At 70.8% G+C, this 44,176-nt stretch carries 37 protein-coding genes and 1 pseudogene; 12 read left to right on the top strand and 26 right to left on the bottom strand.

The features are described 5' to 3' along the window. Nucleotides 1-177 precede the first annotated feature (177 nt). Together ADL12_RS41985 and ADL12_RS41980 are read left to right on the top strand one after the other, a co-directional pair. On the top strand, nt 178-942 hold the full coding sequence (locus tag ADL12_RS41985) for a bestrophin-like domain (protein ID WP_062713345.1): 765 nt from the start codon (nt 178-180) through the stop codon (nt 940-942). A gap of 246 nt (nt 943-1,188) precedes the next feature. Then, on the top strand, nt 1,189-1,695 hold the full coding sequence (locus ADL12_RS41980; RefSeq protein WP_062713344.1) for a hypothetical protein: 507 nt from the start codon (nt 1,189-1,191) through the stop codon (nt 1,693-1,695). A 105-nt stretch (nt 1,696-1,800) separates the two neighbouring features. On the opposite strand, the gene ADL12_RS41975 is transcribed toward ADL12_RS41980, so the two are convergent. Beyond that, entirely contained in the window at nt 1,801-2,295 is a 495-nt protein-coding gene (locus ADL12_RS41975) for a hypothetical protein (RefSeq protein WP_062713343.1), read from the bottom strand. Between the two features lie 330 nt (nt 2,296-2,625). Between ADL12_RS41975 and ADL12_RS41970 the strand changes: the two genes are divergently transcribed. Then, nucleotides 2,626-3,297 carry a class F sortase gene (locus tag ADL12_RS41970; protein WP_062713342.1) on the top strand — a complete coding sequence of 224 codons (672 nt, stop codon included), beginning with the start codon at nt 2,626-2,628 and terminating at the stop codon, nt 3,295-3,297. A 29-nt stretch (nt 3,298-3,326) separates the two neighbouring features. Here the strand turns inward: ADL12_RS41970 and ADL12_RS41965 are convergent, their stop codons facing one another. Both ADL12_RS41965 and ADL12_RS51915 read right to left on the bottom strand, forming a co-directional pair. After that, nucleotides 3,327-4,172: a polysaccharide deacetylase family protein gene (locus tag ADL12_RS41965; RefSeq protein WP_062713341.1), complete on the bottom strand. Its 846-nt coding sequence runs from the start codon at nt 4,170-4,172 to the stop codon at nt 3,327-3,329. A gap of 115 nt (nt 4,173-4,287) precedes the next feature. Continuing rightward, a pseudogene (locus ADL12_RS51915) lies at nt 4,288-5,506 on the bottom strand (amino acid--tRNA ligase-related protein); the annotation flags it as partial. Nucleotides 5,507-5,775: 269 nt separating this feature from the next. Here ADL12_RS51915 and ADL12_RS41950 point away from each other — a divergent pair. After that, entirely contained in the window at nt 5,776-6,237 is a 462-nt protein-coding gene (locus ADL12_RS41950; RefSeq protein WP_062713336.1) for a universal stress protein, read from the top strand. A gap of 189 nt (nt 6,238-6,426) precedes the next feature. Here ADL12_RS41950 and ADL12_RS41945 read toward each other — a convergent pair whose 3' ends face one another. Then, nucleotides 6,427-7,242 (bottom strand): alpha/beta fold hydrolase, encoded by an 816-nt coding sequence (locus ADL12_RS41945; RefSeq protein WP_062713334.1) that lies wholly within the window; start codon nt 7,240-7,242, stop codon nt 6,427-6,429. Nucleotides 7,243-7,299: 57 nt separating this feature from the next. On the opposite strand from ADL12_RS41945, the gene ADL12_RS41940 reads away from it, so the two are divergent. Further along, a complete protein-coding gene (locus tag ADL12_RS41940; RefSeq protein WP_062713332.1) occupies nt 7,300-7,773 on the top strand; it encodes a MarR family winged helix-turn-helix transcriptional regulator in 474 nt (157 codons plus the stop codon). Between the two features lies 1 nt (nt 7,774). On the opposite strand, the gene ADL12_RS41935 is transcribed toward ADL12_RS41940, so the two are convergent. Next, complete coding sequence (locus tag ADL12_RS41935; protein ID WP_062713330.1) at nt 7,775-8,923, bottom strand: CapA family protein; 1,149 nt, start codon at nt 8,921-8,923, stop codon at nt 7,775-7,777. 211 nt (nt 8,924-9,134) lie between these two features. Between ADL12_RS41935 and ADL12_RS41930 the strand changes: the two genes are divergently transcribed. The 3 genes from ADL12_RS41930 to ADL12_RS41920 all read left to right on the top strand — a co-directional run bounded on the left by ADL12_RS41930 (nt 9,135) and on the right by ADL12_RS41920 (nt 11,148). Beyond that, entirely contained in the window at nt 9,135-9,683 is a 549-nt protein-coding gene (locus ADL12_RS41930) for a sigma-70 family RNA polymerase sigma factor (protein WP_062713328.1), read from the top strand. A 144-nt stretch (nt 9,684-9,827) separates the two neighbouring features. Further along, complete coding sequence (locus tag ADL12_RS41925) at nt 9,828-10,343, top strand: hypothetical protein (protein WP_062713326.1); 516 nt, start codon at nt 9,828-9,830, stop codon at nt 10,341-10,343. Between the two features lie 151 nt (nt 10,344-10,494). After that, nucleotides 10,495-11,148, top strand: coding sequence for a zf-HC2 domain-containing protein (locus tag ADL12_RS41920; RefSeq protein WP_062713325.1), 654 nt, complete (start codon nt 10,495-10,497; stop codon nt 11,146-11,148). A gap of 27 nt (nt 11,149-11,175) precedes the next feature. Here ADL12_RS41920 and ADL12_RS41915 read toward each other — a convergent pair whose 3' ends face one another. From ADL12_RS41915 to ADL12_RS41905, 3 genes are all read right to left on the bottom strand, one after another. Next, nucleotides 11,176-12,039 carry an Fpg/Nei family DNA glycosylase gene (locus tag ADL12_RS41915; RefSeq protein WP_062713324.1) on the bottom strand — a complete coding sequence of 288 codons (864 nt, stop codon included), beginning with the start codon at nt 12,037-12,039 and terminating at the stop codon, nt 11,176-11,178. A gap of 71 nt (nt 12,040-12,110) precedes the next feature. Then, a complete protein-coding gene (locus ADL12_RS41910) occupies nt 12,111-14,186 on the bottom strand; it encodes a SpoIIE family protein phosphatase (protein ID WP_062713322.1) in 2,076 nt (691 codons plus the stop codon). 89 nt (nt 14,187-14,275) lie between these two features. Next, on the bottom strand, nt 14,276-15,523 hold the full coding sequence (locus ADL12_RS41905; protein WP_244188253.1) for a DUF6777 domain-containing protein: 1,248 nt from the start codon (nt 15,521-15,523) through the stop codon (nt 14,276-14,278). Nucleotides 15,524-15,631: 108 nt separating this feature from the next. Between ADL12_RS41905 and ADL12_RS41900 the strand changes: the two genes are divergently transcribed. Next, nucleotides 15,632-17,053: a lipase maturation factor family protein gene (locus ADL12_RS41900; protein WP_062713320.1), complete on the top strand. Its 1,422-nt coding sequence runs from the start codon at nt 15,632-15,634 to the stop codon at nt 17,051-17,053. Nucleotides 17,054-17,113: 60 nt separating this feature from the next. Here ADL12_RS41900 and ADL12_RS41895 read toward each other — a convergent pair whose 3' ends face one another. From ADL12_RS41895 to ADL12_RS41860, 8 genes are read right to left on the bottom strand one after another with little or no spacing between them, the layout of a single operon-like run. Further along, nucleotides 17,114-17,947: an amidohydrolase family protein gene (locus ADL12_RS41895; RefSeq protein ID WP_062713318.1), complete on the bottom strand. Its 834-nt coding sequence runs from the start codon at nt 17,945-17,947 to the stop codon at nt 17,114-17,116. Continuing rightward, entirely contained in the window at nt 17,944-18,258 is a 315-nt protein-coding gene (locus tag ADL12_RS41890) for an L-rhamnose mutarotase (protein ID WP_062713316.1), read from the bottom strand. The genes ADL12_RS41895 and ADL12_RS41890 overlap by 4 nt, the downstream gene beginning before the upstream one ends. Next, nucleotides 18,255-19,223 (bottom strand): aldo/keto reductase, encoded by a 969-nt coding sequence (locus tag ADL12_RS41885; protein WP_062713314.1) that lies wholly within the window; start codon nt 19,221-19,223, stop codon nt 18,255-18,257. Before ADL12_RS41885 ends, ADL12_RS41890 begins: the two co-directional genes overlap by 4 nt. Next, nucleotides 19,220-19,975, bottom strand: coding sequence for an SDR family NAD(P)-dependent oxidoreductase (locus ADL12_RS41880; protein ID WP_062713313.1), 756 nt, complete (start codon nt 19,973-19,975; stop codon nt 19,220-19,222). The genes ADL12_RS41885 and ADL12_RS41880 overlap by 4 nt, the downstream gene beginning before the upstream one ends. Then, complete coding sequence (locus ADL12_RS41875; RefSeq protein WP_062713311.1) at nt 19,972-21,315, bottom strand: L-fuconate dehydratase; 1,344 nt, start codon at nt 21,313-21,315, stop codon at nt 19,972-19,974. The genes ADL12_RS41880 and ADL12_RS41875 overlap by 4 nt, the downstream gene beginning before the upstream one ends. A 34-nt stretch (nt 21,316-21,349) precedes the next feature. Continuing rightward, on the bottom strand, nt 21,350-22,378 hold the full coding sequence (locus ADL12_RS41870) for an ABC transporter permease (RefSeq protein WP_062713309.1): 1,029 nt from the start codon (nt 22,376-22,378) through the stop codon (nt 21,350-21,352). A gap of 1 nt (nt 22,379) precedes the next feature. Further along, nucleotides 22,380-24,077, bottom strand: coding sequence for a sugar ABC transporter ATP-binding protein (locus tag ADL12_RS41865; protein ID WP_062713307.1), 1,698 nt, complete (start codon nt 24,075-24,077; stop codon nt 22,380-22,382). Continuing rightward, nucleotides 24,074-25,153 carry a sugar ABC transporter substrate-binding protein gene (locus ADL12_RS41860; RefSeq protein WP_062713305.1) on the bottom strand — a complete coding sequence of 360 codons (1,080 nt, stop codon included), beginning with the start codon at nt 25,151-25,153 and terminating at the stop codon, nt 24,074-24,076. Before ADL12_RS41860 ends, ADL12_RS41865 begins: the two co-directional genes overlap by 4 nt. Before the next feature lie 164 nt (nt 25,154-25,317). Here ADL12_RS41860 and ADL12_RS41855 point away from each other — a divergent pair, with 164 nt between their 5' ends. Then, entirely contained in the window at nt 25,318-26,019 is a 702-nt protein-coding gene (locus ADL12_RS41855) for a FadR/GntR family transcriptional regulator (RefSeq protein ID WP_062713303.1), read from the top strand. A 66-nt stretch (nt 26,020-26,085) separates the two neighbouring features. On the opposite strand, the gene ADL12_RS41850 is transcribed toward ADL12_RS41855, so the two are convergent. From ADL12_RS41850 to ADL12_RS41820, 7 genes are all read right to left on the bottom strand, one after another. Further along, nucleotides 26,086-26,901: an N-acetylmuramoyl-L-alanine amidase gene (locus tag ADL12_RS41850; protein ID WP_062713301.1), complete on the bottom strand. Its 816-nt coding sequence runs from the start codon at nt 26,899-26,901 to the stop codon at nt 26,086-26,088. A gap of 89 nt (nt 26,902-26,990) precedes the next feature. Further along, nucleotides 26,991-30,023, bottom strand: coding sequence for an alpha-mannosidase (locus ADL12_RS41845; RefSeq protein WP_062713299.1), 3,033 nt, complete (start codon nt 30,021-30,023; stop codon nt 26,991-26,993). Between the two features lie 47 nt (nt 30,024-30,070). Continuing rightward, nucleotides 30,071-32,071 (bottom strand): endo-beta-N-acetylglucosaminidase, encoded by a 2,001-nt coding sequence (locus ADL12_RS41840; RefSeq protein WP_062713297.1) that lies wholly within the window; start codon nt 32,069-32,071, stop codon nt 30,071-30,073. Continuing rightward, nucleotides 32,068-33,324 carry a glycoside hydrolase 5 family protein gene (locus tag ADL12_RS41835; protein WP_107120163.1) on the bottom strand — a complete coding sequence of 419 codons (1,257 nt, stop codon included), beginning with the start codon at nt 33,322-33,324 and terminating at the stop codon, nt 32,068-32,070. The genes ADL12_RS41840 and ADL12_RS41835 overlap by 4 nt, the downstream gene beginning before the upstream one ends. A gap of 29 nt (nt 33,325-33,353) precedes the next feature. Beyond that, complete coding sequence (locus ADL12_RS41830; RefSeq protein ID WP_062713292.1) at nt 33,354-34,262, bottom strand: carbohydrate ABC transporter permease; 909 nt, start codon at nt 34,260-34,262, stop codon at nt 33,354-33,356. Then, nucleotides 34,259-35,152 carry a carbohydrate ABC transporter permease gene (locus ADL12_RS41825; RefSeq protein WP_062713290.1) on the bottom strand — a complete coding sequence of 298 codons (894 nt, stop codon included), beginning with the start codon at nt 35,150-35,152 and terminating at the stop codon, nt 34,259-34,261. Before ADL12_RS41825 ends, ADL12_RS41830 begins: the two co-directional genes overlap by 4 nt. 6 nt (nt 35,153-35,158) lie before the next feature. Beyond that, complete coding sequence (locus tag ADL12_RS41820) at nt 35,159-36,445, bottom strand: ABC transporter substrate-binding protein (protein WP_062713288.1); 1,287 nt, start codon at nt 36,443-36,445, stop codon at nt 35,159-35,161. 219 nt (nt 36,446-36,664) lie between these two features. Between ADL12_RS41820 and ADL12_RS41815 the strand changes: the two genes are divergently transcribed. Continuing rightward, nucleotides 36,665-37,675, top strand: a complete 1,011-nt coding sequence (locus ADL12_RS41815; RefSeq protein ID WP_062713286.1) for a LacI family DNA-binding transcriptional regulator — start codon at nt 36,665-36,667, stop codon at nt 37,673-37,675. Nucleotides 37,676-37,883: 208 nt separating this feature from the next. Here ADL12_RS41815 and ADL12_RS41810 read toward each other — a convergent pair whose 3' ends face one another. Genes ADL12_RS41810 through ADL12_RS41800 form a run of 3 tightly spaced genes read right to left on the bottom strand, consistent with a single transcriptional unit; the run spans nt 37,884 to nt 42,487 of the window. Next, nucleotides 37,884-39,005: a serine hydrolase domain-containing protein gene (locus tag ADL12_RS41810; protein ID WP_062713283.1), complete on the bottom strand. Its 1,122-nt coding sequence runs from the start codon at nt 39,003-39,005 to the stop codon at nt 37,884-37,886. 44 nt (nt 39,006-39,049) lie between these two features. Further along, a complete protein-coding gene (locus ADL12_RS41805; protein ID WP_062713281.1) occupies nt 39,050-40,621 on the bottom strand; it encodes an alpha-L-fucosidase in 1,572 nt (523 codons plus the stop codon). Between the two features lie 21 nt (nt 40,622-40,642). Next, nucleotides 40,643-42,487: a family 20 glycosylhydrolase gene (locus tag ADL12_RS41800; RefSeq protein WP_062713279.1), complete on the bottom strand. Its 1,845-nt coding sequence runs from the start codon at nt 42,485-42,487 to the stop codon at nt 40,643-40,645. Between the two features lie 249 nt (nt 42,488-42,736). Here ADL12_RS41800 and ADL12_RS41795 point away from each other — a divergent pair, with 249 nt between their 5' ends. Next, nucleotides 42,737-44,080, top strand: a complete 1,344-nt coding sequence (locus tag ADL12_RS41795) for an amidase (RefSeq protein WP_062713277.1) — start codon at nt 42,737-42,739, stop codon at nt 44,078-44,080. The last annotated feature ends 96 nt before the right edge of the window (nt 44,081-44,176 follow it).

Raw genomic sequence — 44,176 nt, 5'->3', positions numbered from 1 at the left:
GCCGAACCCACCCCGAGTCCGTCCATGGCCCCGGTGCACTACCCGCCCCACCGCGCCACGCCGCACCGGCGGCCGGCGCACGACGCCCCGTCGCCCCTCACCTTCGTCCTGCTCATCGCGGCGCCCGCGATCGTCGCCGTCGCCGCGCTGCGTGCGCGCTGACCCTGGAGGCTTCTGTTGCCGGAATGGCTTGTTCTCACCCTCGCGATGCTGGCCGCCTGCTCCGTGGTGGTCCTCATCACGCTCGTACGGCACCGCACGGCCCCCGAGGACGAGGATCCCTCCGAGACCCCGGACGTCATCGAGTACATGACGATGTGGATCGGTGTGGTGTACGCCATCGTCCTGGGCCTGGCCATCGCCGGCGTGTGGGAGGGCCGCAGCGCCGCCGAGGACCACGTCCAGGCCGAGGCCGTGGCGCTGCACGAGATCTCGGAACGCGTCCGGGTCTATCCGGCCGACGTCCGCGACCGTATTCGGGACGATGTCAACGCCTATGTCGGACACGTCGTCACCACCGAGTGGAAGAGGATGAGCGAGGACGGTCAGGTCACCGCACGCGGCACCGAGCTTCTGCAGCGCCTCCGCGAGGACGTCACCGACTACGAGCCGAGGACGGACTTCGAGGCGCAGGCCTACCAGCCGCTCGTCGATCAGGTGACCGCCGCCGACGAGGCGCGCAACGCCCGCGCGAGCTCGACCGGGGAGACCATGCCGGGCGTGGTGTGGTTCGGGCTGATCGCCGGCGGCATCGTCACCATCGGGATGGTGTTCGCCCTGCAGATCCGGCGCACGCCCCGCGAGCTGGTCGTCGCCGGGCTGTTCTCGGCGCTGATCGCCTTCCTGCTCTTCCTCATCTGGGACTTCGACGCTCCGTACAGTCGTGGTGTCACGGCGTCGGCGGAGCCGTTCCTCGACCTCTTCCCGCACATCAAGGGCTGACAGACCGACGGCCCGCCGGGGGACGCGGCGAGAGGCGGCACCGGCACTCGTTGTGCGGCAGCCATGCCGCTGCCGTCCCCCGGTCGCGGGAACGCCGTCCCCTGAGCGGCCCACACCCTTGACCCATTCGTACGACACCGATCGCGCGGGTGTGCGCGTCTTCCTAGCGTTCCGATCATCGAGGTGCATTTCCGGCGCAAGCGGAACAAGTCCGCGGCTGCTCCTCGGGGACCCGGAGGAAACACCATGCGCGCGATACGCATCGCTTCGGCCGCGCTGCTGGGCGTGAGCGCCCTCGCCATGACCGGCCCCGCCGCCCATGCGCAGGGCGACGCCTCAGGTTTCTGGGTCAACGTACTGCCCAGCACCGTCGAGCCCGGTGGCCAGGTCAAGCTGCGCGCAACCGGCTGCGACCAGAGCGTGGCCGTCGCGTCGGGGGTCTTCGACACGGTCACCATCCCCAAAGGACGGACGACGACCAGGGCCACGGTGGACTGGGACGCCAGACCGGGTGGCGTGTACGAGGTGTCGTTCTACTGCGGCACCTTCTGGCAGAGCGTCGATCTCACCATCGCCGGCGGCCGGCCCGCGCCGGTGCGCCCTCACCCGCAGCGAGGCGTGCACGCCGGTGAGGGCGGCAGCTTGGCCGGGCTGGACCTGAAGGAGATCGGCCTGGGCGCCGCGCTCATCGCGGCCTCGCTCGGGACGGCCTACCACCTCTCCCGCGGCCGCACCGGTGAGGACGACGCCTGACACCGTCAGTCACCCGCCCGCACAGACCTTCGCCCCGGTCCCCCTTGGAGGGGGCCGGGGCGAAGGTCTGTGATGAACGTGCGGCATGTCTCCACGGGCAGCAGCTCAGACCCGCTTCTCGGACCGTCGGCGCATCCAGAACACCCCGCCACCGACGACGGCCAAGGCGATGAGCCCACCTCCGATGGCCATGTCGGTCGGCGTCGCGCCCGTGGAGCTGCTGCCGCCGAGACCGCCGCGGACGCCGCCGATGACGGTGAAGGCGTTCGGATTGGTCAGGGGGCGGCCGGCGCCTGTGCAGGTGACCGTGATGCTGTGCGCACCCGGCCTCGCGTTTCTGTCGATGGTCGCGGTGCCCTTGGCCGTGCTGCCGCCGACCGGGGTCAACTGCGTGGGCCGGAAGGCATCCGAGGTCGCGGTGCCGCCTTGCGGGCAGCCGTCGACGGTGATGGTCAGCTGCCCGCCGCGTGCGATGACACTGGGCAGAGCGACGATGTTGCTCGGGCCGATCATGCCGTCCCGAGCGGCGGCCGCCGGGGCGGCGAGTCCGAGAGCGGCGACCGCGGTGGCAGCGGCCGCCAGGGCACGAGTAGTACGCATGGTTCCTCCGCGGAAGGCGCCCCGGGAACCGTCCCCGGTCGATCGGCGAGAAAGCACCTCCCAGAAAGACCCTCAGATGCCGTGCCCCGGGCCGCATTTCGGCGATGGTCCGTCCTGGTGAGAGGATGCGCCGCCCCATAGGCCCACAATCGGATATTGCCGCAGGTCACGGACCGTCAGAATTTTCCTGCCGGAGGCAACTCGGATGGCGCACCGAAGGGAGTCGGGCCACCCGTTCGTATCCGCCCCGTCGCCGGTTGCGCGCGCGGGACTTAGCGTTCTCGTATGCGCGAATGACGTGGCGACGGCCGCGTCGAGAGGGGAAGTCGAATGTCTGCGTCCGAACTGGCCGAACTGGCCGAAGAGGAGGAGCGCAGGAAGAAGCGCGCTCCTTGGGGCGTGATAGCGCTTGTTCTGCTCACCGGCCTCGCACTCATTCGCAATGGTTCGGGGGAGTTCGACGTGGGTCCGCCGCAGCCCGCGACGGCGGCCGCGGCGGACCGTCAGGTGCCCGGCGGCATCTTCGCCAGGGCCGTGCAGCCGCTGCCGTATGCCCTGCCGGACCGGGTCAGGATCCCCGGGATCCAGGTGGACGCGCCGGTGATCCCGGTCGGTCTGGATGTGGACGGCTGGGTCGGCGCGCCGCCGCCGGAGGACCCGAATCTGGCGGGTTGGTTCACCGGCTCCGTCTCCCCCGGTGAGAAGGGCACGGCGGTGGTCGTCGGACATGTCGACAACAATCAGGGACCCGCCGTGTTCTACGCTCTCGGGGGCCTGCAGAAAGGAAATCGCGTCGAAGTCGTCCGGCAGGACGGAAAGACGGCCGTTTTCGAGGTCTACGGCATCGAGGTGTTCCAGAAGAACGATTTCCCCGGCGACCGGGTCTACGCTTCCAAGGGGAGTGCCGAATTGCGGGTCATCACCTGTGGCGGCGGTTTCTCCAAGCAGACCGGCTATGACGGGAATGTCGTCGCTTTCGCCAGCCTGGTCGAGGTCCGCTGAGATTTCCCCGGCCGGGCGGTCGGGAGCCGTCAGCGGTATTTCCGTTCCGGGACGGTGACGAAATAGCCGGAGTCCAGCAGCCGCGGCAGATAGGCGCGCAGGGCGCGGACACTCTGGGAGCGGTCGCCCCCGGCGTCGTGCGAGAGCACCACGACGCCGGGGGCGGCGCCGTTCGCCACCCGGTGGATGATCGTGCCGGTGCCGGGGGTGGTCCAGTCGAGGGTGTCGATGGTCCAGGCCAGCGGTTCCATGCCCAGCTCGGCGCCGAGTTGGAAGGTCGCGCGGTTCCAGGCACCGTAGGGCGCGCGGAACCAGGCGGGGCGTTCGCCGTACGTCTCCTCGACGACATCGCAGGTGCGCTCCATCTCGGCGCGGATCCGGCCGCGGCTGAGGCGGGTGAGCAGCGGGTGGGACCAGGTGTGGTTGCCGACGACGTGGCCCTCGTCGGCCATCCGCGCCACGAGCTCCTTGTTGTCGGCGACCATCTCGCCGCACACGAAGAACATCGCGCGGACGTCGTACTCGCGCAGGGTGTCCAGGATGTGCGGCGTGTAGCGGGGGTCGGGTCCGTCGTCGAAGGTCAGCACGATGGTGCGGCCCCGTCCCGAGACGCGCAGGAACGGCCGGCGCCGTACGAGGACCCGGCGGGGCGCCGCGCGGGGCGGGCCGTAACCCGTCAGGGGCTCCAGGCGGTAGGCGGAGGGCTTGAGCGCGCGGTGTGTCTGCGGGCCCGCGGCGGGGGCGGGCCGGATCGGCTTCTCGCCCGTGACCGTCGCGAACAGTCCGGCGGTGCCGGCGGCTCCGACGGCGGCGGCACCGGCGAGCAGCGCGCGGCGTCGCGTGAGCAGACCTGTGAGCGACTGATCCTTCGTCATGAATCATCAGTCGCCCGGTGAGCGACCGACGCACCACGCCGGCACCGGGACGGCGGCAGGAAAACGCCCGACCGGACCACCCCGGTGGCGGCGGCCGCGGTCCTGTGACGGGGTTTCAGCGGCGTCGCACCAGCGGGAAGGGCCGGGTGTCACGGATCGTCAGGCCGGTGAGGAACATGACCAGTCGGTCGACGCCGATACCGAGGCCGCCGGTGGGCGGCATGGCGTACTCGAGGGCGTCGAGGAAGTCCTCATCGAGTTCCCTCGCCTCGGGGTCCCCGTCGGCGGCGAGCAGGGACTGGGCGGTGAGGCGGCCGCGCTGTTCGACGGGGTCGGTGAGCTCGGAGTAGGCGGTGCCGAGTTCGGTGCCGAAGGCGACGAGGTCCCAGCGCTCGGCGAGCCTCGGGTCCCCCCGGTGCCGGCGGGTGAGCGGGGAGACGTCGGTGGGGAAGTCCTTGTAGAAGGTAGGAAGCCGGGTCTGCTCCTCGACGAGCCGCTCGTACATCTCCAGGACGACGTCGCCATGGCCGTCGTCGGCCGTGTACGGCACGCCCGTGCGGTCGCAGTACCGGTGCAGCCTGAGCAGCTCCGTGTCGGCGTCGATCTCCTCCCCCAGCACCTCGGAGATCGCGCCCAGGGCGGGCGTTGGCGCCGCCGTGGATCTGTTGCAGCATCGGCGTCTCGACCTCGAGGAAGCCGCGCTCCAACAGGCCCTGGCGCAGGGCCTGGACGGCGGTGGAGCGGGCGCGGACCACGTCGCGGGCGGCGGGGCTGGAGACCAGGTCGAGGTAGCGCATGCGGACCTTCGCCTCGGGGTCGGCGAGGCCGCGGCGTTTGTCGGGCAGGGGTCGCAGGCACTTGCCCAGCAGCTGCCAGGAGGTGACGAAGACGGTCGGCTCGCCCTTGTCGCTGACGCCGGCCAGTCCGGTGGCGGTGATGAGGTCGCCGATGTCGGTGTCGGCGGTGAAGCGGTCGAGGGCGGCGCCGGTGTCCTTGCGGGTGAGGGCGAGTTGGTGGTCGCCGGACCAGTCGCGCAGCACGGCGAAGACGAGGCCGCCGAAGTCGCGCACGAGCATGATCCGGCCGGCGACGGTGACCTGCTCGCCCGCTCCGACGTCGGCGAGGACGTGGGTGCGGGCCGGGACGCCCACCGGGTAGGGGTCGATGCCGTCGGCGCGCAGCCGGTCGAGGGTGTGGTGCCGGATGCGGACCTGCTCGGGCAGGCCCGCATCCGGCCCGGCCGCCCCGGCCTCGTCCCCTCCGTCGAGGCCGAGTGCCGCCAGCGAGGGCAGTCCTTCGGTGGTCGCGGGACGCGGTCCGTTCCGCGAGTGCCCCTATTCTTGGGCGGAGCGCGGTGCGCAGCGGTGGGACGAGGACCAGCAGGACGCACAGCAGTCCCAGGGCGCCGAAGAAGGTCGCGAAACCCTCCGGCGCCCTGCTGAGGAGGCCGTTCCCGGGCGCCCGTATCGGGCCCGTGGTGTCCTTGTCGGGGACGGCCTCCACGGTGGCACTCATGTTCCGACTGTAGGAAGCCCTCGGCGTCCTCGCCCGTCGAGCGCCCCGCCCGGCGGCCGGACCTGCGGCTTCCGATAGCCTCCGTGCCGTGACGGAACAGCACTCGCACCAGTTCGAGCGGGGCACGGACGGGCCCAAGGTCATCGTGGTCGGGGTGGACGGCTCCGACTCCTCGCTGCGCGCGGCGGCCTACGCCGGTGGCCTCGCCCGACGGCAGCACGCGCTGCTCGCCGTCGTGTACGTGCAGCCGGTGATGTCGGCGGGCGCGGCTCTCGGGGCGCCGGTCGCGGAGGCCACCGACGAGATCGCCGAGGATCTGATCGCCCAGATCCGGGACGCGACCGAGCGGGTCAAGGGGATATTCGACGTCCGCTGGGAGTTCCACACCTTCCGCGGCGACCCCTACAACGGCCTGGTGACGGCGGCCGACGACCTGAAGGCCGACGCCGTGGTGGTGGGCGCCTCGGAGCAGGCCGGGCACCGGATCGTGGGTTCCGTCGCGGTGCGGTTGGTGAAGGCGGGGCGGTGGCCGGTGACGGTGGTGCCGTAGTGGCGTAGACCTCGCGGGGGCGGCGCAAGCTCGTCCGCTGTCCGGGAGCGGACGAAGGCCGGTGGGACGAGCGCTTCGTGCGCTCTCTGCACGGTGATCCGGCGCGGCGTGGGACCGTGTGGCTGCGGCTCGCGCCGGACTCGTTGGTGGCGAACGATCTCAGTTGCTCCGCCCCCGGGTGACGGTGCGTCAGAGAGTGTGCAGGAACTCGGCCAGGATCCGGTTGAAGACCTCCGGCTTCTCCAGGTTCGGGTAGTGGCCGACGCCGCTGACGACCTCGGCTCGGCCGTCGCGGACGGTGGCGGCGAGCCGTTCGGCCGCGGCGAGCATGTCGGCGGGTTCCAGGCCGCCGTTGAGGGTGAGCAGGGGGACGGCGATCTCCGACGCCCGGGCGAAGGTGTCGGTCACAGGCACGAGCCAGTCCTTCTCGCCGGGCGTGTGCTTGGCGAGTGTGCCGCAGGCCAGCTCCCGCACCAGGCGCAGGATGTCCTGGTCGACGTCGTCGATGGTCCGGTACGGGCCGGGTACGACCTGCACGAAGAAGCCGAGCCAGCCTTCTAGGTCCCCTTCGGCCAGCGTGCGCGCCATCCCGGCCTGGATCTCGCGGGTCCAGGGGTCCGTGTACTGGAACTCTCCGGTCGCGGCACCGCAGGTGACCACCGCGCGGACGAGTTCCGGGTACTCCAGCACGGTGTTGGTGGCGATCAGCCCGCCCATCGACAGGCCGACGAGAACCGCGGGCCCCGCGTCGAGGTGGCGCAGCAGGCCGGCCAGGTCGTCGGCCCAGCGGAACGGCCGGGTCGCGTTGGCGGAGGAGCCGTGGCCCCGTACGTCCGGGGCGATCACGCGGTGTTCGGCGGCGAGGGCCGGGATCTGGTTGTGCCACACCCGGTGGTCGACGTACCCGGAGTGCAGGAGGACCACCAGGTCCCCGGATCCGGTGTCGAGGTAGCCGAGGTCGCCGTCGGTGGAGGCGAAGGTGCTCAGTTCCGAAGCAACTGTCATGACAACCAAGGTGTCATCCTTCGGCGATTTTGGCAACCAAGGTGTCATGATGGCCGGGTGAATGACACCGATGCACCGCTGCCACCCGACGATCTCGGCCACCGGATCAGCGAGGTGTTCGACCTGATCGGCGCGCTCTACCGGCGCGGCCTGCGCAAGCTCGAGCAGGGCGAGGAGATCGAGGGGGTGTCCGTCGGCGTGCGCTCCGTGCTGACACTGCTGCACAGGTACGGACCCATGACGGTGCCCCAGATGGGCCGGGTCATGACGCTGACCCGGCAGTTCGTACAGCGGATGGTCAACGACGCGGTGGCCAGGGGCTGGGTCGAGGCCACCCCCAATCCCGCGCACCAGCGGTCCTCGCTGATCCGGATCACGGAGGAGGGCGAGGCCGTCATCACCGCGATCCTCGCGCGCGAGCACGCCCTGAACCGGCAGGTCGGCGGCGATCTGACCGAAGCCGAGCTGCGGGCGTGCATGCGCGTACTGAAGGAGATGCTGAAGACCTTCGACCACGTGGACGTGGACTGACCTACTCCCCCATGGTGAGCCCATCCTTGGCCGCACCCCGGCTCAGCACGATGTCCCGGATCCGGTCCCGTACACCGCGCAGTTCGGCGCCCTGGGCGAGCGCCCGGTTGAGGTTGATCACCCGGCCGGCGTCGATGTCGAACAGCTGCGGGATGAACTCGGCCTTCGACACCTCCCAGCGGCCGCCGGGCTCGTCGGGCTCGGTGAAGGTGAAGCGGCCGAGGGTGGACTGGTTGCCGCGCGGGTCCTGGACGCCCTGATCGTTGTACATCGCGCCGGCCACCTGGTCGCCCATGCCGTAGACCACCCAGGTCCCGTTGACCTTCTCGTACGCCTGCGGGACATGGGCGTGGGTGCCGAGGATCAGGTCGATGGCGGGGCGGTCGTCGGCGCGGGCGGCCGTGAGGTCGCGGGCGAGGGTCAACTGCACGTCGTCGGGGGCGTCCTGCCATTCGGTGCCCCAGTGCAGCGACACGACGACCACGTCGGCGCCCCCTTTCCGGGCGGCGCGGGCGTCGGCCAGGATCTTGTTCTCGTCGATGAGGTTGACCGCCCAGGGCTGCCCGGGCGGCAGTGGGAAGCCGTTGACGCCGTACGTGTACGCGAGGTGCGCGACCTTGGCCGGGCCCGCGCGCAGCACCCTCACGGAGCGCGCCTCGCCCTCGGTGCGCGCCGTCCCCGTGTGCCGTACGCGCGCCTTGTCGAGGGCGTTCAGGGTGCGCAGGATGCCGGCGGCGCCGTCGTCGAGGCTGTGGTCGGAGGCGGTGGAGCAGCCGTCGTAGCCGGTGGCGGCGACACCCTTGGCCACCTCCGGCGGGGACTTGAAGGTCGGGTAGCCGGTGTACTGGCCGTCCTCGCCGTAGACCGTCTCCATATGGCACAGCGCCAGATCGGCGCGGGAGACGACGGGTTCGACACCGGAGAACATCGGGCGGAAGTCGTAGCCGGAGCCACGCGCGTCGAAGCGCGCGCGGTCGATGACCGACGTGTGCGGGAGGATGTCGCCGGACGCGACGAGCGTGAAGCCGCGGGGGCCCTTGGCGGAGGCACCTGGTTGCCCCGACGCCTTGTGTTCGTTGGCCTGGCAGGCGGCGCCCGCGGCGAGAGCGGCCGTCAGAGCGAGGGCCACGAGTCGACTGCGTGCAATCATCAGCTCACCCCGTGTGGTCGTATTACCCACCAATACGTATGAAACGGGGCGCTCCCGCAAACAATCCGGCGGCTTCCATTAGCCCGTCCGGCGCGCCCCGGCTGGGCGGAACGGACCGTTCGTCGTACCGTTCGCCGACGCGATCGACCGTCCGCCGCAGATCCGTGCGTGTGCTCTGTCCCACAACGGCCGCCTGCGATGCCATACGGCCATGACGGCCGGAACCACCCTCACCAAAGGGACGACGACCGCCGAGCACGAGCTCGCCGCACTGCAGCGGGAGCACGGCCGGCCCCTCTTCGCGCTCCTGCTCCGGCTCTGCGACGGCGACCGGCAGCGCGCTGAGGACCTCGTGCAGGAAACGCTGGTGCGCGCCTGGCAGCATCCCGAGGCCCTGCGCGCCGACGACTTCGACTCCGTACGGCCCTGGCTGCTGACCGTCGGGCGGCGGCTCGCGATCGACGCGCGGCGGGCCCGGCAGGCGCGGCCGCCGGAGGTCGGGGACGCGATCCTGGAGAACGCGCGGGTGATCTCCGACCACGCCGAGCGGGCGGCGGAGATGCTCGATGTACGCGAGGCTGTGAAGACACTCACTCCGGAGCACCGTGAAGTTCTGGTGCTCGTGTACTTCCAAGGGGCGAGTGTTGCGGAGGCCGCGGAAACCTTGGGTATTCCGCCCGGTACGGTGAAGTCCCGCGCGTACTATGCGCTGCGCGCCCTGCGCAGGGTGCTTCCGGGATACGCGGCCGACCTGCGGTGAAACCGACGGCTTAGTCAAACCTCCGTAAAGCGCCTTGCTGCGGACCCCGGTTGAGTAATCGGCTGTCCTCATCCGTGTTCCGGATGGGGCCCGGGCGATCGGGCGATCGGGCGACGCGCACGCACCGGAGGAAGGCAGGAAGGGATGCTGCACAGAGGTCAAGAGAGCACGGACGGCACCGGCGGCGGCGAACTGACCGTCCCCATGGCGTGGTTGTACGCCGAGTACATCGCCGACGAGCTGCTGCGGACCGGCGATCTCATGCCGCCGACGTCCTTCGAGTTCCGCGCCGGGCGCGATGCGCTGGCGCTGACCATCTTCCTGTCCGACACCGACGGCGAGCTCTCCGGCATCCGGGTCGTCACCCAGCTGGAGACGTGGATGTCACTGACGGCGTACGACCAGCCGTGGCAGGACTGGGTGCGCGAGCGCATGGCGGGCCTCGCGGCCGAGGCGGTCGAGTCCGGCGGGCCCGCACCCGACCTGGAGCTGGCCGAGGCGGCCTGGCGCTGGCTGCAGGAGACCGAGCTGCTCGCGCCCGATCTGAACGCGGTGCCGGGCGGCGGTGCGCTGGTCGGGGAGGACGAGGGGCCGAAGGTGTGGACCCCGGCGTGGCAGTTGGGGCTGCCGCTCGGGCACCTCGCCATCCACCTTTTTTAAGTTCTTTTCTCCCCCGACCAATCCTCGGCCCCGGCCGCTCCGAATCCTTTGGTTGCGATTCTGTGGGCGGCTTGAGTGATTCGACTGCCTGGTGCGTACCAGTGGGCGCAAGGAGTAACACACCCCACACCCAACGGCACGAGGATTCGGCATGAGGTCCCTGGAGAGGCATCGCGACGTCGCCGCGTACGCGCTCGGCGTGCTGAACGAGGCGGAGGCGTTCCGCTTCGAGGACCACCTCATGGAGTGCCCCCGCTGCGCGGCACACGTGACCGAGTTCGGGCCCATCACCCGCCAGTTGATGCTGTACCGGCGGTCCACGCCCCCTTTCGTGCACCCCATGGCCAAGCCGGGCCCGCAGCTGCTGAACCGGCTGCTCGAAGCGGTGGCGGCCCGCCACCGCGCCCGGCGCCGCCGCACGCTGTACGCCGTGGCCGCCTCGGTGGTGATCGCCCTGGCCGGGCCCGGGATCGCGATGATGGCGAGCGGCGACGCCGGGGCCGTACGGGTCGTCGAGGCGACCGACGCGCGGTCGGGGGTGTGGGCGCAGGTCACGACCGAGAACGAGGCCTACGGCACTCAGGTGGAACTGAAGGTGAAGGACGGCGCGGGTCCGCGCGCCTGTCACCTCGTCGCCATCGGCCGGGACGGCTCGGAGGAGACGGTGACCAGCTGGTCCGCCGCCCATCACGACGCCCGTGAGAACACCATGACGGGCGCCTCGGCGATGCACACCGACGAGATCGTGCGCTACGAGGTGCGTACGGCGGGCGGGGAACACCTGGTGACGCTCAAGCCCCGGTGAGCCGTCGACGCACTGTCCTCCTCCGGCCTACTTCAGCAGCCTCGACAACCTCCGGTCGGCCAGCGGTTTCCCGCCCGTCTGGCAGGTCGGGCAGTACTGGAGCGAGGAGTCGCTGAAGGAGACCTCGCGGATGGTGTCGCCGCACACCGGGCACGCTTCGCCGGTGCGGCCGTGGACGCGCAGGCCGCTCTTCTTCTCCGCCTTCAGGCGCCCGGCCGCGAGGCCTCGGGAACGGTCGACCGCTTCGGTGAGGGTGGTGCGCAGGGCGTCGTAGAGCGTGGCCGTCTCCTGCGGGGTCAGTGAGGAGGCCAGCTTGAAGGGGGACATCTTCGCCGCGTGCAGGATCTCGTCGCTGTAGGCGTTGCCGACCCCCGCGATGAGGCTCTGGTCGCGCAGGGCGCCCTTGATCTGGCGGCGTTCGTCCTTCAGCAGGGCGGCCAGAGCCGTCTCGTCGAAGTCGTCGGCGAGCGGGTCCGGGCCCAGCCGGGCCACGCCCGCGACCTGCTGCGAGTCCTGGACGACGTACACCGCGAGGCGCTTTTGGGTGCCCGCCTCCGTCAGGTCGAAGCCGGCGCCGGTCTCCAGGGCCACGCGCAGGGCGAGCGGGCCCTTGCCGGGGCGGGGCATGCCGCTCGGGAGCTCGTCCTTCCAGTGCAGCCAGCCCGCGCGGGCCAGGTGGGTCACCAGGTGCGGGCCGTCCGCCGTGACGAGGTCGAGGAACTTGCCGTATCTGTGCACGGCGGTGACCTCGTGGCCCTCGACGGCCGTGACCGGCGGGTCGTACGTCTTGAGGACGCTGATCGCGACCGGCAGCACGCGCACGATCTCGTGGCCGACCAGGTTCTCGGTCAGGAAGTCCTTGAGCGCTTCGACCTCGGGCAGTTCCGGCATACGTCCAGAGTGCCACCCGGGACCGACAGCGCCAGGCGGGTCCGGTCACGCGCCTCGCCGGCGCAGGGTGCTCATGGCCGCTCCGGCGCCACGAACTCGCACCACACCGCCTTGCCGCCGCCCCGGGCCTCCACGCCCCACACGTCCGTGAGCAGGTCGACGAGGAGCAGGCCGCGCCCGGAGACGCCCGACTCCCCCGCCTCGCGGCGGCGTGGCAGGGCGCTGGAGGAGTCCTCGACCTCGACGCGCAGCCGGCGTTCGGAGCCGCTGAGGACCCGCAGGGTCACGATGGCGGAGCCCTCGGTGTGCATCAGGGCGTTGGTGATCAGCTCGTCGGCGACCAGCTCGATCTCGTCGGCCCGGTCGGCGGCGTTCCAGGCGCCCACGGCGGCCCGGATCATGTGCCGGGCTCCGGTGAGGGCCTCGGGGTCGCCGGGGGCGACATGCTGCTGGAGGCGGCCGCCGGACTGCGGGGCGTCCAGGACGCTACGGCGCAGCAGGAGCAGGGCCACGTCGTCCTCGCCGCCGCGTTCCTCGGCCACGTCGATGAGCCGGTCCGCCAGGTCCCGTACGTCGTCCGGGCCGGTGGCTATCAGCGCGGTGAGGGTCTGCATGCCGTCGTCCAGGTCGGCGCCGGGCTGTTCGACCAGGCCGTCGGTGCACAGCAGGAGGGTGTGGCCGGAATCCAGCTCGATGGTGCCGACCGGGTATTCGAGCCGCCCGAACTCCGCGGACAGGCCGAGCGGCAGCCCGCCCTCGACCGCGACGCGACGGCAGGCGCCGCCCGGCTCCCGGATCAGCGGGTCGATGTGGCCGGCCCGGACCACCTGCACCACTCCGGTGGACAGGTCGGCCTCCGCGTACAGGCAGGTCGCGAAGCGGTCGGTGTCCAGCTCGTGCAGGAACACGGAGGCGCGGGCCATCACCGTGGCCGGGGTGTGCCCCTCGGCGGCGTAGGCGCGCAGGACGATCCGCAGCTGGCCCATGACGGCGGCGGCGTGCGTGTCATGTCCCTGGACGTCGCCGATGACGGCGCCGACCCGGCCGCCCGGCAACGGGATCAGGTCGTACCAGTCGCCGCCGATGTCCCGGCCGAGGGAGGCCGAGCGGTAGCGGACGGCGACGTCGGCGCCGGACACGCTGGGGATGGTGCGCGGCAGCATGGCCTGCTGGAGTCCGGTGGCGAGGTCCTTCTCCTGGTCGTAGAACATGGCCCGCTGCAGGCTCTGCGCGATGCTGCTGCCGAGGGCGACGAGCACGTTGCGGTCCTCGGTGGAGAAGCCGTTGCGGTCGCTGTAGAGCAGGCCGATGGCGCCGATCGGCCGGGCCTGGGCGATCAGCGGCAGATAGGCGGCGGCCGTGATGCTCAGGTCGGTGATGTGCGGCCACAGGATCGGGTAGCGCTCGGCGAACTCCTCCGGCGACTCGATGAAGCGCGGGCTGAGGGTCCGCACGACCTCGCTCATCGGGTACTGCTCGTCGATCCGGGTGACCCGGGTCCCGGGCACGAAGCTGCCCGCGGGGCCCTCGGCGACCAGCCGGATGCGGCCGGCCTCGACCAGTCCCATGACCAGGCTGGTGGCGCCGAGGTTGCTCAGCCCGTGGGTGTCCTTGAGGACGTCGATGACGTCCTGGACCGTGCGGGCGTGCGCGAGGGCGGCCGTGGTGAGCTGGACGACGCTGGTCTGCTGTCGGCGGGCCTCGTCCTCGGCCGCCTGCTCGCGCCGCTGCTCGCTCTCGGCGAGTTCGTCGGTGGCGTCGCGGACGATGCCGATGATGCGGCGCGGGCGGCCCGTCTCGTCACGGCGGATGTAGCCCTGGGTGTGGGTCCAGCGCAGTGTTCCGTCGCGGCAGCGGATGCGGAAGTAGGCGCCGTAGTTCTCGCTGCCGTCCTTCATGGCCTGGGAGACCAGGCCGTCCAGCCGGTAGGCCTCCGGGGGCGGCACTCGGATCGCGAGGGTCGTGGGGTGTCCGTCGTATTCGTCGGGGCGCAGGTCGAAGACCTCGTAGGCCTGGGCGTCCATGTGGAACAGACCGGTATCCAGGTCCCAGTCGAAACTGCCCATGCGGTTGAGCGCCAGGATCGGATCCGGGTGGGCGGGCCAGTCGTCCGGGAGTGACAGGGCGCTCGCTCCCCGATCAACCATGGGGCCACCTTGCCAGGATTTGCCGGAATCTTCGACTGGGGCGACGGAACCGTCCGCGCTTGGCAGGCGGGACGTCGCCCCTGCGCCGGTCAGCCGTCGAAGACGTCGGTGGGGCTGCCGAAGATGATGCTGTCGGAGGTGGACGGCTCGTCGGGGACCAGCCCGCCGCTGTCGGGCACGTCGGGGGTGTCCGATCCTGTCCGGGAGTCGGAGGGGTTGGAGGGGTTGGAGGGGTTGGACTCATCGGGGGACTTCGAGGGCTCAGGGGACTTCGGCGACGCGGGCGTTCGGCCGGGGTCGGCCGTCGGGGGCGACGCCGTGACGGTGGCCGAGGGGCAGTCGGCGGGAGCGGTGGCCGCCCTGTCCGCCGCGGGCGCCCGCGTCTTCTTCGGCGGCTTGTCGGTGGCGCCGGGGGTGACGGTGACCGTCGGGGTCACGCAGTCGGTCGGCGACTCGTGCGAGGGGGACGCGCTGCCCTCGCCGGGCGAGGCGAGGGAGGCGCTGTCGTGCGGGCGTGGGACCGGGGTCAGGGTCGGGGTCACCGGCTTCGGCGGCCGTACCGCATGGTCGCGGTCGTGGCCGCGATGACCGATGGGCCGTTCGATCCAGGTGTTGTCGGCGATGTTGATGATCGTGATGTTGGTGATCACCTGTGTCGTCGGGGCCACCACGATCACCTGGTTCGGGCGGTACCCGGGCCAGGCCCGGCCGCTGGTGCCGGCTTTGCCCCGCGGGTCGACGGGCGGGGCGAGCGGGTTGCCGCAGGCGCAGCGGACACGCGGCACACCGCGGCTGTCGACGAGGACGGCGGTGCCCGCCTGCAGGACGGACTGGTACCCCGTCCCCATGCCGTCGCGGAACCCGTGGTTGGTGACCCGGGTGTCGGCGCGCAGCACGACCGAGGTCAGTCCGCGCAGATAGCCGGGGATCGACGCCTGGGAGATGCCCGCGGTCTGGGCGAAGACACGGCCTCTGGCCCGGTCGGCGGTGAGCTGATCGATCTGGCGCGGGACATCACAGCTGCCGGCGCCCCGGATACCGGCGTACAGACCTGGCGTCTCGCCGGACAGGGGCTGGAGCCCGGCCCGCCCCGAGTGTGCCGGCCTCGGCGTTCGGGTGACCGGCGACGGGGTGACGGTCGAGGTCGCCGTGGAGCCGGTGAAGGGATCCGGCCCCTGGTCCGCGACGGGCTGGAGGAAGACGTCCGAGCCTGCTTCGGTGTCCTTGTCGCTGCCGCCGCCGCATCCGGCGATGGCGAGCGCCACCGAGAGCGCGCAGGCCGTGACGATGGTTCGGGTGGGTGTCCGCACCATGCACTCCCGCCTGTTATCGGGCATTTAGCAACCATTGTCTGCTTCACTCGCTTGGGTTACGCAAGCGGAGAGGTGGTATACGCAGAGTCACCTGGGTCTCGGGCGCGACAATGAGGAGAGGAGCGCACGGCCATGGAGTGGTTCATCGCACCGGACTACTGGACGAGCCGGCTGGTCTTCCAGCGGGCTCTGGCCGGCGTGTACCTCGTCGCGTTCCTGACGGCGGCCCTGCAGTTCCGGGCGCTGATGGGAGAGCGCGGCATGCTGCCCGTGCCGCACTTCGTCGCGCGGGTGCCCTTCAAGGCCGCCCCGAGCGTCTTCCAACTGCACTACTCGGACCGGTTCTTCGCCGCCTGCGCCTGGTCGGGGTGCGCGGTGTCGGCGGCGCTGCTGGCCGGGCTGGACTCCGTGGTGCCGCTGTGGGGCGCCATGCTGTTGTGGCTGGTCCCGTGGGCGCTGTATCTGTCGATCGTGAACGTCGGCCAGACCTGGTACTCGTTCGGCTGGGAGTCCCTGTTGCTGGAGGTCGGCTTCCTCGCCGTGTTCCTGGGCAACGACGAGGTGGCGCCGCCGATCGTGGTGCTGTTCCTGCTGCGCTGGATCCTGTTCCGCGTCGAGTTCGGCGCGGGTCTGATCAAGATGCGCGGCGACGCCTGCTGGCGGAAGCTGACCTGCCTGGACCACCATCACGAGACCCAGCCGATGCCGGGCCCGCTGAGCTGGTTCTTCCACCATCTGCCGAAGCCGCTGCACCGGGTCGAGGTGGCCGCCAACCACGTCACCCAGCTCGTCGTGCCCGTCCTCCTCTTCACCCCGCAGCCGATCGCGACGGCCGCGGCCTCCCTGATGATCGTCACTCAGCTGTGGCTGGTCCTGTCGGGCAACTTCTCCTGGCTGAACTGGATCACCATCGTGCTGGCCCTGTCGGCGGTGCAGTGGCCGAGCGATCCGCCGTCCGTGCCGGACGCACCCCTGGGGTACGAGGTGGTGGTCCTGGCGATCTCCACGCTGCTCCTGTTCCTGAGCTACCACCCGGTCGCCAACATGATCTCCCGCCGCCAGGTCATGAACCGCTCCTTCGACCCGCTTCATCTGGTCAACACCTACGGTGCGTTCGGCAGCGTCAGCCGGATCCGGTACGAGGTGGTGATCGAGGGCACCGCCGACGACGTACCGCGCGAGGACTCGGACTGGCGGGAGTACGAGTTCAAGGGCAAGCCGGGCGATCCCCGGCACTGGCCGCGCCAGTTCGCGCCGTACCATCTGCGGCTGGACTGGCTGATGTGGTTCGCCGCGCTGTCGCCCGCCTATGCCGGGTCGTGGTTCGGCACCCTGATGGAACGGCTCCTGGAGAACGACCGCGACACGCTGAAGCTGCTGCGCCGCTCACCGTTCCCGCCGGACGCCCCGCCCCGCTATGTACGCGCCCGTCTCTTCCGCTACCGCTACACGACCTGGCGTGAGCTGCGGGAGACGGGCGCGTGCTGGGAGCGCACGTATGTGCGGGAGTATCTGCCGCCTATGCGGTTGGCGGGGGTGGCTCAGCGGAGCTGAGGCTCCTGAACGGTGGCGAGGACCGTGCTCGCCGGCCCGATGGTCGGCCCGGTCACGGTCTCAAAGGGCGTACACCCGGGTAGCCGTACCCGCGAAGACCTCCGCACGCTCGGCCGCGTCGAGACCGGCGGTCAACTCCCGGGCCACGGACACCACCTCGCCGTACGGCGCCGTCGGCGTGCACACGGGCCAGTCGGAGCCGAACATGAGTCGCTGCGGGCCGAAGGCGTCCAGGACCACGTCGGCGTACGGGCGCAGGTCTTCGACGCTCCAGGAGGCGAGGTCGGCCTCGGTGACCATGCCGGAGAGTTTGCAGACGGTGTTGGCGAGGGCGGCCAGGGAGCGGACGGCGGTTTCCCAGGGTTCGAGGGCGCCGGAGGCGATGGGCGGTTTGCCCAGGTGGTCCAGGACGAAGGTGAGGCCGGGGTGGTCCGCGGCGGCCTTGACGCAGGCCGGCAGCTGGTGGGGCAGCACGACCAGGTCGTAGACCAACCCGGCGTCGGCGACGGCGGCCAGTCCTCGCCGTACGTCCGCACGCAGCAGCCACTGCGGATCCGGCTCGCCCTGCACCTGGTGCCGGATGCCCTTCAGGTGCTCGCCGCCCGGGAGTTCGCGCAGGCCGGCCAGCTCGTCGGCGACATCGGGACGGATCAGGTCCGTCCAGCCGACGACCCCCGCGATCAGCTCGTGCTCGGCCGCGAGAGCCAGGAACTCCGGGGTCTCCTCGGGCACGGTGATCGTCTGGACGAGGACCGCGCGGTCGACTCCGGCCGCGCGGGCCTCGGGGGTGAGGTCCTTGATCGTGAAGTTCCGTCGCAGCGGGCTGTGTTCGTCGATCCAGTCCTGGTCCCGTACCGACAGGTCCCAGACGTGGAAGTGGGCGTCGACGATCACGGCAGCTCCCATACGACGGGCAGGCCGGCGTCCGCGCCCTCGCCGGAGTAGTCGTGCACCACGTCCAGCAGCTCGGCCATGCGGGCCTGCCAGGCCACATTGACCGGCAGTTTCTCCAGCTCGGCGAGCAGGCGGCCGTAGTCCTCGCACTCCAGGACGTGGAGGAGGTCGGTGCCGCTGCGCCAGATCGTCCAGGAGGTGGCACCGGCGGCACGGATGGCGTCGGTGAGCTCGGCGGGGACCTCGCGGTGGGCGGCCTCGTACTCGGCGACGCGGTCCGCGCGGACCTTGGTGTGCAGGGCGACTCTCATGAGGGTTCCTCCGCGACCAGGAGACCGGCTTCCCGCAGTTCCTGCCAGAACGCGGCAGGCACGGCAGTCTCGAACTGATCGGCACAGTCGTGGACTTCGCTCTTTGAGCGCGCGCCCACCAGGACGCTCGCGACAGCCGGATGGGCGGCACAGAAGGCCAGGGCCGCGGCCCGCAGGCTGATGCCGTGCCGCTCGGCAATCGCCTTCATACGCAGGGCCTTGTCCAGCAACTTCCCCGGCGCCTCGGCGTAGTTGTAGGTCGCTCCGGGCTTCGGGTCCGCCAGCAGACCGGAGTTGAAGGCGCCGCCGATCACCACCGAGGGACCACGCTCCACGGCGGCAGGCAGCAGTTCGGTGAGCGCGCTCTGATCGAGCAGTGTGTAGCGGCCGGCACACAGCACCACGTCCAAGTCCGTGTCCCGGACGAACCGCGTGAGCATCTCGGTCTGGTTCATGCCCGCGCCGATCGCACCGATCACGCCTTCGCCGCGCAGCTTCTCCAGCGCCGGGTAGCCCTCCCTGAACGCCTGGTCGGCGTGGTCGTCGGGGTCGTGGAGATAGACGACGTCGAAGCGGTCGAGGCCGAGGCGTTCGAGGCTGGCCTCCAAGGAGCGTCGTACGCCGTCGGCGCTGAAGTCCCAGACGCGACGATGCGTGGCCGGTACGGCGAAGCCGTTCGCGAGGTCGTCACCGTGGCCGTCGGCGGGTTCCAGGAGACGGCCCACCTTCGTGGAGACCGTGTACGCCGAGCGCGAGCGGTCCCGCAGGGCCGCGCCCAGGCGGCGTTCCGACAGGCCGAGGCCGTAGTGCGGGGCGGTGTCGAAGTAGCGGATGCCGCACTGCCAGGCGGCGTCCACCGCCTCGTACGCCTGCTCCTCGCCGACCTCGGTGTAGAGGTTGCCGATACCGGCGGCGCCGAAGGAGAGTTCGCTGACCTCGACGCCGCTGCGGCCGAGCCGTCTCACTGGCTCACCGGCCGCAGGCGCAGGCCCTGCATGCCGCCGTCGACGGCGAGCGCGGTGCCGGTCGTGGCACCGGAGAGCGGGCTCACCAGATAGGCGATGGCGCCCGCGACCTCGGCGGGCGAGACGAGGCGGCCAGTGGGCTGGCGGGCCTCCAGGGCGGCACGCTCGGCGGCCGGGTCGGAGGCGGCGTCGAGCAGGCGGCCCACCCAGGGGGTGTCGGCCGTGCCGGGGTTCACGCAGTTGACGCGGATGCCCTCGCGGACGTGGTCGGCGGCCATGGCGAGGGTGAGGGAGTACACGGCGCCCTTGGTCGCGCTGTACAGCGCCCGTTGCGGGAGCCCGGCGGTGGCCGCGATGGAGCAGGTGTTGACGATCGCCGCGTGGGCGGAGGCGCGCAGGTGCGGGAGGGCGGCGCGGGCCACCCGGACCATGCCGACGACGTTGACGTCCATGACCCGGTGCCACTCGGCGTCGTCGTTGTCCTCGACGGTGCCCTGGGCGCCGATACCGGCGTTGTTGACCACCACGTCCAGTCCGCCGAGGTCGGCCACGGCGGCCGCCACGGCCTCACGCACCGAGGCGTCGTCGCTCACGTCGGCGCGGAAGGCGAGCAGCGGCTTCTCGACGGACGACGGGTCCAGGTCGAGGACGGCGACCTGGGCGCCGCGCGCGGCGAGGAGTTCGGCCGTGGCCCGGCCGATGCCGGAGGCGCCTCCTGTCACCAGCGCCTTGAGACCCTCGAAGTCGCTCATGCCACGTGCCCCTTCTTCTGCGTCTGGAGGTCGGCAGCCCAGAAGGCGCCGTCCGGGAATGTGTATCGCGCGACCGACTCGGGTCGCATGGCGGCCGAGAAGCCGGGCGCGGTGGGTGCCGTGTAGTGACCTTCCCTGATCACCACCGGGTCGAGGAAGTGGTCGTGCAGATGGTCGACGTACTCGATGACGCGGTCCTCGGTGGTGCCGGTGACGGCCACGTAGTCGTACATCGACAGGTGCTGGACGAGTTCGCACAGTCCGACGCCGCCCGCGTGCGGGCAGACCGGCACGCCGAACTTGGCGGCGAGCAGCAGGATGGCGAGGTTCTCGTTGACACCGCCGACGCGGGCCGCGTCGATCTGGAGGACGTCGAGGGCACCGGCCTGGAGGAGCTGCTTGAAGACGACCCTGTTCTGCACGTGCTCGCCGGTGGCCACCTTCACCGGGGCGACGGCCTTGCGAATGGCGGCGTGGCCGAGGACGTCGTCGGGGCTGGTGGGCTCCTCGATCCAGTACGGGTCGAACTCGGCGAGGGCCTTGGTCCAGCGGATCGCCTCGTCGACGTCCCAGCGCTGGTTGGCGTCGATCGCCATGCGGATGTCCGGCCCGACGACCGCACGGGCGACGCGGCAGCGCCGTACGTCGCCCTCCAGGTCGGCGCCGACCTTCAGCTTGATCTGCCGGAAGCCGTCGGCGACGGCCTCGGCGGCGAGCCGGGTGAGCTTGTCGTCGTCGTAGCCGATCCAGCCCGCGGAGGTGGTGTAGGCGGGGTATCCGCGCTCCAGGAGCCGGGCTGCGCGCTCCGCCGAGCCCGCCCGCCCCTGGCGCAGGATCGTCAGCGCCTCCTCGGGTGTGAGCGCGTCGGTGAGGTACCGGAAGTCGATCTGCCGGACGATCCACTCGGGGTCGGCGTCGGCGAGGAGCTGCCAGAGGGGCTTGGCGGCCCGTTTGGCGGCGAGGTCCCACACGGCGTTCATGACCGCGCCGATCGCCATGTGCATCACGCCCTTCTCGGGGCCGAGCCAGCGCAGCTGGCTGTCGCCGATCAGGTCGCGGTTCAGGGTCCCCGGGTCGGCGCACAGCTCGTCGACGGACCGGCCGACGACATGCCCGCGCAGCGCCTCGATCGCGGCGACCTGGACCTCGTTGCCCCGCCCGATGGTGAAGGTGAACCCGTGCCCCTCGTGCCCGTCGGCGGCGTCGGTGCGCAGCACGAGGTACGCGGCCGAGTAGTCGGGGTCCGGGTTCATCGCGTCGGAGCCGTCGAGCTCGCGCGAGGTGGGGAAACGGATGTCGTAGGTGTCGACCGCGGTGATGCGGGCGGGGGTCGGGGACACGGAGGGCCCTTTCGGTAGGTGACAGGGGCGAGGCTCAGTCCTGGGCGCGGCCCGTCGTCACGCGGGCGATCATGAGGGCGACCAGGATGATTCCGCCGTAGATGGCCTGGATCCAGAACGACGGGACCTGGGCGAGGGTGAGCAGGTTCTGGACGACGCCGAGGAGGAGTACGCCGGTCAGGGCGCCGAACATGGTGCCCTTGCCGCCGTCCAGGCTGATGCCGCCGATCACCGCGGCCGCGAACACGGTGAAGATCATGTTGTTGCCCTGGTTGGCGCTGATCGCCCCGACGTAGCCGGTCTGGATGATCCCGCCGACGGCGGCCAGCGTCCCCGCGACGACGAACACGCCGAGCATCACGCGCTCGACCCGGATACCGGCCGCGCGGGCGGCGTCCGCGTTGCCGCCGATGGCGTACAGGGCGCGTCCGACGCGGTGGTACTTGAGCACGAACCCGGCGATCGCGAAGGCGGCCGCCGCGAGCCACACCGACATCGGGATGTTCAGGAAGGTGGTCGTGGCGAGGGAGTAGAAGCTGTCGGGCATCCCGAAGAGGGTCTTGCCCTTGGTCGCGCCGACCAGCAGACCGCGCAGGACGATCAGCATCGCGAGCGTCACGATGAACGCGTTGAGCTTGAACTTCACGACCAGGATGCCGTTGAAGGCACCCACCGCCGCGCCGACCGACAGGATCGCCAACAGGGCGAGGGCGGTGGGGAGTTCGGTGCCCCAGCCGGACTGGGCGGCGGGCAGCACGAGGAGCGCTCCGACGGCGGGCGCGATGCCGACCACCGACTCCAGGGACAGGTCGAACTTGCCGGTGATGAGGACGAGCGACTCGGCCAGCACGACCATCGCCAGCGCGGCGGAGGCGCCGAGGATGGAGATCAGGTTCCGCTCGGTGAGGAACGAGTCGTTGACCACCGCGCCGAGCACCATGAGCAGCAACAGGGCGGGTACGAGGGCGAGTTCACGGGCCCGGCGGAGCAGGACGGCCTTCGGGGCGAGGACGCCTTTCACAGCCGGCCCGGGAGCGGTGGGCGATTTGGCCGCGGTCTTCATCTCAGTCACCTCGGCCTCCGGCGGGTCGGCCGGGGGTCCGGGGGTTGTCCCCCGGGGAGATGCCGTAGCCATGGTCCACTCCTTCGATGGAGGCGATCAGCTCGTGGTCGCGCCAGCCCGCCGGGTGCTCGGCGACGACACGGCCGTGGAACAGGACGAGGACGCGGTCGCAGCGGCGCAGGTCGTCGAGTTCGTCGGAGACGACGAGCACGGCGGTACCGTCCTCGCGGGCGCTGTCCATGCGGGCGAGCAGGGACTCCTTGGATTTCACGTCGACGCCCGCGGTGGGGTTGATCAGCACGAGCAGGCGGGGGTCGGAGGCCAGGGCGCGGGCCATGACGACCTTCTGCGCGTTGCCGCCGGACAGGTCGGAGACGGGCTGGTCCGGGCCCTCGGTGTGGATGTCGAGGCGTTCGATGAGGGCACCCGCGAAGGCCCGCTTGCGGTCGGTGCCGACGAGGCCGAAGCGGCCGAGCCGGTCCAGGACGCTCATGGTGGCGTTGTCGCCGATGGTCATGCCGGCGACCAGGCCCTGGTCGTGCCGGTCGCGGGGCACACAGGCGACGCCCGCCTTGAGGGCGGCCCGCACATCGCCGAACGGCAGCCGTTCACCGCCCAGTCGAGCGGTTCCGCCCGTCGGCGTGTGCAGCCCCGCGAAGGACTCGGCCAGCTGCACCTTGCCACTGCCGCTGATCCCGGCGAGTCCGACGACCTCTCCGCGGCGGACGGTGAGGTCGATGTTCGTGTACGACGGTGAGGTGAGCCCCCGGGCTTCGAGGAGGACGGGGGCGTCATGGTCGACGTCCCTGGGGTCCACGGCCTGTTCGGCGATGGCCTCGACGGACTCCCCCGCCATGGCCTCCACCAGGGCCCGGCGCGGGAGTTCGGCGACCGGGGCGGTGGTGATCCAGCGTGCGTCGCGCAGGACCGTGACGGTCTGGCAGACCTCGTACACCTCCTGGAGGTGGTGCGAGATGAACAGGAAGGTGACGCCGGAGTCCTGCAGCGCCCGCATGCGCGTGAAGAGCCGCTCGATCTCGCGGTTGTCGAGCTGGGCGGTGGGCTCGTCGAGAATGATGAAGCGGGCGCCGAAGCTCAACGCCCGGGCGATCTCCACCATTTGACGGTCCTCGACCTTGAGGTCCGAGGTGCGGGCGTCGGGGTCGACGTGCACGTCCCATGTGGCGAGGAGTTCGGCCGCTTCGGTGCGCAGCTTGCGCCAGCTGATGAATCCGCGCTGGAGAGGCTGGCGGTTAATGCTGTGTTTATCCGGGGGACGCAGCATCCCATTGCGGCTCCGCCGCGGGCCGGACCCCCGGCCGACCTTGCGGTTCAGGCGCGTTGACTTGGCAGCGTGGATTTCGGCGATGAAGAGATTCTCTGCAACCGTCATTTCCGGAACGAGAGTGGGCTTCTGGTAGACGCAGGCCACCTTGCGGCGCCAGGCGTCGCGGTCGGCCGGCGCGGGCGCCGGTTCGCCGTCGAAGCGGACCTCGCCCTCGTCGGGGGCCTGGAGGCCGGTGAGGATGTTGACCAGGGTCGACTTGCCGGCGCCGTTGCGGCCGACGAGGGCGTGGGACTCGCCGGGCAGGACGGTGAGCCGGCCGTCGGCGAGGGCGGTGGTGGGGCCGTAGCGCTTGACGATGTCGCGCGCCTCGACGAGGGGCGTGACCGCGGTCTTCCGTACCTGCGTACTCATTTGACCGTGTTGCCCCAGAGCTTGGGGTCGTCGACGTTGTCCTTGGTGACCAGCGGGGCGGGCAACTGGTCCTCGAGGATGCCGCTGGGGAGCTTGACGATGGTCGAGTCGTGGTCGGTCGGACCCGGCTCGAACTTCTTCCCCTCCATCGCCGCCTTGATGTAGTACATGCCGTACTTGGCGTACAGGTCGGCGGGCTGGGAGACGGTCGCGTCGATCTCGCCCTTGCGGATGGCGTCGTACTCCTGCGGGATGCCGTCGTTGGAGACGATCGTGATGTGGCCCGTCTGCCCGGCCTTCTTCAGCATCCCCTTGGACTTCAGGGTCTGCAGGGTCGGCGCGAGGTAGACGCCGCCGGCTTGCAGGTAGATGCCCTTGATGTCGGGGTTGGCGTTGAGGAGGGTGTCCAGCTTGGAGGCCGCGGTGTCGGACTCCCACTTGGCCGGTATTTCCAGGACCTTCAGCTTGGGGAAGTTCTTCTTCACGCAGGCCCGGAACGCCTCGGAGCGGTCACGGCCGTTGACCGAGGCCAGGTCGCCCATGATCTGCACGACCTTGCCGGAAGGGATCTGCGCGCCGAGGTACTGGCAGGCCTTCTCGCCGTACGCCACGTTGTTCGCCCGCACCACCATCGCGACCTTGCCCTTGTCGGGGGCCACGTCGACGGCGACGACCGGCACGCCCTTGCGCTCGGCCTGGTCGAGGCCGGCCTCGATGGCGGCGCTGTCCAGCGGGGCGACGACCAGGCCCTTCACGCCCTGGTTGAGCTGGTTGTTGATGTCGGTGATCTGCTGGGAGGGGTCGCTGTTGGAGTTGACCGTCTTCAGCGCCTCGACGCCTTCGGAGTCGGCCATCTTCGGCACGTAGTCGTTGTACGACTGCCAGAACGGCGAGGTCAGCAGGGGCAGGATCACCCCGACCTTGCCGGTTCCGCCACCGCCCTCGGCACTGGCGGCGCCGGTGTCTTTGGTACTGCCGCATGCGGCGAGCACGAGCGAGGCGCCGGCGACCGCTGCCACCGCGCCGACGATCCGGGACCTGTTTCGCTTCCTCTTGCTCACTGTCCTGCCGGGCATCTGGCGGCTCCTCGTTGAGCTTGTTCGAGCAGATGCCCGCATACTTATCAGACCACTCCCCCGAAACAACACCCTCCAGAGGCAGTTTTCCCCGGATCTGACCGATAGTGGTCCGACCACCTCCAGGGCTACACTGCGGCGCACCGGGCGACAGGAGGAATGGCGTGGACGAGACAGCCCCGCAGAAGGGCACCGTGACGCAGCGCGCCATCGAGCAGATCAAGGGGATGATCGCGGAGGGTCGGCTGGAGCCCGGCCAGCGGCTGCCGACCGAGCGCGATCTGGCGGTCCAGCTCGGCATCTCCCGCAGCTCGATGCGCGAGGCGATCCGTGCGCTGACAGTGCTGGGCGTGCTGGAGGCCCGGCACGGGTCGGGGATCTACGTGACGCAGTTGGAGGCCGGTGACCTGCTGGAGACGTTCGGCGTGGTCGCCGACCTGTCCCGGGGCCCGCGTCTGGTGGAGCTCCTCGAGGTGCGCCGCATCCTGGAGTCGACGGCGACGGCCCTGGCGGCGGCGCGGATCACGCCGGACCAGCTCGCGGAGGTCGAAAAACACCTGACGGCGATGAACGCCACGGACGACCCCGAGGAGATCCTCGCCCACGACCTGGCGTTCCACCGCGAGATCGCGGCCGCCGCCTGCAACGACACCATGGCCGCGATCCTGGAGGGCCTGTCCTCCCGCACGTTCCGCGCCCGCGTCTGGCGCGGCTACCAGGAGGAGGGCGCCTTCGCCCGCACCCGCCGCGAGCACGCCGCGATCCATCGCGCGCTGGTCGCCCGCGATCCGGAGGCGGCACGGGCCGCGGCGGCCGCGCATGTGGGCGAAGTGGAGCAGTGGCTGCGGGCGCAGCTCGGCGGCTGACCGTCGACACCGAGGGCGGTTCCCCTCGCCTCCCGTGCGAGGGGAACGGCCCGTCTGCCGACGGCTCTACGGCTTCACGTCGAAGCCGTGCTCCCGTCCGAGTTTCTCCAGCGACGCCTGGCCGGGGATGCCGTTGGCGTCCGCACCGGTGAAGCCGCAGCGGTGCTGCCAGGCGGAGTACGCCTTGACGGTCGCCCCACCGAAATGGCCGTCCGCGTACTTCGATTCGAGGAGGCCCTCCGCGACGAGCGCCTTCTCCACGGTCTTCACACCGGTGTACGACACGGGCGTGCCCGCCTTGGCCGGGTCGTGCAGGGCCGCGGCGACCAGCTTCGACACGTCGATCACCGGCCGCGGGCCCGGAACGGTGGTCGAGCCGCCGGGCCGCGGGGCGCCCTTCTGCACCCATGCGTACAGGTGCTCCCCGGGGCATGCGGTGGCGAGGCCGTCCCGGTGCCCCTTGATCTCGTTGCCGGCACCATGGCGGCGCAGCAGTTCGATGCCGTCACGGATCGCGCCGAGCATCGCGTCCGTCGGCTTGGTGAGCCCCTTGTCGCCGACCAGGCCGACGATGGCGTAGTGGGCGCGGTTGAGGGGCTGGTTGCCGTTGGCCCCGGTGCGCTTGCCGAGGCCGCGGCCCTCCAGGAGATGACCGTGCGGGCAGGCGCCGTAGTTGTAGGCGATGTCCGAGTAGTTCTCCTTCTTGTTCGCCAGGTGGGAGGCCCGGATGGACTTCCACTCGGCGATGCAGAGGTCGTGGTCGTCGAGGAGTTTGACGCTGACCGACGTGCCTTCGTAGTGGACCTTCACGCCCTTGGTCGATTCTTGCGTCGGTGCAGCGGATGCGGGCCAGCCGAGCTGGGCCCGCGTGACGAGCTTCATGATTGCCTCCAAGGCGCTGTCTAACGCCAACCTCCTTGAGTGTGACGTCAGTTGGCACCCAATTCACCACGGCGCGCCGCCGTTCGCCGTCAGTGGACCGGCGCCCGGCGCAGTCGCAACGTCACCAGTTCGAAGGGCCGTAGGCGCAGAGCGACGCGCGCGCCGTCGCATGACGGTGCCTCGGGCAGCGGGCGTTCCAGCAGGTCCGTCGCCGTGACGTCCGTGACCTCGAAGTCCGCCGCGAGCGTGGCCCGTACCCGGCCGCCCTGGGCCTCGTGCAGGCGCACCACGACGTCTCCGCTGCCGTCGTCGGCCAGCTTGACGGCCGTGATCACGACGGCCTCCCGGTCCACCGTCGCCAGGGGCGCCACCTCCCGCGCGCCGCTCACCGACCGCTCCGGCAGGTTGATCCGCCAGCCCTCGCGTACCGCGTCGCCGATGCCCGCGCCCGGCACCAGGGCGTGCCGGAAGCGGTGGACGCCCTGGTCGGTCTCGGGGTCGGGGAAGCGCGGGGCGCGCAGGAGGGAGACGCGCACCGTGGTGGTCGTACCGCGGTCGCCGTCGGTGCGGACCGTGCGGGTCACGTCGTGGCCGTACGTCGAGTCGTTGACGACGGCGACGCCCCAGCCCGGCTCCTCCAGGTGGACGAAACGGTGGTTGCAGGCCTCGAACTTGGCCGCCTCCCAGCTGGTGTTGGTGTGCGTGGGGCGGAAGAAGTGCCCGAACTGGGTCTCCGACGCGTACCGTTCGGCGTGCAGGTCGAGCGGGAAGGCCAGCTTCAGGAACTTCTCCGTCTCGTGCCAGTCGACCTCGGTGTCCAGCAGCAGCCGCCGCTCCCCCGGCGCGAGCGACAGCACCTGGGTGACGCGGGAGGCGCCGAAGGACCGGACGATCCGCACCGCCCCCTCGTCGTCGCCGGGGGTGACCTCGTCCGCCCCGGTCAGGTCGGTGACCGTGCTGCGGTAGAACTCGTCGACGTCCCAGGCGTCCCACATGTTCGGGAAGTCCGGGTGGAGTTGGAGGAGGCCGGCGGCGCGGCCCGGGGCGACGGTCTCGCGATCGGCCTCGATGTCGAACGCCGAGACGACCAGGCCCTGCGCGTCGATCTCGATGCGCAGAAGGCCGTTGTCGAGGACGAACCCGCCGCCCTGCCGTGCCGTCAGTGCCGTCAGTGCCGTCCGGCCCTCGGTCAGCGGGGTTCGCGCGCCGCCCGCCGGTACCCCGTCGCGCGGGTGCGGAGCCCCGTTGAAGACGAGCTCGGTCTCACCCTCGCCCGCCAGGGCCCGCTGGGCGGACTCGATGATCGCGTTCAGCCCGCCTGCGAGACGCTCGTACGTCGCACGCGCCTCGCGGTGCACCCACGCGATGGACGACCCCGGCAGGATGTCGTGGAACTGGTGCAGCAGCACCGTCTTCCAGATTCGGTCCAACTCCTCGTACGGATAAGGGAATCCGGTGCGTACGGCGGCCGTCGCAGCCCACAGTTCGGCCTCGCGCAGGAGGTGTTCGCTGCGGCGGTTGCCCTGCTTGGTCTTCGCCTGGCTGGTGAGCGTGGCGCGGTGGAGTTCGAGGTAGAGCTCGCCGACCCAGACGGGCGCGTCGGGGTACTCGGCCTCGGCCTTCGCGAAGAACTCCGCCGGGGTCTCCCAGGTGACGGTCGCCGAGCCTTCCAGGCTGCGCAGCCGGGCCGCCTTGGCGACCATCTCCCGCGTCGTGCCGCCGCCTCCGTCGCCCCAGCCGGTGGGGGCGAGGGAGTGCCGGGCAGCCCCCTTGTCCTTGAAGTTGCGGGCCGCGTGGGCGATCTCGCTGCCCTTCATGGAGCAGTTGTAGGTGTCGACGGGCGGGAAGTGGGTGAAGATCCGGGTGCCGTCGATGCCCTCCCACTGGAAGGTGTGGTGCGGGAACTTGTTGGTCTGCGACCACGAGATCTTCTGCGTCAGCAGCCACTTGGAGCCCGCGGCCTTGATGATCTGGGGCAGCCCCGCGGCGAAGCCGAAGGTGTCCGGCAGCCAGGCCTCGTCGTTCTCGATGCCGAACTCGTCCAGGAAGAACCGTTTGCCGTGCACGAACTGACGGGCCATCGCCTCCGAGCCCGGCATGTTGGTGTCCGACTCCACCCACATCCCGCCGGCCGGCACGAACCGCCCGTCCGCCACCGCCTTCTTCACCCGCGCCCACACCTCGGGCCGGTGCTCCTTCACCCACGCCCACTGCTGGGCCTGCGACATGGCGAAGACGAAGTCGGGCTCGTCCTCGATGAGCGCGGTCATGTTGGAGGTCGTCCGGGCCACCTTGCGCACCGTCTCCCGCAGCGGCCACAGCCACGCCGAGTCGATGTGCGCGTGCCCGACGGCGCTGATGCGGTGGGCGGACGGTACGGCGGGGGTGGCCAGCACATCGGCCAGCCGCTCCCGCGCCCGCGCCGCGGTGCCCCCCACGTCCTGGAGGTCGACCGCGTCCAGCGCCTTCTCCACCGCCCGCAGGATCTCCCAGCGCCGCGCCGACTCCACCGGCAGCTCGGCCATCAGCTCGCCGAGCACCTCCAGGTCGATGACCAGCTGCCAGACGTCCTCGTCGAGGACGGCGAGGTCCATGCGGGTGAGCGTGTACTGGGGTTCGCTGCCGGCGGTCTCCTTGTCGCCGAGCTGCGTGGGCAGGAAGGGATGGTAGTCGAGGATGACGGGGTTGGAGGCGGCCTCGATGTGCAGCCGCACCTCCTCGCCGCCCGCCACCGGGGCGCCGATACGCACCCACTGGTTGCGCGGGTTGAGCCCCTTCACCGGGGTGCCGTCGGGCCGGTAGACCAGGCCCTCGCACTGGAAGCCGGGCATGTTCTCGTCGAACCCGAGGTCGAGGAGGGCCTCGACCGTCTTCCCGGCCCACGCCTCGGGCACGGTCCCGGTGACCCGGAACCAACTGGTGCCCCAGGGAGCACCCCAGCGTGCGCCCACCTCGATCGGCTCGGGCTCGGCCGCGAGTCCCTCGGCGACCGGTACCGGCTCGCCGGGCGCATGCCACACCGCCACGTCCAGCGGCACGGACTCGGGGTACACGGCGGGGCGGATGCGCTCGTCGAGGACGCGCTTGAGACGGGCTTCGACCAGGCTGCGGTCGTCATGCATGCGGGGTGCTCCGTAGGTCGTCCGGGCGGTTGCTTACCGGCGGGTGGCTACCAGCGGTGGGTGACGGTCGCGGGGGCCGACGTGGTGTAGAGCTCCCCTACGGCGCGCAGTTCGAACCGTGCCTCCGCCTCGCCCTGTTCGGGTCGCAGGCCACCGGCGAAGAACGCGCGCTGACAGGTGCCGCCGAGGAAGCGACGGGTGCCGTCGGGGAGGAGGCGGTGGAGGGTGTGGTGGCGTACGTCGCCTGGGGCCTGGTTCCAGGCGAAGCGGAAGTCACCACCGGAGGCCGCGGTGACGCGGAGGGCGGTGGGCGCGGCGGGCGTGTGCGTGGCGTCGCGCACCGCGAGACCGCCGAGCCGCCACCGCACGGGTCCACCGTCGACCGGGGTGAGCCGGACGCCGATCGCGTGCACGGTGCCGGACAGGCCTGCAAGCCGTACGGCCGAGGTCTGCCAGCTGTCGGCCGTGGTCACAGGGATGTACGTGTAGGGCGGTGTGGCCCCCGGGGCGGTGGGCTCGGCGGTGGCGACGGCCAACTCGACGTTCACGCTCCCCGCGTCGGTCCGGTGGATCAGCTCGACGACCGTGTCCGCGGTGACCGGCAGCCGTGTCGCATACACCTCCACCACCGCGGGCCCGTCCAGCTCACCGTCGACGAGCACACTGCTCCCACCGCGCCACGCGTCCGCGAAGTCGAAGGTCACGGCGGGCCGCTGTCCCTCGGTGTGCACGACCCACCGACGTGACGGCAGCCGGTCCTGCAGGCCCAGATGGTTCCAGGGCGCGTCCGACGTCACCTCCCCGTCCTCGTACCACCGCAGCCCGTGCCCGGTGTTGAACACGCTCGCGAACGGCATGGAGGTGACCGTCGAGCGGTCGGCGACGGACACGGCCGGCGCCCGCCAGCTGTCCGTGCCGTCCGGGTGCGAGGGATCCAGTGACCGCCCGGTCCAGAACCGGTCGTCGGCTGCGTGGAAGTCCCCCGGGGTCCGCCCGTCCGCCGGCAGGTGGTTGCGCGTCCACTCGGGCCGGTAGAAGCCGACCGACACGACGTGCGCCTTGTCGCGCGGCACGATGGCGTCCCAGTTCACGGACGCGTTCCAGCCGTTCGCCTCGACGTCGGCACCCGCCCACAACTCGTAGCGACTACGGCCCAGTTGCGCGGCCCGCTCCCCCGACGACGCGAGCTTCGCCGCCGTCCACCGGAAGTCGACGAACATGTCGTCGGCAGCCTGGAAGAACGCCTCGTTCTGGGAGTTGAGCGCCCCCTGCCAGCTCACGCTCCCGTTCACGGTCATCGAGTCGTACCAGGTCACCCGCTGCCCCTTGGCCCTGGCGAGCGCCTTCAGCTCGCGCAGGAAGCCCAGCATGTCCGCGCCCAGCGAGGTGTTCCCGCCGCTCGTCTCGGCGTTGACGAACCACCCGTCGAAGCCGTACGCCGCCGCGACCGCGACCAGCCGCTCGGCCAGCGGATACCGCCCGGCAGCGTCCTTCTGCACCAGGTCACGCGTCCACTGCAACTGACCGCCGTAGGCGACGGGCGGCAGGAAGATGTTGCCGAGGACGGGCACACCGTGCCGGTGGGCGGCGTCGACGATCGGCGCGTTCGGCGCGAGAATCAGCCCCTCCCCCGACGAGCCGCCCCAGAAGACCAGCTCGTCGGTGTACGCCCAGTGTGTGAGGGCGTAGTAGTCGGCGGTGGCCGAGCCCTGGGAGGGGTTGCCGGCGGTGGGTCCGAAGGACACCAGGGACTGGATGCGGGCCTGGTCCGCGCGGGCGGTGGGGTTCGCCGGGGTCGGGGTGAAACGTGCGGCGAGCGGCACGGTCGACGCGTTGAAGGCGAGGTCCGCGTCGTCGGCCGGGCACCAGGACTTCAGGCTGCGCCAGGTGATGCCGGTGCCCGGCGTGCCGGAGGGCAGGGAGTCGGGGTACCAGTAGGAGGCGTACGGCTGGAGGGCGGCGGCCTTGGGAGCGGCTTGCGCCGACAGTGCGGGCAGCAGTGCTGCCGTGGCGCCGGCGAGGAGGACGGTGCGTCTGGTGGGGTTCACGAGCGGGTGCCTCCTTGGGGGCTGGGGAGTACCTGATCGGGAGCTACGACTTCGGTGATGCCGCGCGCGCAGAGGTGGTCCTGGTCGGCGGCACGCACGTCGAGGACGGTGGTGGGGCGGACGCCGTCGGCGACCAGCCGGAAATAGGCGTCGAAGACCGCGCCGCCCGGCGCGCAGAGCGAACGGGTGGACGGATCGGCGGGGACGATCAGCGCCGTCGTACGGGGCGCGGGCGTCCGCGGCGGCTCCTGTGCCGCCCGCTCCAGCACCCGAGCGGTCTCCTTCGGCTTGCGGTCGTTGGTCAACAGGCCGAGCCCGTATTCGAGTTCGGGGAAGTCGGCCAGTTCTCGGGACACGTCGTGGGAGCACCACCAGGTGATGCCCCACAGGTCGGGGCAGTCCAGGGCGCCCGCGACGGTCGCCTCGGTGAAGGCGGCGGCGTGCTCGGGCGGGACCAGGGGGGCGGGCGCGCCGACCTCCTGGAGCCAGACGGGGCGGTGGGGGTCGTCGGCCCAGGCCTTGCTCAGCTCGACGAGGTACGCGGCGTGGTGCTCGCTCGGCACGGAGGTACGGCCGTGGCGCTGGGCGGTGCCGTTGAAGACCCAGGAGTGCACGGCCGTGACGGCGCCGCGGCGGGCGGCCTGGGCCGGCGTGAACGGCTGGTCGTCCTGGTACCAGGTGGCGTCGTACTCGGCGTGCAGGTGCAGCCGTCCGGGGGCGCCCTCCTCGCAGGCGGCGAGCATGCGCGTGAGCCAGCGGTCGATCTCGTCCTCGGTCGCCCGGTCGGGGTCGGGATGCGGACCCGCCGAGAACTGGTTGACCTCGTTGCCCAGCGTCATGCCGAGGAAGTTGGGCCGGTCGGCGAGGGCGGCGGCGAGGGTGCGCAGATAGGCGGCCTGGCCGTCGAGGACGTCGGGGTCGGTGAAGAGGTTGCGGCGATGCCAGGTCCGGGTCCAGGCCGGGAGGAAGTCGAAGCTGCTCAAGTGGCCTTGCAGGCCGTCCACGTTGACGTCGAGGCCGCGTTCGGCGGCGGCGTCGACGAGCAGGCACAGCTGGTCGACGGCCCTGGGGCGGATCCGTGTGCGGTTCGGCTGGAAGTACGGCCACAGCGGGAAGACCCGGATGTGGTCGAGGCCCAGCGCCGCGATGGAGTCGAGGTCGGCGCGTACGGAGTCGAGGTCGAAGTCGAGCCAGTGGTGGAACCACCCGTCGCTCGGGGTGTAGTTGACGCCGAAGCGCACGGCAGAAGGCATGCGTGTCCTTGTGATGGGGGTACGGGAGGTCAGCCCTTGACGGCGCCCTCGCCGACACCGCGGAAGAAGTACCGCTGGAGACAGGCGAACAGGGCGATCAGCGGCGCGACGGCGATGATCGTGCCGGCGGCGACGAGGCGTTCGTCGCCCGCGAAGGTGCCGTGCAGATAGTTGAGGCCGATGGTCAGCGTGAACTTGGACGGGTCGCTCAGCACGATCAGCGGCCACAGGAAGTCGTCCCAGGCGCCCATGAAGGCGAAGATCGCGACGACGGCGACGGTCCCCTTCACGGACGGCAGCGCGATCCGCAGGAACCGCTGCCAGACGTTGGCGCCGTCGACATAGGCCGCTTCCTCGATCTCGTACGGCAGGTTGAGGAAGGCGTTGCGCATCAGCAGGACGTTCAGGGCGCTGATGCTGCCGGGCAGGACGACGCCGACGAGGGTGTTGTTGAGGCCGAGCTCCCGCATGGTCGTGAACTGGGCGATGATGATGCCTTCCACGGGCACGAGCATCGCGAGGATGAAGACGAGGGTGGCCACGCGGCGGCCCCGGTAGCGCAGCCGGGCGAGGGCGTAGCCCGCGAGTGCGGCGCCGACGCAGTTGGTGACGACGTTGGCGGTGGCGACCTTCAGCGAGTTGAGGGCGTAGTCCCAGACGGGGATGGTGTCGGCGACGCGCTTGTAGTTGTGGAGCGTCGGGTCGCTCGGGAGGAACTTCGGCGGGGAGCTGAAGATGTCCTCGGTGGGGCCCTTGAGGGAGGTCGACAGCTGCCAGAGGAACGGGCCGACGGTGAGGGCGAGGACGGCGAGCAGGAGCAGGTAGCGCAGGGCGAGTTCCCAGACGCGGATGCGGCGGCCGTGTTCGTCGGTGACGCGGGGTTCGCGTGCGGTGGTCGGCTTGGCGGTCGTTTGCCGTACCTTCTCCATGACGCTCATGACTCGTCCCTCCGGTCCGCGCGCAGCACGAGCAGCATCAGGGCGACGGTGACGACGAAGACGACGACCGAGATGGCCGAGGCGTAGCCGACGCGGCCGGTCAGGCCGGTGCCGGTGCGCTGGACGAGCATGACGAGGGTGGTGTCCTCGCCGGCCGGGCCACCGCTCGGGCCGGCCATCAGGTACACCTCGGAGAACACCTTGAACGCGGCGACCGACGACAGGGCCCCGACCAGGACCATGGTGGAGCGGACCGCGGGCACGGTGACCGTGAGGAAGCGGCGGATCGCGCCGGCGCCGTCCACGGCCGCCGCCTCGTGCAGCTCGCGCGGCACATTGGCGAGCGCGGCCAGGTAAATGATCATGTAGTAGCCGAGGCCCTTCCAGACCGTCACGGCCATGGCGCTCAGCAGGAGCAGCCACTGGTCGCTGAGGAAGCCGACGCGGCCGACCCCGATCGTCTCCAGGAGCGAGTTCACCAGGCCCCGCTCGTCGAGAAGCCAGACCCAGATCAGCCCGACGACCACGATCGAGGCGACGACCGGGGTGTAGAAGGCGGACCGGAAGAAGGTGATGCCGGGGATGTTCTTCTGCACCAGCAGCGCGAGCAGCAGCGGCAGGATCACGAGCGCGGGCACGACTCCGACGACGTACAGCGTGCTGTTGCGCAGGCCGATCCAGAACATGTCGTCGCCGAGCAGTTCGCGGAAGTTGGCCAGGCCCACGAACTCGCCCGGGATCAAGGTGCGGCGGTCGGTGAAGGCGTTGACCACGGTGGAGACGAACGGGTACAGGATGAAGGCGCCGGTGATCAGCAGGCCCGGGGCGGCGAACAGCCAGGGGCCGGTCGGCAGTTGGCGCCGCACCCGGGAGACGGTCGAGCTGGCCATCGCGCGCTATCCCTGCTGCTGAAGGAGCCGGTTGCAGGCCTCGACAGCGTTGTCAAGAGCTTGCTTCGGGCTCTCCTTGCCCTGCAACGCCTTGGCGACCTCGTTGCGCAGCTCGGTCTTCATCTGCTCGCTGAACAGTACGGGCGTGTAATTGACCGCGTTCTTCAGTGACTTGGCGGCGGCCACCCGCACCCGCGTCTCGTCGGTGCCGTCCTCCTTGGTGAAGTACGGGTCGTCGAGGGATCCGGCGGTGCTGGGGAAGATGGCGACCTGCTTGGCGAACGACATCTGGTGCTCGGCGTCGGTGACGTAGTGCGCGAAGGCGACCGCGGCGGGGGTGTGCTTGGTCTGCGGGTTGACCATCACGCCCATCACGTACATGTTGACGTGGCCGGTGCTGGTGATCTGGTCGGTGATCCCGATGTTCTTGTACAGGTTGGGCGCCTGCTTCTTGAAGTTGCCGAGGTCGAGTGCGCTGCCGGGGTTCATGGCGACGGCCCCGGTGAGGAACTTCTTGCCGGACGACTCGGGGGTGGCGGTCAGCGCCTGCGGGTCGAGGGCCTTGGCGTCGTACAACTCCTTGTACTTGGTGAGAAGTTCGACTCCCTTGGTGTCGTTGAAGGTGAAGGCGGTGCCTTCCTTGTTCATCAGCTCGACGCCGTAGCGGCCGAAGTCCTCGATGGTGGGGACGTTGGCGAGGGTGGCGACCTTGCCGTCGGTCTCCTTCGCCATCTTCAGCGCGGCGTCGAAGACTTCGTCGTACGTCTTCGGCGGCTGCTCGGGGTCGAGTCCCGCCTCCTTGAAGAGGGTCTTGTTGTAGAAGAGCGGGCCGGTGTTGAGGTACCAGGGGAAGGCGTACGTGCCCGTCATGCCCGGTATCTGATGGCTGGCCCAGGCGCCCTGCAGATACTCCTTCTTGTACTTCCCGGCCGCCTTGTCCAGGTCGAGTGCGAGTCCCGCCTTGGCGAGCGGGGCGACCAGGTCCGGCGAGACGTTGACGACGTCCGGGAGGGTGCCGCCGGCCGCGTCCGCGCTGATCTTGTCGGCGTAGCCCTCGGCGGGCTGGTCGATCCATTTGACGTTCGTGCCGGGGTACTTCTTCTCGAAGTCGGCGTTCAGGCCCTCGAAGTAGTCCTTGAAGTTCGCCCTCAGGTTCCAGGTCTGGAAGGTGATGTCACCTTCGATCCTGCCCGAGGCGTCACTCGAACCACCTTCGCTGCCGGAGCCGCAGCCGCTCAGCGGCAGGACGACACAGACGGCGGCGGCAGCGAAGGTTCTGCGGGATACAGGCACGGCGAACCGGCCTCCTTTGCGGCGGAGTTGGCCAACGACGCAGACCTTGCATGCCTCTCCACGGACCCGTCAATGCATCTCGCGCAGCTAATTTGTTTAGTGACTAATGCGCATTAGGTTGACGCAGCTGAACCGCATTAGTGCATACTGGCGCGGAAAGTGCCGGGGGAATGGGGAAACAGCGTGTCAGGCAAGCGGTCACCGGTCCGCCGACCGACGATGAAGGACATCGCACGCCATGCAGGCGTCTCCCAGAGCGCCGTCTCCTTCGCGTTGAACGGCCGGCCCGGCGTGTCGGACGAGACCCGCGACCGGGTGCGGCGGGTCGCGGAGGAGCTGGGCTGGCGGCCCAGTACGGCGGCACGCGCACTGTCCGGGGAGGGCGCGGCGACGGTCGGCTTCGTGCTGGCGCGTCCCGCCGACACCCTCGGGGTGGACTCCTTCTTCCTGCAACTCGTCTCGGGCATCCAGGAAGTGCTGGCGGAGCGCCATCTCGGCCTGCTGTTCCAGGTGGTGGAGGACGTCGCCGACGAGTGCGCGGTGTACCGGCGCTGGTGGGCCGAGCACCGGGTGGACGGCGTGCTGGTCGTCGACCCGCGCACCGACGATCCCCGCCCCGACCTCCTGGACGAACTCGGCCTGCCCGCCGTCGTGATCGGCGGCGCACCCGACGACCGCCACCCCGGCCTGTCGACCGTCTGGGCGGACGACGCGGGTGCGATGGCCTCCGTCGTGGACGGCCTGTACGCCCTCGGCCACCGGCGGATCGTGCACATCGCGGGGCTGCCGAGGCTCGCCCACACCGAGCGCCGGATCCGCACCCTGCGCGCCGAGGCCGATCGTCGTGGCCTGTCCGAGGTGAAGTCGGTGACGACCGACTACTCCGACGCCGAGGGCGCGGCGGTCACCCGCCGGGTGCTGGAGGGCGCCGCTCCCCCGACGGCGCTGATCTACGACAACGACGTGATGGCGGTCGCCGGCGCCGGCGCCGCGGCCGAACTCGGCTTCTCGGTACCGGCGGACGTCTCGGTGGTGTCCTGGGAGGACTCGGCGCTGTGCCGCATGGTCAAGCCATGGCTGTCGGCACTGTCCCGCGACAGCGTGGAGTTCGGCCGCACCGCGGCACGCGAACTGACGGCGCTGCTGGACGGGGAGTCGGCGCGGGCGGTGCGGGTGCCGGTGCCGCGGTTGATCGAGCGGGGCAGTACGGGTGTGGCGCGTGGCGCGTGACCATCACCCCACAGGGCCCAGCCCTCGGGCCGTCGAAGTGGTAGTGACGCAGAGCCCGGGCCAGCGCGTTCACGCTGCGCTGGCGAGGTGTCGCACCCTCGGGGTCCTCCGGTACGACAGCCGGCCTTCGTCGGACGCCTCGCCGCGGACACGGCCGGCGAGGCGTTCTATCTCCCAGTCCAGTCCAGTTCGCCGAGCTGGGTGGACGTCATGACGACGGCCTTTCGACACGCAGCCCCTGAAGCCCTTCGTAGGCAGCCGTGACGATCTCCATGCCCCGGGTGTCATCGGCGGGCTCGCGCATCTGCTGGGTCACATACGCCACCGCCATCCGGCTGTCGGGCTCGATCATCACCAGGGACCCGCCCCAGCCGCCCCAGCCGCACGCGCTGCCGAACAGGCCGTACCCCAGCCCCCACCGCATCGGCATCCCCAGCACCCGGTCGTCGCCGTCGAACTGCTCCTCGCGGGCACGGTCGCAGCCGGCCCGGGACAGCAGCCGTACGCCGTTCACCTCTCCCCCGCAGGCCAGGACCGACTGCACCAGCGCGACCGAGCGGGCGTTGCCGTATCCGCTCGCCGCGGGGATCTGCGCGCGGCGCCAGGCCAGGCTGTTCCCGTCCCGGACGCGTACGCCGTTCCCCGCCTCGGAGCCCGCCGGGTTGCCGGGCGCGCTCGCCGCGTAGTCCTCGCCCTGCCCCGTCGGCGGGATCGCGCGGGCGACCCTGTGGTCGTGCTCGGCCGACAGCCCGATGTGGAAGTCCGCGCCCAGCGGCCCGGTCACCTCCTCGGCGAGGAACTCGCCCACGCTGCGGCCGCTGACCCGGCGGACGACCTCGCCGACGAGGAATCCCTGGGTGAGCGAGTGATATCCGGCCGCCGTGCCCGGCTCCCAGCGAGGAGCCCGCGCCGCGAGCCGTGCCGTGGCGGCGGGCCAGTCGTAGAGTTCCTCGACCGACCCGTCCCAGTCGGGCAGGCCCGCGGTGTGCGCGAGCAGATGCCGTACCAGCACCTTGTCCTTGCCCGCCGCGCCGAACTCCGGCCAGTAGTGGGAGACCGGCGCGGCAGGATCGAGTTCGCCCCGGTCGGCGAGGATCAGTGCGCACAGCGCCGTCATCGTCTTGGTGACGGACCAGACGTTGACGATCGTGTCGCGCTCCCACGGTGTCGTGCGGTCCGCGTCGGCGTACCCGCCCCACACGTCCACCACCGGTTCGCCGTCCACGAAGACCGCGACGGAGCCGCCCGCGTCCCCGGCGTCCAGCGATGCGGCCAGTGCGTTCGGCACGGCGATGAACAGGTCGTCGTAGGAGCCCTGGATGTCGGCCATGTGCCCCATCCAGCCGCCCACGACCTCACCCGGTCAACCGAATTTCAGACCCTCGACCGGTACAGCCCGAACTCCACGAGCCTGGCCGCGGCCCGCGAACCGGTCACCCGTACCCGCCACCGCCGGGCCCGCACCGGGGTCGCGAACAGCAGGATCCGGCTCGCGCCGATCGTCCCGGCACGGGTCACCTCCGTCCAGGCGCCGTCGCGCTGCGCCTCGACGACGAAGCTCTCCGCCTGCTGCCCGTATCGGATGTCCTCCGCCAGCCGGATCCGGTCCACCTCCCGCTCCCCGCCGAGGTCGACGGTGATGCGGCCCGGGGAGGCGGCGGTGCGGGCGCCGCGTGCCAGGTCCTCCGGGAGCTCGCGGTCCACCCGTTCACGGAACTCCCGCAGCCGCACCACGTCCGCCGAGGGCAGCAGACCGTCCGTGTCGGGTGGGATGTTGAGCAACAGAACCGAGTTGCGCCCCACGGACCGGAAGTAGATGTCCGTCAACTGCTCGACGCTCTTGGGCTGTTGGTCGGCGTGGTAGAACCAGCCGTCCCGGATGGACACGTCGCACTCGGCCGGCCACCACTGGAGATGGTCGGCGACCGGCTGGGCCTGGACCAGCGCCTCACGGCTGCCCATGTCGGGGGCGTCGTAGGCAAGGGCGTAGTCCGTCCGGCCGTGATCCTTCTCCTGCACCGGTACGACGCTCCACTCGTCGTCCCGGGCCAGCCCGCCCTCGTTGCCGACCCAGCGCACGTCCGGGCCGGACACGGCGATCACGGCATCCGGCGCGAGCGAGCGGACGAGGGTGTACCAGCTGTCCCAGTCGTACTTCTCCACCTTGTCCGGCGGGATGCGCCCCTGCGCACCGTCGAACCACACCTCGTCGATCGGGCCGTACTCGGTGAGGACCTCGTAGAGCTGGTTGAGCATGTGGGCGCCGTAGTCGGTGGCCGGGAGAGTGTACGACTGTGACGGTGTGCGGTCGTCGCCGTCGACGAGGGTGGGGATGGTGTGGTCGGTGCGGGCGCTGCCGTTGGCGTAGACGCCGTGGAGGTACTGGTTCTCGTCGGCCGGTGAGATGTAGACGCCGACCTTGATGCCGTGGCGCCGCATGGAGTCCGCGAAGGAACGCAGGACGTCGCCCTGGCCGCCCTGCCAACTGCTGGAGGCCACCGAGTGGCCGGTGTAGCGGGACGGGTGGAGCACGAAGCCGTCGTGGTGCTTGACGGTGAGGATGGCGAGCCGGAAGCCGCCGTCACGCAGGGCGCGGGCCCACTGGTCGGTGTCGAGGCCGGTCGGCTGGAACACGTCCGGGTCCTCGTCGCCGGTGCCCCACTCCAGGCCGGTGAAGGTGTTCACGCCGAAGTGCAGGAACGCGGTGCGCTCCAGGCGCTGCCAGGCGATCTGCCGTGCGGTGGGGCGGACTTGGGAGGCCTTGCGGACGAGGTCGGCCTCGGTGTCGTCGGGGCTGACGGGGATGCGGTAGTGGGGGTCTTCCGCGACAGCGGCGGGTGCTGCGGGTGCGGCGGCTGCTCGGTGTGCCGCCAGTGCGGGTCTTGTGGCGCCGGTCGCGGCGAGGGCGGCGGCTGTCGCGACGAAGACGCGTCGGGATACGGCCATGGGACGGCTCCTCCGGTCAGGTCATCGGCTCAGGTGCCATACGGCGGGTGTGCGCTGGTCCGGCGGGTACTGCACGAGCCGGCCGTCGTCGGCCACGCTCACCGTCATCCGGGTGATGGCGTTGACGAGGCGGTAGCCACCGGCTGCGGGCTCCAACTGCCAGCGCTGCAGGGTGTTCTCGGGATCGCACGTCTGCTCAGTCGCCTCGATGCCCGGCTGCAACGGCACGTTGAGGGTGAGCTTTCCGCCGCGCACCTCGAGACAGCCGTCGGGCGTCCGCACGGTCACGTAACCGTCGGCTGTGCGCGCGACCTCGGCGGCGAAAGACCGAGCGCCCGACCGGAAGGTGTACGCCCCGTCCGCCACCGGCACCCGGGTCAGGTCCCGCCGGCCGGGCGCATGCCCGACCGCCGTGCCGCGTGCGGTGAACTCGCCGTATGTGGCGTCGGGGTGTGGATCGCCCCAGGTGGCTTGTGCGAGGTGCCGCAGCGCGGGCCACAGGCCGACGGCGACCTCGTTCTCGGTCTCGCCGCGGCCGTTGTCGGGCCAGAGGCTGATCTTCGCGCCGGTGATGCCGTCGAGGGCGGCGAGCTTCTCGCCCTCGAAGCTGCGCGGGTCCCAACTCTGGTCGTACAGGCCCTCGGTGTCGCTGTGGAAGCCGCCGCGGACGAGGTACAGGGCGTACGCGGCATTCATCAACGGATAGCCCCGCGCGATGAGTTGGCTCGGTTTCACCGCCACATTCAGCCAGTGCTCGACCGTCGTGCCCACAGCCACCGGGACGGTGTTGGCGCCGGTGAGCCCGTCGTTCCAGATGCGCAGCTTCTTGCCCTTGGCGTCCGCGTACGCGTGGACGCGGTTGACGAAGTCGATGAACGCGTCCTGTGGCGTGGCGTCGGGGCCGAATCTGTCCTGCGCGTACTTCAGGATCTGCGGGTACTTGGCGAAGTCGGAGCCGAGCATGTACTCATCGGCTCCCATGTGCCAGGACGTGGCGGTGAAGACCTGTGCGTACTCGTCGATCAGGCTCGTGTAGTAGGCGAAGGCCTCGGGCCGGGTGATGTCGAGGCGCGAGGGCTGCTTGTTGCCGTCGGAGTCGGTCAGCTGGAGATCCGGGCGGTTCTCGATCCAAGGGTCCATGTGGCCCGGCGAGTTGATCTCGGGGATGATCTCGACGTGGTACCGCTTGCCGAGGGCGACCAGGCCGCGTATCTCGTCCTTGGTGTAGTAGCCCCACGTGTTGGCCTCGGGGTGGGCGTCGCTCTTCACCTTCAGTTCGAGAAGCAGCTGGTTGAGCTTGTGGTACGCCATCTCGCGGACCAGGTTCTCCAGCCAGGGCATCGAGACGTGGATGTAGCAGGCGCAGACACCGACACCCCGCTCCTTGTAGCGCGGTACGTCCACCGTGCGGCCGGCGGGGACGCGGTCGCTCTGGGCGAGGAGCTGGAGGAGGGTGCGGGTGCCGTAGAAGGCGCCGGTCTCGGTAGCCGCGGTCACCGACAGCCGCTTACCCGCGCGGAGTTCGTAGCCCTCCGCGCCGAGGGAGGTCCGGGCGGGCTGGAGGTCGATAACGATGTCACCGGGTCGGGCACCGTCGCGCACCACGGCAGGCGTGCCGTGTCCCGCGTCACGGAGATCGTCGGAGAGGGTGTCGGCGACCCGCCGTTCGCTCGCACTGTCGGCCACGAGGCGGGCGGAGTCCGCGTAGGTGTAACTGCCGGATGCCGGGGTCCAGTCGGTCAGGGCGGGCACCGTGACCGGCGCGACCGGCGCCCGCTGCTCCTCCTCCGCGACCGCCGGCACCGACGCCGCGAAGAACAGCGTCAGCGCCGCCAGGACACCGGCCGTTCTCAAGCGTCTCCTCATGAGACACCCCCATTCATCGGATGTCTGATCATTGGGCGAGCCCCAAGGGCTGTCAATGGGCCCGGAAGGGCGCTGTCTTGACTCATTGATCGGATGATGCGCAGGTCAGCAGGGGCGCACGGAGGAGGCATGTCGCGAAAAGTCCAAGAAGAGCTTCCCGAATATCCAAGCGCCGCACCCCCTCGACGCCGGGCGCGCCGCCCGGCAGAGTGCTCCTGGATACTCGTGAGTAAGCCCTGAGGAGAGCCCGTGACCAGCTGGGTCGGCCGGACCGCCGCGGAGATCGCCGCCGCCGTACGCGAGAAGCAGGCCACGCCCCGAGAGGTGGTGGCCGAGCACCTGGCCCGCATCGAGCGGCTGGACGGCCGCGTCGGCGCCTTTCGGGTGGTCAGGGCCGAGGCGGCGCTCGCCGAGGCAGACGAGGTCGGCTCGCGTGCCGACCTCGCCGAACTGCCCCTGGCCGGCGTGCCGGTGGCCGTCAAGGACAACCTCGCGGTGCGCGGCGAGTCCAACCGCCTCGGCTCCGCGGCGACGCCGGACACCCCGGCCGACCAGGACCACGTCACCGTGGCCCGGCTGCGGGCGGCCGGCGCGGTGGTCGTGGGGCTGACGAACGTGCCGGAGCTGTGTGTCTTCGGCACCACCGAGGGCGTCCACGGCACCGCCCGCAACCCTTGGGACACCTCACGCACAGCGGGCGGTTCGTCCGGCGGCAGCGCGGCCGCCGTCGCCGCGGGCATGGTGCCGATCGCCCTCGGCAACGACGGCATGGGCTCCCTGCGCATACCGGCGGCCAACTGCGGCCTCGTCACCATCAAGCCCGGCACCGGCGTGGTCCCGGCCGGCATCAGCGACGGCGACTGGTTCGGCATGTCGGAGAACGGCCCCCTGGCCACGACGGTCGAGGATGCCCGTCTGATGCTGTCGGTCATCGCCGGCACCGAAGCCGTACGCCCGGACGCTCCCGGCACGCTCAAGATCGCCGTCTCCCTGCGCAGCCCGCTCGCCGGCGTCGCCATCAGCAAGCCGTACACGACCGCCACCCGGGAGGCCGCGGGGCTGCTGATCAAGGCCGGTCACCAGGTACGGCGCGCCGACCCGCCCTACCCGATGTCGCTGAGCCTCACCTCGCTCGCCCACTGGACGGCGGGCACGGCCGTCGACGCCGAGGGCCTCGACCCGCGCCGGCTCGCCCGCCGGACCCGGGTCCACGCGGCCGTCGGCCGGCGCTTCCTGCGTCAGGTGCGGGGCGGTGAGAGCCGGGAGCAGCTGCGCCGCCGCCTGGAGCCGTTCTTCGCCGAGTACGACGTGCTCCTGACCCCCGCCCTCGCCCGCCGCTCCCCCAAGTCCGGGCCCTGGCACGAGCGGGGCTGGCTGCGCAACATCATGGCCAACACCACCTACTCGCCGCTGACCCCGCCGTGGAACCTCACCGGCCGACCCGCGATGTCGATCCCGTTCGGCACGCTGCCCTCCGGAGCGCCCTGCGCCATACAGCTGGTGGGGCGCCCCGGAGCGGAGGCGGATCTGCTGGCGCTGGCGGAGCGGATCGAGGCGCAGCATCCATGGCGGCGGACGGCACCGCTGGATTAGGGCCAATGCTGTTGCTTTACGGTTCTGCGGGTTGAGGGCGCTGGATGCGGATAGCTTGGGTGCCGGTGCGGGTGGGTTGGGGCCAGGCGCGGTGTC

Origin of the sequence: Streptomyces regalis (genome assembly GCF_001509475.1) — a bacterium.
Lineage (GTDB): Bacteria > Actinomycetota > Actinomycetes > Streptomycetales > Streptomycetaceae > Streptomyces > Streptomyces regalis.
This window is presented reverse-complemented; position numbering and strand designations above follow the sequence as displayed.

Excerpts from the sequence above, each read along its gene's own strand:
- ADL12_RS41810 (WP_062713283.1), bottom strand. The coding sequence starts at position 39,005 with ATGGCCGACATCCAGGGCTCCTACGACGACCTGTTCATCGCCGTGCCG.
- ADL12_RS41830 (WP_062713292.1), bottom strand. The coding sequence starts at position 34,262 with ATGAGCGTCATGGAGAAGGTACGGCAAACGACCGCCAAGCCGACCACC.
- ADL12_RS41815 (WP_062713286.1), top strand. The coding sequence starts at position 36,665 with ATGAAGGACATCGCACGCCATGCAGGCGTCTCCCAGAGCGCCGTCTCC.
- ADL12_RS41835 (WP_107120163.1), bottom strand. The coding sequence starts at position 33,324 with ATGCCTTCTGCCGTGCGCTTCGGCGTCAACTACACCCCGAGCGACGGG.
- ADL12_RS41870 (WP_062713309.1), bottom strand. The coding sequence starts at position 22,378 with ATGAAGACCGCGGCCAAATCGCCCACCGCTCCCGGGCCGGCTGTGAAA.
- ADL12_RS41925 (WP_062713326.1), top strand. The coding sequence starts at position 9,828 with ATGCTGCACAGAGGTCAAGAGAGCACGGACGGCACCGGCGGCGGCGAA.
- ADL12_RS41845 (WP_062713299.1), bottom strand. The coding sequence starts at position 30,023 with ATGCATGACGACCGCAGCCTGGTCGAAGCCCGTCTCAAGCGCGTCCTC.
- ADL12_RS41900 (WP_062713320.1), top strand. The coding sequence starts at position 15,632 with ATGGAGTGGTTCATCGCACCGGACTACTGGACGAGCCGGCTGGTCTTC.
- ADL12_RS41980 (WP_062713344.1), top strand. The coding sequence starts at position 1,189 with ATGCGCGCGATACGCATCGCTTCGGCCGCGCTGCTGGGCGTGAGCGCC.
- ADL12_RS41930 (WP_062713328.1), top strand. The coding sequence starts at position 9,135 with ATGACGGCCGGAACCACCCTCACCAAAGGGACGACGACCGCCGAGCAC.
- ADL12_RS41825 (WP_062713290.1), bottom strand. The coding sequence starts at position 35,152 with ATGGCCAGCTCGACCGTCTCCCGGGTGCGGCGCCAACTGCCGACCGGC.
- ADL12_RS41975 (WP_062713343.1), bottom strand. The coding sequence starts at position 2,295 with ATGCGTACTACTCGTGCCCTGGCGGCCGCTGCCACCGCGGTCGCCGCT.
- ADL12_RS41800 (WP_062713279.1), bottom strand. The coding sequence starts at position 42,487 with ATGAGGAGACGCTTGAGAACGGCCGGTGTCCTGGCGGCGCTGACGCTG.
- ADL12_RS41965 (WP_062713341.1), bottom strand. The coding sequence starts at position 4,172 with ATGACGAAGGATCAGTCGCTCACAGGTCTGCTCACGCGACGCCGCGCG.
- ADL12_RS41905 (WP_244188253.1), bottom strand. The coding sequence starts at position 15,523 with ATGCCCGATAACAGGCGGGAGTGCATGGTGCGGACACCCACCCGAACC.
- ADL12_RS41865 (WP_062713307.1), bottom strand. The coding sequence starts at position 24,077 with ATGAGTACGCAGGTACGGAAGACCGCGGTCACGCCCCTCGTCGAGGCG.
- ADL12_RS41850 (WP_062713301.1), bottom strand. The coding sequence starts at position 26,901 with ATGAAGCTCGTCACGCGGGCCCAGCTCGGCTGGCCCGCATCCGCTGCA.
- ADL12_RS41935 (WP_062713330.1), bottom strand. The coding sequence starts at position 8,923 with ATGATTGCACGCAGTCGACTCGTGGCCCTCGCTCTGACGGCCGCTCTC.
- ADL12_RS41860 (WP_062713305.1), bottom strand. The coding sequence starts at position 25,153 with ATGCCCGGCAGGACAGTGAGCAAGAGGAAGCGAAACAGGTCCCGGATC.
- ADL12_RS41910 (WP_062713322.1), bottom strand. The coding sequence starts at position 14,186 with ATGGTTGATCGGGGAGCGAGCGCCCTGTCACTCCCGGACGACTGGCCC.
- ADL12_RS41970 (WP_062713342.1), top strand. The coding sequence starts at position 2,626 with ATGTCTGCGTCCGAACTGGCCGAACTGGCCGAAGAGGAGGAGCGCAGG.
- ADL12_RS41890 (WP_062713316.1), bottom strand. The coding sequence starts at position 18,258 with ATGAGAGTCGCCCTGCACACCAAGGTCCGCGCGGACCGCGTCGCCGAG.
- ADL12_RS41805 (WP_062713281.1), bottom strand. The coding sequence starts at position 40,621 with ATGGCCGTATCCCGACGCGTCTTCGTCGCGACAGCCGCCGCCCTCGCC.
- ADL12_RS41945 (WP_062713334.1), bottom strand. The coding sequence starts at position 7,242 with ATGACAGTTGCTTCGGAACTGAGCACCTTCGCCTCCACCGACGGCGAC.
- ADL12_RS41880 (WP_062713313.1), bottom strand. The coding sequence starts at position 19,975 with ATGAGCGACTTCGAGGGTCTCAAGGCGCTGGTGACAGGAGGCGCCTCC.
- ADL12_RS41915 (WP_062713324.1), bottom strand. The coding sequence starts at position 12,039 with ATGCCGGAACTGCCCGAGGTCGAAGCGCTCAAGGACTTCCTGACCGAG.
- ADL12_RS41920 (WP_062713325.1), top strand. The coding sequence starts at position 10,495 with ATGAGGTCCCTGGAGAGGCATCGCGACGTCGCCGCGTACGCGCTCGGC.